At 71.4% G+C, this 57,671-nt stretch carries 47 protein-coding genes (1 of these 47 running past the window's edge); 30 read left to right on the top strand and 17 right to left on the bottom strand.

Translation table 11 applies throughout. From position 1 onward, the window contains the following. The 4 genes from ispG to ACIRR8_RS04380 form a co-directional block, all read left to right on the top strand. Positions 1–347 carry the 3' end of a flavodoxin-dependent (E)-4-hydroxy-3-methylbut-2-enyl-diphosphate synthase gene (gene ispG, locus ACIRR8_RS04395; protein WP_404058835.1) on the top strand. Its footprint begins 811 nt before the window's first position, so 347 of the gene's 1,158 nt are visible here — the last part of the coding sequence; the start codon falls outside the window, past its left edge; its stop codon occupies positions 345–347. A gap of 166 nt (positions 348–513) precedes the next feature. After that, positions 514–1,356 carry a GNAT family N-acetyltransferase gene (locus ACIRR8_RS04390; protein WP_404060632.1) on the top strand — a complete coding sequence of 281 codons (843 nt, stop codon included), beginning with the start codon at positions 514–516 and terminating at the stop codon, positions 1,354–1,356. A 113-nt stretch (positions 1,357–1,469) separates the two neighbouring features. Continuing rightward, complete coding sequence (locus ACIRR8_RS04385) at positions 1,470–2,042, top strand: GNAT family N-acetyltransferase (protein ID WP_404058832.1); 573 nt, start codon at positions 1,470–1,472, stop codon at positions 2,040–2,042. A gap of 69 nt (positions 2,043–2,111) precedes the next feature. Then, a complete protein-coding gene (locus ACIRR8_RS04380; RefSeq protein ID WP_404058830.1) occupies positions 2,112–3,815 on the top strand; it encodes a proline--tRNA ligase in 1,704 nt (567 codons plus the stop codon). Between the two features lie 62 nt (positions 3,816–3,877). Here ACIRR8_RS04380 and ACIRR8_RS04375 read toward each other — a convergent pair whose 3' ends face one another. From ACIRR8_RS04375 to ACIRR8_RS04365, 3 genes are read right to left on the bottom strand one after another with little or no spacing between them, the layout of a single operon-like run. Further along, a complete protein-coding gene (locus ACIRR8_RS04375; protein WP_404058827.1) occupies positions 3,878–4,795 on the bottom strand; it encodes an aminoglycoside phosphotransferase family protein in 918 nt (305 codons plus the stop codon). Positions 4,796–4,825: 30 nt separating this feature from the next. Beyond that, a complete protein-coding gene (locus ACIRR8_RS04370; protein WP_404058824.1) occupies positions 4,826–5,338 on the bottom strand; it encodes a ferritin-like domain-containing protein in 513 nt (170 codons plus the stop codon). Continuing rightward, the gene (locus tag ACIRR8_RS04365; RefSeq protein WP_404058822.1) at positions 5,335–5,853 is read right to left on the bottom strand and encodes a hypothetical protein; all 519 of its coding nucleotides are present in this window, start codon (positions 5,851–5,853) and stop codon (positions 5,335–5,337) included. Before ACIRR8_RS04365 ends, ACIRR8_RS04370 begins: the two co-directional genes overlap by 4 nt. Positions 5,854–6,029: 176 nt before the next feature. Here ACIRR8_RS04365 and rimP point away from each other — a divergent pair, with 176 nt between their 5' ends. The 10 genes from rimP to ACIRR8_RS04315 all read left to right on the top strand — a co-directional run bounded on the left by rimP (position 6,030) and on the right by ACIRR8_RS04315 (position 19,191). Next, positions 6,030–6,533: a ribosome maturation factor RimP gene (gene rimP, locus ACIRR8_RS04360; RefSeq protein WP_404058819.1), complete on the top strand. Its 504-nt coding sequence runs from the start codon at positions 6,030–6,032 to the stop codon at positions 6,531–6,533. Between the two features lie 2 nt (positions 6,534–6,535). Continuing rightward, positions 6,536–7,576, top strand: coding sequence for a transcription termination factor NusA (gene nusA, locus ACIRR8_RS04355; RefSeq protein WP_404058817.1), 1,041 nt, complete (start codon positions 6,536–6,538; stop codon positions 7,574–7,576). Between the two features lie 113 nt (positions 7,577–7,689). Continuing rightward, entirely contained in the window at positions 7,690–7,968 is a 279-nt protein-coding gene (locus ACIRR8_RS04350) for a YlxR family protein (RefSeq protein ID WP_199787082.1), read from the top strand. Positions 7,969–8,116: 148 nt separating this feature from the next. After that, positions 8,117–11,239: a translation initiation factor IF-2 gene (infB, locus tag ACIRR8_RS04345; protein WP_404058814.1), complete on the top strand. Its 3,123-nt coding sequence runs from the start codon at positions 8,117–8,119 to the stop codon at positions 11,237–11,239. 198 nt (positions 11,240–11,437) lie between these two features. Further along, positions 11,438–11,731 (top strand): DUF503 domain-containing protein, encoded by a 294-nt coding sequence (locus ACIRR8_RS04340; RefSeq protein ID WP_015611818.1) that lies wholly within the window; start codon positions 11,438–11,440, stop codon positions 11,729–11,731. A 37-nt stretch (positions 11,732–11,768) separates the two neighbouring features. After that, entirely contained in the window at positions 11,769–12,245 is a 477-nt protein-coding gene (rbfA, locus tag ACIRR8_RS04335; protein WP_109163314.1) for a 30S ribosome-binding factor RbfA, read from the top strand. Then, positions 12,242–13,141 carry a tRNA pseudouridine(55) synthase TruB gene (gene truB / locus ACIRR8_RS04330; RefSeq protein ID WP_404058811.1) on the top strand — a complete coding sequence of 300 codons (900 nt, stop codon included), beginning with the start codon at positions 12,242–12,244 and terminating at the stop codon, positions 13,139–13,141. The genes rbfA and truB overlap by 4 nt, the downstream gene beginning before the upstream one ends. A gap of 197 nt (positions 13,142–13,338) precedes the next feature. Next, a complete protein-coding gene (locus ACIRR8_RS04325) occupies positions 13,339–17,025 on the top strand; it encodes a serine protease (protein ID WP_404058808.1) in 3,687 nt (1,228 codons plus the stop codon). A gap of 47 nt (positions 17,026–17,072) precedes the next feature. Further along, positions 17,073–18,029 (top strand): bifunctional riboflavin kinase/FAD synthetase, encoded by a 957-nt coding sequence (locus ACIRR8_RS04320; protein WP_404058806.1) that lies wholly within the window; start codon positions 17,073–17,075, stop codon positions 18,027–18,029. 49 nt (positions 18,030–18,078) lie between these two features. Further along, entirely contained in the window at positions 18,079–19,191 is a 1,113-nt protein-coding gene (locus tag ACIRR8_RS04315; protein WP_404058803.1) for an XdhC family protein, read from the top strand. On the opposite strand, the gene ACIRR8_RS04310 is transcribed toward ACIRR8_RS04315, so the two are convergent. From ACIRR8_RS04310 to eccE, 11 genes are all read right to left on the bottom strand, one after another. Further along, complete coding sequence (locus tag ACIRR8_RS04310; protein ID WP_404058800.1) at positions 19,188–20,516, bottom strand: MFS transporter; 1,329 nt, start codon at positions 20,514–20,516, stop codon at positions 19,188–19,190. The two genes, ACIRR8_RS04315 and ACIRR8_RS04310, sit on opposite strands and share 4 nt — an antisense overlap. Further along, entirely contained in the window at positions 20,513–21,160 is a 648-nt protein-coding gene (locus ACIRR8_RS04305; protein WP_404058797.1) for an ArsR/SmtB family transcription factor, read from the bottom strand. Before ACIRR8_RS04305 ends, ACIRR8_RS04310 begins: the two co-directional genes overlap by 4 nt. Before the next feature lie 94 nt (positions 21,161–21,254). Further along, positions 21,255–22,244, bottom strand: coding sequence for an oligopeptide/dipeptide ABC transporter ATP-binding protein (locus ACIRR8_RS04300; protein ID WP_404058795.1), 990 nt, complete (start codon positions 22,242–22,244; stop codon positions 21,255–21,257). Continuing rightward, the gene (locus ACIRR8_RS04295) at positions 22,241–23,293 is read right to left on the bottom strand and encodes an ABC transporter ATP-binding protein (protein WP_404058793.1); all 1,053 of its coding nucleotides are present in this window, start codon (positions 23,291–23,293) and stop codon (positions 22,241–22,243) included. The genes ACIRR8_RS04300 and ACIRR8_RS04295 overlap by 4 nt, the downstream gene beginning before the upstream one ends. Next, complete coding sequence (locus ACIRR8_RS04290; protein WP_404058790.1) at positions 23,290–24,219, bottom strand: ABC transporter permease; 930 nt, start codon at positions 24,217–24,219, stop codon at positions 23,290–23,292. Before ACIRR8_RS04290 ends, ACIRR8_RS04295 begins: the two co-directional genes overlap by 4 nt. Further along, a complete protein-coding gene (locus ACIRR8_RS04285; RefSeq protein WP_404058787.1) occupies positions 24,216–25,307 on the bottom strand; it encodes an ABC transporter permease in 1,092 nt (363 codons plus the stop codon). Before ACIRR8_RS04285 ends, ACIRR8_RS04290 begins: the two co-directional genes overlap by 4 nt. A gap of 3 nt (positions 25,308–25,310) precedes the next feature. Then, positions 25,311–27,188, bottom strand: coding sequence for an ABC transporter substrate-binding protein (locus ACIRR8_RS04280; protein ID WP_404058784.1), 1,878 nt, complete (start codon positions 27,186–27,188; stop codon positions 25,311–25,313). Between the two features lie 196 nt (positions 27,189–27,384). After that, on the bottom strand, positions 27,385–30,471 hold the full coding sequence (locus ACIRR8_RS04275) for an SCO5717 family growth-regulating ATPase (RefSeq protein WP_404058782.1): 3,087 nt from the start codon (positions 30,469–30,471) through the stop codon (positions 27,385–27,387). Between the two features lie 241 nt (positions 30,472–30,712). After that, positions 30,713–30,946, bottom strand: a complete 234-nt coding sequence (locus ACIRR8_RS04270) for a DUF397 domain-containing protein (protein ID WP_404058780.1) — start codon at positions 30,944–30,946, stop codon at positions 30,713–30,715. Positions 30,947–31,040: 94 nt separating this feature from the next. Continuing rightward, complete coding sequence (locus tag ACIRR8_RS04265; RefSeq protein WP_404058777.1) at positions 31,041–31,781, bottom strand: hypothetical protein; 741 nt, start codon at positions 31,779–31,781, stop codon at positions 31,041–31,043. A 71-nt stretch (positions 31,782–31,852) separates the two neighbouring features. Then, a complete protein-coding gene (gene eccE, locus ACIRR8_RS04260; protein WP_404058774.1) occupies positions 31,853–33,193 on the bottom strand; it encodes a type VII secretion protein EccE in 1,341 nt (446 codons plus the stop codon). A 183-nt stretch (positions 33,194–33,376) separates the two neighbouring features. On the opposite strand from eccE, the gene eccB reads away from it, so the two are divergent. The 7 genes from eccB (at position 33,377) to ACIRR8_RS04225 (ending at position 40,541) form a co-directional block, all read left to right on the top strand. Further along, the gene (eccB, locus tag ACIRR8_RS04255; RefSeq protein WP_404058772.1) at positions 33,377–34,903 is read left to right on the top strand and encodes a type VII secretion protein EccB; all 1,527 of its coding nucleotides are present in this window, start codon (positions 33,377–33,379) and stop codon (positions 34,901–34,903) included. Between the two features lie 14 nt (positions 34,904–34,917). Beyond that, a complete protein-coding gene (gene mycP / locus ACIRR8_RS04250; protein ID WP_404058769.1) occupies positions 34,918–36,174 on the top strand; it encodes a type VII secretion-associated serine protease mycosin in 1,257 nt (418 codons plus the stop codon). 183 nt (positions 36,175–36,357) lie between these two features. Beyond that, a complete protein-coding gene (locus ACIRR8_RS04245) occupies positions 36,358–36,807 on the top strand; it encodes a hypothetical protein (RefSeq protein ID WP_356752859.1) in 450 nt (149 codons plus the stop codon). Then, entirely contained in the window at positions 36,804–38,486 is a 1,683-nt protein-coding gene (locus tag ACIRR8_RS04240; protein ID WP_404058767.1) for a hypothetical protein, read from the top strand. The genes ACIRR8_RS04245 and ACIRR8_RS04240 overlap by 4 nt, the downstream gene beginning before the upstream one ends. 25 nt (positions 38,487–38,511) lie before the next feature. After that, entirely contained in the window at positions 38,512–39,771 is a 1,260-nt protein-coding gene (locus ACIRR8_RS04235; protein WP_404058764.1) for a S8 family serine peptidase, read from the top strand. Between the two features lie 73 nt (positions 39,772–39,844). After that, positions 39,845–40,207, top strand: a complete 363-nt coding sequence (locus ACIRR8_RS04230; protein ID WP_404058761.1) for a WXG100 family type VII secretion target — start codon at positions 39,845–39,847, stop codon at positions 40,205–40,207. Positions 40,208–40,241: 34 nt separating this feature from the next. After that, positions 40,242–40,541 (top strand): WXG100 family type VII secretion target, encoded by a 300-nt coding sequence (locus ACIRR8_RS04225; protein ID WP_404058759.1) that lies wholly within the window; start codon positions 40,242–40,244, stop codon positions 40,539–40,541. Between the two features lie 249 nt (positions 40,542–40,790). On the opposite strand, the gene eccCa is transcribed toward ACIRR8_RS04225, so the two are convergent. After that, on the bottom strand, positions 40,791–44,768 hold the full coding sequence (gene eccCa, locus ACIRR8_RS04220) for a type VII secretion protein EccCa (protein ID WP_404058756.1): 3,978 nt from the start codon (positions 44,766–44,768) through the stop codon (positions 40,791–40,793). Positions 44,769–45,073: 305 nt separating this feature from the next. Here eccCa and eccD point away from each other — a divergent pair, with 305 nt between their 5' ends. The 6 genes from eccD (at position 45,074) to ACIRR8_RS04190 (ending at position 52,196) form a co-directional block, all read left to right on the top strand. Then, positions 45,074–46,576, top strand: coding sequence for a type VII secretion integral membrane protein EccD (eccD, locus tag ACIRR8_RS04215; RefSeq protein WP_404060629.1), 1,503 nt, complete (start codon positions 45,074–45,076; stop codon positions 46,574–46,576). 195 nt (positions 46,577–46,771) lie between these two features. Continuing rightward, a complete protein-coding gene (gene rpsO, locus ACIRR8_RS04210) occupies positions 46,772–47,062 on the top strand; it encodes a 30S ribosomal protein S15 (RefSeq protein ID WP_355880623.1) in 291 nt (96 codons plus the stop codon). A gap of 289 nt (positions 47,063–47,351) precedes the next feature. After that, complete coding sequence (locus ACIRR8_RS04205) at positions 47,352–49,565, top strand: polyribonucleotide nucleotidyltransferase (RefSeq protein WP_404060626.1); 2,214 nt, start codon at positions 47,352–47,354, stop codon at positions 49,563–49,565. Then, positions 49,562–50,941 carry a M16 family metallopeptidase gene (locus ACIRR8_RS04200; RefSeq protein ID WP_404058753.1) on the top strand — a complete coding sequence of 460 codons (1,380 nt, stop codon included), beginning with the start codon at positions 49,562–49,564 and terminating at the stop codon, positions 50,939–50,941. The genes ACIRR8_RS04205 and ACIRR8_RS04200 overlap by 4 nt, the downstream gene beginning before the upstream one ends. Positions 50,942–50,967: 26 nt before the next feature. Beyond that, the gene (dapB, locus tag ACIRR8_RS04195; protein WP_404058750.1) at positions 50,968–51,720 is read left to right on the top strand and encodes a 4-hydroxy-tetrahydrodipicolinate reductase; all 753 of its coding nucleotides are present in this window, start codon (positions 50,968–50,970) and stop codon (positions 51,718–51,720) included. Positions 51,721–51,731: 11 nt separating this feature from the next. Continuing rightward, entirely contained in the window at positions 51,732–52,196 is a 465-nt protein-coding gene (locus ACIRR8_RS04190) for a hypothetical protein (protein WP_404058748.1), read from the top strand. A gap of 110 nt (positions 52,197–52,306) precedes the next feature. Here the strand turns inward: ACIRR8_RS04190 and ACIRR8_RS04185 are convergent, their stop codons facing one another. Both ACIRR8_RS04185 and ACIRR8_RS04180 read right to left on the bottom strand, forming a co-directional pair. Further along, a complete protein-coding gene (locus ACIRR8_RS04185) occupies positions 52,307–52,858 on the bottom strand; it encodes a hypothetical protein (RefSeq protein WP_404058746.1) in 552 nt (183 codons plus the stop codon). A 124-nt stretch (positions 52,859–52,982) separates the two neighbouring features. Continuing rightward, positions 52,983–53,222, bottom strand: a complete 240-nt coding sequence (locus ACIRR8_RS04180) for a hypothetical protein (protein WP_404058744.1) — start codon at positions 53,220–53,222, stop codon at positions 52,983–52,985. A gap of 197 nt (positions 53,223–53,419) precedes the next feature. Between ACIRR8_RS04180 and thyX the strand changes: the two genes are divergently transcribed. The 3 genes from thyX (at position 53,420) to ACIRR8_RS04165 (ending at position 57,033) form a co-directional block, all read left to right on the top strand. Continuing rightward, a complete protein-coding gene (gene thyX / locus ACIRR8_RS04175; RefSeq protein ID WP_258469052.1) occupies positions 53,420–54,157 on the top strand; it encodes an FAD-dependent thymidylate synthase in 738 nt (245 codons plus the stop codon). A gap of 150 nt (positions 54,158–54,307) precedes the next feature. Continuing rightward, positions 54,308–55,207, top strand: a complete 900-nt coding sequence (gene dapA / locus ACIRR8_RS04170; protein ID WP_404058742.1) for a 4-hydroxy-tetrahydrodipicolinate synthase — start codon at positions 54,308–54,310, stop codon at positions 55,205–55,207. 140 nt (positions 55,208–55,347) lie between these two features. Then, positions 55,348–57,033: a ribonuclease J gene (locus ACIRR8_RS04165; protein ID WP_404058739.1), complete on the top strand. Its 1,686-nt coding sequence runs from the start codon at positions 55,348–55,350 to the stop codon at positions 57,031–57,033. Positions 57,034–57,671: the final 638 nt, after the last annotated feature.

The raw sequence follows: 57,671 nt of genomic DNA, 5'->3' as shown, positions 1-57,671 counted from the left end.
AGCAGCGCCGCCTGGAGATCGTCTCCTGCCCCTCCTGCGGCCGCGCCCAGGTCGACGTCTACAAGCTCGCCGACCAGGTCAGCGCCGGCCTGGAGGGCATGGAGGTCCCGCTGCGCGTCGCGGTCATGGGCTGCGTCGTCAACGGCCCCGGCGAGGCCCGCGAGGCCGACCTCGGGGTCGCCTCCGGCAACGGCAAGGGCCAGATCTTCGTCAAGGGCGAGGTCATCAAGACCGTGCCCGAGTCCAAGATCGTCGAGACCCTCATCGAGGAAGCCCTGAAGATCGCCGAGCAGATGGAGAAGGATGGCATCGCCTCCGGCGAGCCTCAGGTCTCCATCGGCGCCTGACCTGCGCCTTTTCCGGTCATCGCCGCCCCGCCGAGCTCCGTGCCCGGCGGGGCGGCGGCGTCTCCAGGGCCTGTCCGGAAGCCCGCTTCCGGACCCGGGCAGCGCTCTTGGGCCTTGTTGGGTACAGTGCGGAAATCAGCAGACCGCATGGTGAGGCCCCCTCGTGTTGACGCAGACCACCACCCGGGTCCTCGAACCCAGCGACCTCGGCGCAGCGCTCGCCATCCTGGAGAGCGAGCCCGTGGCCAACGCTTTCGTCACGTCCCGCGTCCAGGTCGCCGGGCTCGACCCCTGGCGCCTCGGCGGCGAGATGTGGGGCTGGTACGCCGACGGCAGGCTCCGCTCCCTCTGTTACGCCGGTGCCAACCTGGTCCCCATCTGCGCCGGGCCCGAAGCCGTACGCGCCTTCGCCGACCGGGCCCGCCGCGCCGGCCGCCGCTGCTCCTCGATCGTCGGCCCCGCCGAACCCACCGCGCTGCTCTGGCGGCTGCTCGAACCCGGCTGGGGCCCCGCCCGCGAGGTCCGCGCCAACCAGCCCCTCATGGTCACCGAGAGCCCGTCGGCCGACATCACTCCCGACCCGCTGGTCCGCCGCATCCGCAAGGACGAGACCGAGGTCCTGATGCCGGCCTGCGTGGCGATGTTCACCGAAGAGGTCGGCATCTCCCCGCTCGCCGGTGACGGCGGCCTCCTCTACCAGGCCCGCGTCGCCGAACTCATCGGCGCCGGCCGCTCCTTCGCCCGCATCGACGACGGCAAGGTCGTCTTCAAGGCGGAGATCGGCGCCGCCACCCCCCAGGCCTGCCAGATCCAAGGCGTCTGGGTCGCCCCCGAACACCGCGGCAAGGGCCTCTCCGAGACCGGCATGGCCGCCGTCCTGCGCTACGCCCTGGCCGATGTCGCCCCCGTCGTCAGCCTGTACGTGAACGACTACAACACCGCCGCACGCAAGGCCTACCGCCGCGTCGGCTTCCGTGAGACCGGCACCTTCATGAGCGTCCTGTTCTGAACAGCCCGCCGGGAAGGCTTCCCTGCCGCCCGTGCGGAAGGCCCTCCGTACGGAGGGCGCTTCCCCGCCGCCGCCCGTTCCGGCCCACCCGCCCCGGCCAGTAGGGTTCGCGCATGGCACCAGTCACCGCGCACGGCCCCGCGGACCCCGGCATCGCGGTCGGCCCGATCGACCTGGCCGCACGCGTCGACGAAGCCCTCCACGTCCAGGCCGCCGCCTTCGGGCTCAGCCAGGACGAGATCGACGTACGCCGCCACATCGTCCTCAGGCACCTGGACCACCCCGAGGCCCGCGCGCTCGGCGCCCTCACCCCCGGCGGACGGCTCGTCGGCTTCGTCTACGGGCTGCCCAACGACCGCGCCCACTGGTGGTCCACCGTCGTCGAGCCCCACCTCCGCGCCACCGGCTCCGACGGCTGGCTCGACGACTCCTTCGTCATCACCGAGCTGCACGTCCACCCCGACCACCAGCAGCACGGCATCGGCCGCACCCTGATCACCACCATCACCGACGCCGTCCCGCAGCCCCGCTCGATCCTCTCCGCGATCGACAAGGACAGCCCGGCCCGCGCTCTGTACCGAGCGCTCGGCTACCGCGACCTGGCCCGTCAGGTGGTCTTCCCCAGCGCCCCACTGCCGTACGCGGTGATGGGCGCCCCCCTGCCGCTCCGCAGGCACCAGGGCTGAATGGATTTCCGCCTGCCCGCACCCCCCGGCTAACCTCGGGCTCACCACCCTTGCGAGCAGGAGTTCATCATGGCCCAGGTCCAGCGCATGTCCCGATTGATGATCAAGACACTGCGCGACGACCCGGCGGACGCCGAGACGCTCAGCCACAAGCTGCTGGTCCGCGCCGGGTACGTGCGGCGCAACGCGGCCGGCATCTGGTCCTGGCTGCCGCTCGGCAAGAAGGTCCTGGACAACATCTCAGGCGTGGTGCGCGAGGAGATGGACGCCATCGGCGCCCAGGAGGTCCTGCTCCCCGCCCTGCTGCCCAAGGAGCCCTACGAGGCGTCCGGCCGCTGGGAGGAGTACGGCGACCTGCTCTTCCGCCTCCAGGACCGCAAGGGCGGTGACTACCTCCTCGGCCCGACCCACGAGGAGATCTTCACCCAGACCGTCAAGGACCAGTGCACGTCCTACAAGGACCTGCCGGTGATGCTCTACCAGATCCAGACGAAGTACCGCGACGAGGCCCGCCCCCGCTCCGGCGTGCTCCGTGGCCGCGAGTTCCAGATGAAGGACTCGTACAGCTTCGACACCACCGACGAGGGCCTCGCGCACTCCTACGCGCTGCACCGCGCCGCGTACATCAAGATCTTCGAGCGCCTCGGCCTGGACCACCGCGTCGTCTCCGCCGTCTCCGGCGCGATGGGCGGCTCGGCCTCCGAGGAGTTCCTGGCGCCCGCCGCCGCCGGTGAGGACACCTTCGCGGACTGCCCGAACTGCGACTACGCCGCCAACACCGAGGCCGTGACCTTCGCGCTCGCCCCGGTCGACGGCTCGGCGCACGGCGCGGTGGAGGAGCTGGACACCCCCGACACCCCGACCATCGAGACCCTCGCCGCGCACCTCGGCGTCCCCGCCTCCGCCACGCTGAAGAACCTGCTGGTCAAGGTGGACGGCGAGATCGTGGCCGTCGGCGTCCCGGGCCACCGCGAGGTCGACCTCGGCAAGCTCGGCGAGCACCTGGCGCCCGCCGTCGTCGAGCTGGTCACCGCCGAGGACTTCGTCGGCCGTGACGACCTCGTACGCGGCTACGTCGGCCCCCAGGGCCTGGAGAAGGTCCGCTACCTCGCCGACCCCCGCGTCGCCCCCGGCACCGCCTGGATCACCGGCGCCAACAAGGACGGCAAGCACGCCAAGAACGTCGTCGCGGGCCGTGACTTCGAGGTCGACCAGTACGTCGACGTCGTCGTGGTCGAGGAGGGCGACCCCTGCCCCAACTGCGGTACCGGCCTCACCCTGGACCGCGCCATCGAGATCGGCCACATCTTCCAGCTCGGCCGCAAGTACGCCGACACCTTCCAGCTCGACGTGCTCGGCCAGCAGGGCAAGCCGGTCCGCGTCACGATGGGCTCGTACGGCATCGGCGTCTCGCGTGCCGTGGCCGCCCTGGCCGAGCAGTCCGCCGACGACAAGGGCCTGTGCTGGCCCCGCGAGGTCGCCCCGGCCGACGTCCACGTCGTCGCCGCGGGCAAGGCCCTCCAGACCGAGCTGGCCCTCGACGTCTCGGAGAAGCTCAACGCGGCGGGCCTGCGCGTCCTGGTCGACGACCGCCCCGGCGTCTCGCCCGGCGTGAAGTTCACCGACTCCGAGCTCATCGGCGTGCCGAAGATCCTGGTCGCCGGCCGCCGCTCGGCCGACGGCGTCCTGGAGCTGAAGGACCGCCGCACCGGCGAGCGCGAGGAGCTGACCGTCGACGAGGCGATCGCCCGCCTGACGGCCGACCTGGCCTGATCAGCCGATGGGAAAGGCCCCCGCGCACGAGTGCGCGGGGGCCTTCGCCGTACGGCGGACCGTTACAGCCAGCCGGCGAACTCCAGGTTGACCTCGCCCATCTGCCGCCGCCCCTCGGCCAGCGCCCGGGTCCCCGACTCGACCGCCCGGAACAGCGTCCAGCCGTGCAGCCGCGCCTGGTCCACCTCCAGCGACTCCGCCAGCCTCTTGACCCGCCGCCGGGCCGTCACCGGTCCGCCCGGCGAGGCGATCAGATCCTCCACCCGGTCCCGCACCAGCCGCGCCAGGTCGTAGGCCCGCTCACCCACCAGCGGCTCCGGGCCCACCGTCAGCCACGGCGCGCGCTCGCCGGACAGCACCTTGCTCTGGCGGAAGTTGCCGTGCAGGAGCAGGAGTTCGGGAGCGGCCTCGACCAGTTCCCTGCGGGCCGCGAGCGCCGCGTCCACCAGCGGCGCGAGCGCCGGATCGGCCTCGGCGGCCGCCCGCATCCCCGCCGTCTGCCGCTCGGTCCGCTCGGCCACGGTCTCGAAGGGATGGCCGGCGGGCGGCTCCACCCAGAGCCGCCGGACCGTGCCCGCCGCCTCCAGGAGAGCCTTGGCCTCCGGCAGCGAACGCAGCGACACCTCGTGGTGCAGCCGCTCCAGCAGCAGCGCCCCGGACGCGCCGGGAGCGGGGTCCTCCAGCAGCTTCACCGCGCCCCAGCCGTTCCAGTGCGCCAGCGCCGCCCGTTCCCGCTCCGGCTCGGCACGCGGCGGAGCGATCTTCAGCGCGGCCGGGGTCCCGTCGGCCTGCCGGACCAGGAGCACCAGGGCGCTGCGCCCGCCTGGGGCGGCCACCCGCTCCACGGCGAGGTCCGGCCCGGCGGCGTCGAGCGCCTGTTCGGTGAGCGTGGGGAGGCGTTCCAGCCAGTCGGCCGCCGCACCGTCCCCGTACATCTCGCCGAGCGCGCGCACCAGGCGCTGCGGCGGTTCGAAACCCATACGTCCGTTGATCCCTTCCCGGTCCCTCGGTCAGCCTTCGGGCGTGTCCGCTCCCGCGGCCTCCACCGGGCCCGTCTTCTCGGCCGGACCGGCGCCCGGAGCCCGCTCGGCGAGCCCCGGAAAGGCTACGTTGCCGCCCCGCCAGCGGGCCGCCCGCACGGCCGCCTCCCGCAGCGCGCCCGCCGCGTCGGCCCGCGCGGGCCCTTCGGTGGCCCGTACGAGATCGGAGCAGGCGCCCGCCACCCGGTCCTCCAGGATGGCGGCGAGGCGCAGTGCCGACGCGGTGTCGGTAACCGCGAAGGGCAGAGCGTACGCGGCGTCGGCGGCGACCGGCGCACCGCCCAGGTCACGCACGCGCCACATGAGCGCGTCCCGGCGCGCGCGGTGCCCGTCGTACGCCGCACTCGCCTCGGTGCGCCGCTTCCCGGTGATGCGGCCGCCGAGCACCCCGTACCCGTAGACGGCCGCGTGCTCGGCGGCCAGTGCGGCCTGGGTGGCGGTGAGTGCGGGGGAGGGGGTCTCGTCCTCGGAGGGCAGGGTCATGACGAGGTCTCCTTGGCCAGCTCGGTCAGCAGGTACGCGTGGACCGCCGCGGCCGCGGCCACCGAGGCCAGCAGCCGGGCCAGCTCCGGTTCGGCGGTGAGCAGCGCCTCGGCGTGCGCGTCGGCCCGGCGGCGCTCGGCGGCGGCCAGCTCCCGCACGGCCGCCTTCGCGTCGGCGGAGACCGGACCGGGCGCGGGCGGCGCGGCGGCCTTCCGGCCCTTCACCGCCAGGGCCTTGGTGTGCTCCCGTACGGCCGTCCGCAGGGGCGCCAGGCCCTCCGCGAGCACCGGGTGGGCCTCGGTGGCCAGGTCGTAGTGGGCGAGCGTCAGGGCGGCGGTGTGCGCCGCGGCCGTCCGCAGCCTCCGCTCCACCCGGACCGCTTCGGCCTCGGTGCGGACGGGACCGTTCCGGCCCGTGCTCTTGTCGTCGTCCCCGCAGCCGGTCAGCACCGCACCCAGTGCGAAAGCCCCCGTCGCGGTGAGCGCCCCCCTGCGGGTCGTCCCCGTGCTCCGCACGTCTCTCCTTCGGGCCGGGACCGATCCTGACAGGATCTGTCCTGAACTGATCACCGAACGCGAGCGTACCCGCGGTGACAGGGCGGGCGGACGGCAACACCCCTGGCGACCGGATACCCTTTCACCTGACACGCGACGATCCCCACAACAGCACACGCGGCCGAGGAGTCACCCGGATGAGCACCACCCAGAGCGAGAGGCTGCGCGGGCTGCTGGAACCGCTCGTCAGCGCGCGGCAGCTGGACCTGGAAGAGATCGAGGTGTCCCGGGCGGGCCGGCGTGGAGTGCTGCGGGTCATCGTGGACTCCGACGAGGGCGTGGAGCTGGACGCGTGCGCGGAGCTGAGCCGCGCGATCTCCGAGAAGCTGGACGAGGCCGACGCGATGGGCGAGGGCGAGTACGTCCTCGAAGTCAGCTCCCCCGGCGCCGAGCGCCCGCTGACCGAGCCCCGCCACTACGTGCGCGCCACCGGCCGGCTGGCCCGCTTCCACCTCGCCGCCGACGGCTCCGGTGAGCTGGTCGCCCGCATCCTCGCCGTCGACGAGGACGGGCTGGACCTCGAAGTGCCCGGCGTCAAGGGCCGCAAGCCCACGTCCCGCCGCCTCGCCTTCGACGAGATCGCCAAGGCGCGCGTGGAGATCGAATTCAACCGCAAGGACAAGAAGGAAGAGGAGGCGTAGCCGTGGACATCGATGTGAAGCTTCTGAAGGGCTTGGCGCAGGACAAGGAGATCCCCTTCGACGTGCTCGTCGGGGCGATCGAGTCGGCCCTCCTCATCGCGTACCACCGCACCGACGGCAGCTACCGCCGGGCGCGGGTGAAGCTCGACGAGAACGGCCACGTCACCGTGTGGGCCAAGGAGGACCCGGCCGACCTCGAAGAGGGCCAGGAGCCCAAGGAGTTCGACGACACGCCCTCCGGGTTCGGCCGGATCGCCGCGACCACCGCCAAGCAGGTCATCCTGCAGCGGCTGCGCGACGCGGAGGACGACAAGACCTTCGGTGAGTACGCGGGCCACGAGGGCGATGTCGTCACCGGCGTCGTCCAGCAGGGCAAGGACCCGAAGAACGTCCTGGTCGACATCGGCAAGATGGAGGCCATGCTGCCGGTCCAGGAGCAGGTCCCGGGCGAGGAGTACACCCACGGCCTGCGCCTGCGTACGTACGTCGTACGGGTCGCCAAGGGCGTCCGCGGTCCCTCCGTGACGCTCTCGCGCACCCACCCGAACCTGGTGAAGAAGCTCTTCGCGCTGGAGGTCCCGGAGATCGCCGACGGCTCGGTGGTCATCGAGGCCATCGCCCGCGAGGCCGGCCACCGCACCAAGATCGCGGTCCGCTCCACCCGTTCCGGCCTCAACGCCAAGGGCGCCTGCATCGGCCCGATGGGCGGCCGGGTGCGCAACGTCATGGCCGAGCTGCACGGCGAGAAGATCGACATCGTGGACTGGTCGGACGACCCGGCCGAGATGGTCGCCAACGCGCTCTCGCCCGCCCGGGTGAGCAAGGTCGAGGTCGTCGACCTCGGTGCCCGCTCCGCCCGCGTCACCGTGCCGGACTACCAGCTGTCGCTGGCGATCGGCAAGGAGGGCCAGAACGCCCGCCTCGCCGCGCGCCTCACCGGCTGGCGCATCGACATCCGCCCGGACACCGAGACGGACGAGGAGCGCGAGACCGCCGACCGCGAGCGGGCCGAGCGGGCCCGGGAGCGCTCGGAAAGGCGTTGACCCGGAGCCGCTCCAGGGAATAGATCTTGGCTGGACGCCGCTGAGATCACGACAACATCCGTTCGATTTTTGCCCCAAAGGGGTGAGGTCGGTACGGGGAGGTAGACTAAAACGTGTCTGGCCGGACGCAAGCCCGCGCTTGCCCCGAGCGAACCTGTGTGGGATGCCGGGAGCGAGTGGCCAAGAGCGAGCTGCTGCGCATCGTGGTGGACGAGGGCGCCTGCGCCCCTGATCCACGCGGTACGCTGCCCGGCCGGGGTGCTTACGTGCACCCCACCTCTGTCTGTCTCGACCTGGCGGTTCGCCGCCGGGCGTTCCCCCGGGCCTTCAAGGCCAAGGGGCCGTTCGACACCGCGGCACTCACGCGGTTCGTCGAGCGGGTGACACCGTAAGAAAGTGAACGGCACGGGACCCCGTGCGGTCAGGTACCTCGCGAGTTGGAAGTAGGTCGAGATTGCGATGAGCACTCGATGAGTACGCGATGAGTACGCCCATGAAGTAGCGACGGTCCGGCGGTAACCCGGACCTAAAAGGAGCGAAGTGGCTAAGGTCCGGGTATACGAACTCGCCAAGGAGTTCGGCGTCGAGAGCAAGGTCGTCATGGCCAAGCTCCAAGAACTCGGTGAATTCGTCCGTTCGGCGTCCTCGACGATCGAGGCGCCGGTTGTACGCAAGTTGACCGACGCACTGCAGGGGCCCGGCGGCAACGCCGGCAAGTCCGCTGCCAAGCCTGGCGCGCCCCGCAAGGCGACGCCCGCAAAGCCCGCGGCGCCCTCCCCGGCCGCTGCGGCACGTCCCGCTGCCCCGAAGCCCGGCGCACCGGCCCCCAAGCCGGCCGCTGCCGAGGCCCCGGAGACCAGCACCCCCGCGGCGCCCTCCGCGCCGTCGGCGGGCCCCCGTCCGGGCCCGAAGCCCGCGCCGAAGGCAGCCCCGGTGACCCCGGTCCCGGCCGCCGAGTTCTCGGCCCCGGCTCCGGCCCAGCCGGCCGCCCCCCAGCAGCCCCAGGCCCCGCGTCCCGCGGCCTCCCCGGGACCGCGCCCTGCCGGCGGCCCGGCCCGTCCGGCTCCGGCCGGCGGCCAGCGCGACGGTGGTCAGCGTGACGGCGGCCGTGGTGGCGAGCGTGGCGGCGACCGCCCCGCACGTCCCGCCGGCCAGGGCGCACCGCGCCCCGGCGGCGCCCGTCCGGCCGGTCCCCGTCCGGGCAACAACCCCTTCACCTCCGGCGGTTCCACCGGCATGGCGCGCCCCTCGGCGCCCCGTCCCGGCGGTGCCCCGCGCCCCGGTGGCGGCTCGGAGCGCCCCGGCGCCCCGCGTCCCCAGGGCGGCCCCGGCGGCGCCCCGCGCCCCCAGGGCGGCCAGGGTCAGGGCGGAGCCCGTCCCACTCCGGGCGGCATGCCCCGTCCGCAGGCCCCGCGTCCCGGCGGCGGTCCCGCCGGTAACCGTCCCAACCCGGGCATGATGCCGCAGCGTCCCGCTGCCGGCCCGCGTCCCGGTGGTGGCCCCGGCGGTGGCCGTGGTCCCGGTGCCGGCGGTCGTCCCGGCGGCGGTGCAGGCCGTCCCGGTGGCGGCGGCGGCTTCGCCGGTCGTCCCGGTGGCGGCGGTGGCGGCGGCTTCGCCGGCCGTCCGGCCGGTCCCGGCGGTGGCGGCGGCGGTGCAGGCCGTCCCGGTGGCGGCGGCGGCTTCGGCGGTCGTCCCGGCTTCGGCGGTCGTCCGGGTGGTCCCGGCGGCCGTGGTGGCACGCAGGGTGCGTTCGGCCGTCCCGGCGGTCCGGCGCGTCGTGGCCGCAAGTCGAAGCGGCAGAGGCGCCAGGAGTACGAGGCCATGCAGGCCCCGTCGGTCGGCGGCGTCATGCTGCCTCGCGGCAACGGACAGGCCGTCCGGCTGTCGCGCGGTGCCTCGCTCACCGACTTCGCGGAGAAGATCAACGCCAACCCGGCGTCGCTCGTCGCCGTGATGATGAACCTCGGCGAGATGGTCACGGCGACGCAGTCCGTCTCCGACGAGACGCTCCGGCTGCTCGCGGACGAGATGAACTACGTCCTGGAGATCGTCAGCCCCGAGGAGGAGGACCGCGAGCTGCTCGAGTCCTTCGACATCGAGTTCGGCGAGGACGAGGGCGGCGAAGAGGCCCTGGTCTCCCGTCCGCCGGTCGTGACCGTCATGGGTCACGTCGACCACGGTAAGACCCGGCTCCTGGACGCGATCCGCAAGACCAACGTGGTCGCGGGCGAGGCCGGTGGCATCACCCAGCACATCGGTGCCTACCAGGTCACGACGGACGTCAACGACGAAGAGCGCAAGATCACCTTCATCGACACCCCGGGTCACGAGGCGTTCACCGCCATGCGTGCCCGTGGTGCGAAGTCGACCGACATCGCGATCCTCGTGGTGGCGGCCAACGACGGTGTGATGCCCCAGACGATCGAGGCGCTGAACCACGCCAAGGCGGCCGAGGTGCCGATCGTGGTCGCGGTCAACAAGATCGACGTCGAGGGTGCCGACCCGACCAAGGTGCGCGGTCAGCTCACCGAGTTCGGTCTGGTGGCGGAGGAGTACGGCGGCGACACCATGTTCGTCGACATCTCGGCCAAGCAGAGCCTCAACATCGAGGCGCTCCTGGAGGCCGTCGTCCTCACCGCCGACGCCTCGCTCGACCTGCGGGCCAACCCGAACCAGGACGCGCAGGGTATTGCGATCGAGTCCCACCTCGACCGCGGTCGCGGTGCCGTCTCGACCGTCCTGGTCCAGCGCGGAACGCTGCGCATCGGCGACACGATGGTCGTGGGCGACGCCTACGGCCGGGTGCGCGCCATGCTCGACGACAACGGTCAGAACGTGCAGGAAGCGGGTCCCTCGACCCCCGTCCTGGTGCTCGGTCTCACCAACGTCCCGGGCGCCGGCGACAACTTCCTGGTCGTCGACGAGGACCGTACGGCCCGTCAGATCGCCGAGAAGCGCGCCGCCCGCGAGCGCAACGCCAACTTCGCCCGCAAGGGTGTCCGGTTCTCCCTGGAGAACCTGGACGAGGCGCTCAAGGCCGGTCTGGTCCAGGAGCTCAACCTCATCATCAAGGGCGACGCGTCCGGTTCGGTGGAGGCTCTCGAGTCCTCGCTGCTCCAGCTCGACGTCGGTGAAGAGGTCGACATCCGGGTGCTGCACCGCGGTGTGGGTGCGGTCACCGAGTCGGACATCAACCTGGCGACGGGTTCCGACGCCATCGTGATCGGCTTCAACGTGCGCGCCGCAGGGCGTGCCGAGCAGATGGCCGAGCGCGAAGGCGTGGACGTCCGGTACTACTCGGTCATCTACCAGGCGATCGAAGAGATCGAAGCGGCCCTCAAGGGCATGCTCAAGCCGGAGTACGAAGAGGTCGAGCTCGGCACGGCGGAGATCCGCGAGATCTTCCGCTCGTCCAAGCTGGGCAACATCGCCGGTGTGCTGGTCCGCTCCGGCGAGGTCAAGCGCAACACCAAGGCGCGCCTGCTGCGCGATGGCAAGGTCATCGCGGAGAACCTCAACATCTCCGGTCTGCGCCGCTTCAAGGACGACGTCACCGAGATCCGCGAAGGCTTCGAGGGCGGTATCAACCTCGGAAACTTCAACGACATCAAGATCGACGACGTCATCGCGACGTACGAGATGCGCGAGAAGCCGCGAGGCTGATCCACCTCGGGTCCGCAAGGATCCGCTGGGATTGGGCGGGGTTTCGGGGGTTCGCCCCCGGAACCCGGCCACCACGGTCGGGGCCGGTCGACGGGTCGTATTTCCGTCGATCGGCTCCGGCCGTTCCGGTACGGTTCTGATGTCCCCGCCAAGCTCTGGCGGGGCACGAACCCGAACCGGCGGGACATCCGGACACACATGTATGTGGGGACCCTGTCCTTCGATCTGCTCCTCGGCGACGTACGGTCGTTGAAGGAGAAACGCTCCGTCGTCCGTCCGATCGTCGCCGAACTCCAGCGCAAGTACGCGGTGAGTGCGGCGGAGACCGGCGGGCAGGATCTCCACCGCAGGGCCGAGATCGGCCTCGCCGTGGTCTCCGGTGACACCGGACACCTGACGGACGTGCTGGACCGGTGCGAGCGGCTGGTGGCCGCCCGCCCCGAGGTGGAGCTGCTGTCGGTGAGACGGCGACTGCACAGTGACGAAGACTGACACGCAAGCGAAAACCAGAAGGAAGAGTGACGGACCGGTGACCGACAACGCGCGGGCCCGCAAGCTGGCCGATCGCATCCAGGTCGTGGTCGCGGAGACCCTGGACCGGCGAATCAAGGATCCGCGGCTGGGCTTCGTGACGATCACGGACGCCCGGGTCACCGGCGACCTGCGGGAGGCCACGGTCTTCTACACGGTCTACGGCGACGACGAGGAGCGCGCGGCCTCCGCCGCGGCGCTGGAGAGCGCCAAGGGCGTCCTCCGCTCCGAGGTCGGCCGGCAGACCGGGGTCCGGTTCACACCGAGCCTGGCCTTCGTCCCGGACGCCCTCCCGGACAACGCCCGCACCATCGAGGACCTCCTCGACAAGGCGCGGGCCAAGGACGCGGAGGTGCGCGAGGTCTCCACGGGCGCCAAGTACGCCGGCGACGCCGACCCGTACCGCAAGCCCGAGGACGAGGACGACGAGGCCGACGCCCCCGCCGACAAGAACGAGGGTCCCGCCTCCGCATGACCGAGCAGACCACCACGCCGGACGGCCTTGTCATCGTCGACAAGCCGTCCGGCTTCACTTCGCACGACGTCGTCGCCAAGATGCGCGGCATCGCCCGCACCCGCCGCGTCGGCCACGCCGGAACGCTCGACCCGATGGCGACCGGAGTCCTCGTACTCGGCGTCCAGCGGGCCACCAAGCTCCTCGGCCACCTCGCGCTCACCGAGAAGGAGTACCTGGGCACGATCCGGCTCGGCCAGGACACCGTCACCGACGACGCCGAGGGCGAGATCACCTCCTCCACCGACGCGTCCGGCGTGACCCGCGAGGGCATCGACGCCGGGGTGGCCGCGCTGACCGGCGCGATCATGCAGGTGCCGTCCAAGGTCAGCGCCATCAAGATCGACGGCAAGCGGTCCTACGCGCGGGTGCGCGGCGGCGAGGAGTTCGAGATCCCGGCCCGCCCGGTGACCGTCTCCTCCTTCCGCGTCTACGACGTCCGCGAGGCCGTCGCCGAGAACGGCACGCCCGTCCTGGACCTGGTCGTCTCCGTCGTCTGCTCCTCGGGGACGTACATCCGCGCGCTGGCCCGCGACCTCGGTGCCGGACTCGGCGTCGGCGGCCATCTGACCGCGCTGCGCCGCACCCGCGTCGGCCCCTACGGACTGGACGCGGCCCGCACCCTGGACCAGCACCAGGAGGAGCTGACGGTGATGCCGGTCGCCGACGCGGCCGCCTCCGCCTTCCCGCGCTGGGACGTCGACGAGAAGCGCGCCAAGCTGCTCCTCAACGGCGTACGGCTGGACATGCCCGCCCACCCGCCGGGGCCGGTCGCGGTCTTCGGCCCGGACGGGACCTTCCTCGTGCTCGTGGAGGAGGAGAAGGGCAAGGCCAAAAGCCTCGCCGTCTTCGCCTGATCCCCGGATCGTATGGAGCGGGCACCCACCCCCACCGGTGCCCGCTCCACCTTCCCCACCCCGGGACCATCTCTGCTCCGCCAGGACACGCCTATTCACCCTGATGGACGGGCGCTCGGAGCGAAAACCGGGGGCGCGGGGGGCGCGTTCCCGGTCCGAGCCCCTCCGGGCGATCACCGGAGGCCTACCGTCGGACCATGGGCAGTGGGGACCGGTCGACGCTGGTGAGAATCTGTGATCAGGCCGGCCGGCCGCGCGGGACGGGCTTCGTCGCGGACGACCGCGGCACGGTCGTCACCGCCCACCAGGCCACCGCCGCCCCCGGCCCGTACCTCCTGCACGGCACCGGCGGCCGCACCTGTTCCGTCGGCCCCGACGACATCACCGCCCTCCCCGCCCTCGGCCTCGCCCTCCTGCGTACGGGAGGCTCCGGGACGCTCGGCGTGGACCCGCTGCCCATCGCCGTACGGGAGCGGACCGAGCCCGGACGTTACGTCGGGATCGCCGCCCACGGCCGCCGCCAGGCCCGCGTCCTCGGTACGGCCCCCGCCACCTACACCGCCCCGGACGGCTCCGGCCACGCAGTCCCGGCCGCCTTGGAGCTGGCCCTCGGCACCGACGGCCGCGACGCCCTGCGCTCCGGCGGCGCGGCGATCGGCGGACCGGTCACCGACCCGGCCACCGGCGCGGTCCTCGGCCTCCTCTGCACCGCCCTCACCACCCCGTACGAGTCCGCCGGGCTCGCCCTGCCGATCCCGCGCGGCGCCGACGCCGCCCTCGACGCCCTCCTCGTACGCAACGCCACCGCCGCCCCCGCCTACGGCCCCGACCTCAACCTCGCCGGCGCCCTCCAGCTCACCGCCACCTCCGTCGGCTCGGCGGACGGGCCCGAGGCACGCACCGCACCGGTCGAGCGCGAGGACATCCACGCCGAGCTGGCCGCCTTCGAAGCCGGTACGGGCACGGTCCTGGGCCTCGTCGGCGGACCCGGCACCGGCCGCACCACCGAGCTGGCCGCCCTCGCCGCCCGCCGCGCCGACGCCACGGCCCCCGCCCCCACGCTCTGGCTGCGCGGCGCCGACCTGCACGCCGACGACACCTCCGTCGTGGACGCGGCCGACCGTACGCTGACCCGCTCGGCCCGGATCGTCGCCGCGGCCGGAGCCCTCGGTGACATGGCCACGGCCACCGCCGAACGCATCGCCCGCCTCGCCGCCCACGCGGGCCACCCGCTCCTCATCGTCCTGGACGGCCCGGAGGAGATGCCGCCGCTCCTGGCCCACCGGCTCGCCGAGTGGACGGCGGCCACCGTCGGCTGGCTGCGCGAGCACGGCGTCCGGCTCGTCGTCGCCTGCCGCCCCGAACACTGGGAGACCGCCGGCGCCCTCTACCCGCCCGGCGCCCTGCACCGCCCGCACCGCCCCGCCCGGGCGCTGCCGCCGTCGCTGCGCCTGGCCGACCTCACGCCCGGCCAGGCCGACCGGGCCAAGGAGCGCCTCGGCATCCCGCCGCACGCCCTCGCTCCCGGCCACGACCGGCACCCGCTCACGCTGCGGCTCCTCGCCGAGGTCCGCGAGGCCCTGCCGCCCGGCGTCCCGGGCCGCCCCGACACCGAGGACGTCTTCGGCGCCCACCTGGACCTCATGTGCGTGCGCATCGCGGTCCGGATCGCGGCCGCCGCCGGTGAGCAGCCTCGCGGCACCGCCGTACGCCGGCTGGCCGCCCGGGTCGCGGGCCAGGTCCACGAGGCGGCCCGGCGGTGTCTGGGGCCGGGACAGGGAGAGCTGGACCGGCAGGCGTTCGAGGAGGTCTTCCCGTGGCGCACCGGGTGGGCCTCGGCCGTGCTGACCGAGGGGCTCCTGGTACCGGCCGGGGCCGGTTACCGCTTCGCCCACGAGGAGCTGGGCGACTGGGTGCAGGGCGCGCATCTGGACCTGGACGCGGCGCTCCGCTCCCTGGTGCACCGCTGGCACCGGGGGAGCGGCGGGGCGGTGCGTCCGCCGAGCACCGAGGGGGAGCCGCGCTCCCTGCCCGTGCCCCGGCACCGGATCGGGCCGGTGATCCAGGCGATGGTGCTCCTCGGCCGCCGCCAGGGCACGGCCGCGCTCGCGCACCGGATGGCCGACCTGATCGAGGCGCTGGACCGGCTGTGGGCGGAGGAGGGCCCGCACGACGCCGACGCCGCTCGCCCGCCGCACGCCGACGCCGCTCGCCCGCCGCACGACGAGGACGCCGAGGGCCCCCGCCACCTCGGCCCGGCGCTCGACGCACCGGCGGGCGCGGGGCACCGCCTCCGCCGCCCGCGCGACGAGGACGCCGCCTGGTGGGCCGCCCACCTCCTTGGTGGCAGCCTGCTCCGGGTGCCCGACGCGCGTCCGTACCTCGGTGTTCTGCGGGTCCTCGCCGGGCGCATCACCCGGCGCTCGGCCGGCGCCACCGGCCGGCCGGTGGAACCAGGGGCGTACGGAGAGTTCGGGCCCTGGTTCTGGCGGCGGCTGAGGCTGCCCGAGGACGACCGGATCGACCTGCTCCGCCGCCTGGTGCCCGCCGACGGCGTGCCCCGCACCGACGGCGACGAGCGGTACCTCGACGCGGTGGCCCGCCGCCTCGCGCTGGCTCCGGTCGCCGTGCAGCCGCTGCTCTGCCGCTGGTTCACCGACGAGCGCCCGCTGCTGGCCGTCGGCCCCGACGCACCGGACGTGCCCCTGCGCCCCACCGTGGCCGCCGCCGCGCAGGCCCTGCTGTACGCCCGCCGCGACCTGGCCGTCGACGAGCTGACCGACGCGCTGATCGCCACCCCGCACCAGCGGGCCGGTGAGCTGCTCGCCGCCCTCGCAGAGGACGACCCCACCGCGCTCTGCCGGGCCGTCGAGCGCTGGGCCCGTGACGAGGACCGCCCGGCCCGCCGCTCCGCCGCCGCCCGGTACGCCGGACTCCTCCAGCCCCGCATCACCGCCGACGGCGACCGGGCCCTGCTCCGCTCGGCCGCGTCGGAGCTGCTCGCCCGCCCCGGGGACGACGGCCTCCACGCCGCCGCCCTCACCCTCCTCGTCCGGGACCCGAAGAGCCGGGGCCGCCACCTCCCGCAGGCGCTCCGCCTCTTCGCCCACGGCGACCCCCGCCTCCCCGTGGAACTGCTCGCCGAGGTCTTCCCGCTCCATCCCGAGCCGGTCCTCGCCGCCCTCCGCGCCCGCCTGGCCCGCCCCGGCGACGGCGCGGCGGCGGTCCTGCGGGCGCTGGCCGGACTCGACACGCCCGCACTCGCGCTGCACGTCGCCGGGCTCGTACGCGAGTACATCGACGCCCACCCCGATGACGGCACGCACGCGGCGGAGTACGTCGACCTCCGCCTCGAACACGGCCCCGCCGCCCGCGCCCTCCTCCTGCCCCTGGTCACCGGCCTCCTCCGGGACCGCCCCGCCCCGCCACCGGTCCGCGCCGCACTGGCCCGGGTCCTCGCCGGAGCCGGGTCCACCGCCTCCCGGCCGCTGCGGGCCGAGCTGCTGGAGGTCCTGCTGGAGTTCGAGCAGTCCACCGGCCGCGACCCGGACGTGCTGGACGCGCTCCTCCAGGCCGCCGCAGCAGGCGCGGGAGCCCGCCCGGAGGTCCGTACGCGCGCGCTCGTCCACCGCACCGGCATGCTCCTCGTCCGCACCCCGGAAGGCGCCGCCCGCTTCGACCGCCGCCTGGTCGAACTCGCCCGGGACGTGCCCGGATTCGGCGGTCTCGTCATCCGCTGGCTCGCCGACGCCCCGCAGGAGTGGGCCGCGGTGGTCGGTCCCAGCGCCCGGCGCACGGTGGAGGCGTTGGAGACATCACGTCAGGCGATGCCGATGCCGATGCAGGCGGCGGGGCGTGAGCATGGCAGTCTTAGACCTGCGTAATCGGCATACATACACACGTACACAGGTTCGGGCGAGGAGCGGTCACAGTGCAGCGGTGGCGTGGCTTGGAGGACATCCCCCAGGACTGGGGACGCAGCGTCGTCACCATCGGCTCCTACGACGGCGTGCACCGCGGACACCAGCTGATCATCGGCCGGGCCGTCGAGCGCGCCCGTGAGCTGGGCGTTCCGTCCGTCGCCGTCACCTTCGACCCGCACCCCAGCGAGGTCGTCCGCCCCGGCAGCCACCCGCCGCTGCTCGCCCCGCACCACCGCCGCGCCGAACTCATGGCGGAGCTGGGCGTGGACGCGGTGCTGATCCTGCCGTTCACCGCCGAGTTCTCGAAGCTGTCGCCCGCCGACTTCATCGTGAAGGTCCTCGTCGACAAGCTGCACGCCAAGGCCGTCATCGAAGGCCCGAACTTCCGCTTCGGCCACAAGGCCGCCGGGAACGTGGCGCTGCTGACCGAGCTGGGCGCCACCTACGACTACTCGGTCGAGGTCATCGACCTGTTCGTGACCGGCGCGGCCGGCGGCGGCCAGCCGTTCTCCTCCACGCTCACCCGCCGCCTGGTCGCCGAAGGCGATGTCGCCGGAGCCGCCGAGATCCTCGGCCGCCCGCACCGCGTCGAGGGCATCGTGGTGCGCGGCGCGCAGCGTGGCCGTGAGCTGGGCTTCCCGACGGCCAACGTGGAGACCCTCCCGCACACCGCGATCCCCGCCGACGGTGTCTACGCGGGCTGGCTGGAGGTGGACGGCGAGTCGATGCCCGCCGCCATCTCGGTCGGCACGAACCCGCAGTTCGACGGCACCGAGCGGACGGTGGAGGCGTACGCGATCGACCGCGTCGGCCTGGACCTGTACGGGCTGCACGTGGCCGTCGACTTCCTCGCGTACGTACGCGGCATGCTGAAGTTCGACACGATCGACGACCTCCTGGTGGCGATGGCCGCCGATGTGAAGCGGTGCAGCGAGCTGGTCGCCGCGTACGACCGCACCCACTGACGCACCCGCTCCCCGTGCGCCGCGCCTCCGAGCGGCGGATGCTGACAGGGTGCGCGACCTCCTGCCCGACCTCCGCTCCCGCTGCGCCGCCGGTACGCCCCTCGCCCTGGCGACCGTCGTCGCAGTCCACGGCAGCGCGCCCCGCGACCCGGGCGCGGTGATGGCCGTCGACGCGGAGGGTGCCGTCCTCGGCAGCGTCTCGGGCGGCTGCGTCGAGGGCGATGTGTACGAGGTGGCCCGCGAGGTGCTCGCCGGGTCGGGCCCGCGCGTGGTGGCGTACGGGATCAGCGACGACCAGGCGTTCGGTGTCGGGCTGACGTGCGGCGGCACGATCGAGGTGCTGGTGCGCGCGTACGCCTCCGAGGCCGAGCTCGCCGATCTCGCGGCCCTGCTCGACCTGATCGCCGCCGATGTGCCGGTCGCGGAGGCCACCGTCCTGTCGGGAGCGGCGGAGGCCGGCGCGCGGATGGTGGTCCGCGCCACCGGCGTACACGGCACGCTGGGTTCCGAGGGGCTGGACGCCGCCGTCACGGACGACGCGCGCGGGCTGCTGGAGCAGGGCCTGACCGGCATCCAGTGGTACGGGGCGCACGGCCAGCGCCGGATGGCGGAGGTGTCCGTCTTCGTCCGCACGTACGCGCCACCGCCCCGCATGCTCGTCTTCGGCGCCATCGACCACGCCGCGGCCACCGCGCGCATCGGCTCCTTCCTCGGCTACCGGGTCACCGTCTGCGACGCCCGCCCCGCCTTCGCCACCCGCGAGCGCTTCCCGACCGCCGACGAGGTCGTCCGCGCCTGGCCGCACGACTACCTGGAGGCGACCGAGGTCGACGCCCGGACGGTGATCTGCGTCCTCACCCACGACCCGAAGTTCGACGTGCCCCTGCTGATCGCCGCGCTGCGCACCCCGGCCGCGTACATCGGCGTCATGGGCAGCCGCCGCACCCACCACGACCGCCTCGCCCGCCTCCGTGCGGCCGGAGTGGACGAGGCCCGCCTCTCCCGCCTCGCCTCACCCGTGGGCCTGGACCTCGGAGCCCGCACGCCGGAGGAGACGGCGGTCTCCATCGCGGCCGAGATCATCCAGCACCGCTGGGGCGGGACCGGGCGGCCGCTCGGCGAGCTGACGGGGGCGATCCACCACGGGAGGCCTCGTCTCTAAGGACGCTCGCCGCTCGTCGCCGCCTCCTGCGGTACGCCGTCCCCGCGTGAACGGTCCATGGCCCGCCACTCCGGCCGCAGTCCGGCCAGGGTCGTGGTGAGGAAGTACGCGGCCCCGCAGACGAGCAGCACCGGTGTCAGACCGGCGGCCGTCACCGCAGCCCCGGCGAGCAGCCCGCCGAGCGGGATGCCGGACCAGGCCAGCGAGTCGCCGAGGGCGTTGACCCGGCCCAGCATCCGGCGCGGCACCCGTTCGATGAAGACGGCGCCCAGCACGGGGTTGATGAACCCGGCGCCGAAGCCGCTGACGGCGAAGACGGCCAGCACCACGCCCAGGGGGGCGTCCACCGCGAGGACCAGGAACCTCGGGGCCCCGGCCAGCAGGAACCCGACGAGGAACACCGCTCTGCGGGGCAGCCGGTGGGCGGCCATCGCGGCGATCAGGCTCCCGCCGGCCGCGGCGGCCCCCATCACCGTGCTGACCAGGCCGATCGCCGCGGGGCCGTTCCCCGACTCCCCGGCCCAGACGGGGATCATCAGGCTGCTCAGCGCCGCGTCCAGCAGGTTGGTGATCCCGACCACGACGATGACCGCGAGCAGCAACGGGTCGCCGCGCAGGAAGGTGAAGCCCTCGCCGAACCGCCGCCGGTAGCCCGCCTCCTCCGCGCCTTCCGCGTCATCCGTCGTGGAAGGGGGCACGGCCGGTCGTCCCGTCCCGCGCGGCAGCGCGACGGCGACGATCACCGAACCGAGGACGAAGCAGCCCGCGTTGACGACCAGACCGGTCATGGGGCCGAGCAGCGCCACCAGGGCGCCGCCCGTCGCCGGGCCGATGGTGGAGGCGAGCCGTTCGATCACGCCGGACAGGCCCATGGCCCGCTCCAGGGGGGTTCCGGCGCGCTCGGCGGCCTCCGGGACCATGACCTCTTTTGCCAGGTCGCCCGGGCCGCGAGCAGCCCCGATCACCGCGACCAGGCCCAGCAGGAGCGGGAAGGAGAGCTGGTCCAGGGTGTGCAGCAGGGGGATCGCCGCTGCGGCGGCCGCGCTCGCCAGGTCCATGGTCCAGGAGACGGTCCGTGGGCCCGTACGGTCCACCAGCGGGCCGGACAACGCCTTGAACAGGACGTACGGCGCCATCTCGCAGAAGGCGACCAGCCCGGTTCGGGTGGCGCTGCCCGTGGTGACGAGGACGAACCAGGGCAGCGCGATGAGGGAGATCCGGGTGCCGGTCACGGACGCGGCGATGGCCGCCAGCACCCCGGCCAGCGGCCGTAAGGACCGTTCGGCGGGTATGACGCCGGTGCCGCCCGGGTCCCCGGCGGTCACGGTGTCTCCGCTTCCGGGGCGGAGGACGGGGCGGGGGCGTCCAGTTCGGGCAGGAAGTGGGTGATGAGGCCGACCCGCTCCGCGCCCGCCGGGGCGGTCGCCGCGTTCTCCGGGGTGTCCCGCCGGTAGCGGCCGATGACACCCGACAACTCCTCGTAGAGCGCGGTCGTCTCCTCGGGTGTGAGCCGTAGAACCCAGTCGCTCAGGTCGAACCTCTCCCGCCAGACGCGGGGCATCGTCCGCAGCCCGTTCAGCGCCTGCTGGGTGCGCAGGGCGTAGATGGAGGCGACGGACTGCTGGTAGGCGAGGGCGGCCTCGGGTTCCCGCTCGGCCAGTTCCGGATCGTTGAACCAGGTCGTCCGGTGCACCGAACGCCACCAGCGTTCGCGGGCGTTGCCGCGTTCCGTGTCCTCCTCGACGAAGCCGGCCGCGCCGAGTTGCCGCAGGTGGTAGCTGGCCGTCCCGGAACTCACCCCCAGCCGCTCCGCGAGACGGGTGGCCGTGGACGGGCCGTACTTCCGCAGCAGGCCGACCAGTTGCACACGGACCGGATGCGCCAGGGCGCGCAGCCCCTTGGCGTCGAGGACGACCGATGCCTCGTCTTCCGACGTGGCGTCGGAAGGGTGCGGTGTGTTGTCTGTCATGCGGCAGACTCTAGATCGCAAAGAGTTCTTCGCAAAGGGTTCTTTGCGAAGAACTCTTTGCGGTCTGTGGTGGCGGCTCGTCGGCCGGCCCGCCTCAGGCCTCCCCGCCGCACGCCGCCGCCCAGTGGCAGGCCACCTGAGGGTCTCCGCCGCCGTTCAGCACCGGCAGGTTCACCGTGCGGCACGCCTCCGCCACACCGGCACGCTCCGCCTTGCCCGAGGCGAGGATCTGGCAGCGGACGTGGAAGCGGCAGCCGGACGGGACCTTCGAGGGGTCCGGCGGTTCGCCGGTCAGGACGACCGGTTCGGTCTCCGCCTCCGGGAGGACGGACAACAAGGCCTGCGTGTACGGGTGCCGAGGCGCCGTGAGCAGCTGCTCGACCGGGCCCGTCTCGACGATCCGGCCGAGGTACATCACCGCCACCCGGTCCGCGATGTTCCAGGCGAGGCCGAGGTCATGGGTGACGACCAGCGCCGAGAGGCCCAGTTCGTCGCGGAGGCGGAGGAGGAGGGCCAGGATCTCACCCCGTACCGAGGCGTCCAGCGAGGCCACCGGCTCGTCCGCCACGATCAGCTCCGGCTCCAGCACCAGCGCACCGGCGATCACCACGCGCTGGCGCTGTCCGCCCGACAGCTCGTGCGGGTAGCGCAGGAAGAAGCGTTCGGGGGGTCGCAGCCCGGCCCGGGAGAGGGCCTCCGAGACGGCCTCCCGCTCGTCACCCGCGTACCCGTGGATGCGCAGGCCCTCGGCCACCGCGTCGTACACCGTGTGGCGCGGGTTGAGCGAGCCGCTGGGGTCCTGGAGCACCAGCTGTACGCGTTTCCGGTACGCCTTGAGCGCCCGGCCCGCGTAGTCGAGCGGTGCACCCGCGAAGGTGACCCGGCCGGCGGTCGGCGGGACCAGGCCGAGCAGCGAGCGGGCGAGCGTCGTCTTGCCGCACCCGGACTCACCGACCAGCGCGACGATCTCGCCGGGCCGGATGTCCAGGTCGACGCCGTCCACGGCGCGGGCGGTGGCGGCGCCGCGCCGGCCGGGGAACGCGACCTTCAGGGCCTCGGCGCTGAGAAGGGGGGCCGTGCTCATGAGGTGCTCCTAGCCTTGCCGTCCGTGTCCACCAGCACACACGCCGCCCGCCGCTCGCCGCCCGCCGCCCGCAGCTCCTGGTCCTTTGTGGCGCAGGAGTCCAGCGCCACCGGGCAGCGCGGATGGAACGTACAGCCGTCCGGCAGCGCCGCCGGATCCGGCGGGTCGCCCGGCAGGCCGCGCGGGGCGCGCCGGGAGGAGAGGTCGCCGATCTTCGGGAAGGCGGCGGAGAGCGCCCGGCCGTACGGGTGGCGGGCCTCCGTGTACACCTGCCGGGCCGGGCCCTCCTCGACGACCCGGCCCGCGTACATCACCGAGAGCCGGTCGCAGGTGTCCGCCAGCACCGCCAGGTCATGGCTGATCATGATCAGGCCGACGTCCTGGTCGGCCACCAGCTGTTCGATCAGCCGCAGGATCTGGGCCTGGATCATCACGTCCAGCGCCGTCGTCGGCTCGTCCGCGACGATCAGGCGCGGATCGCAGGCGAGCGCCATCGCGATCATCACGCGCTGGCGCTGACCGCCGGACAGTTCATGCGGGTACGCCTGCGCGCGGGCGGCGGGCAGGCCGACCTGTTCCAGCAGCTCCCCGGCGCGCTTGCGGGCGGCGGCCGGGGTGGCCTTGCTGTGCAGCAGGATCGGCTCGGCGATCTGGTCCCCGACCCGGTGCACCGCGTTCAGCGAGTGCATCGCGCCCTGGAAGACGATCGACGCGCCCGCCCAGCGGACCGCCCGCAGCCGCCCCCATTTCATGGTGAGGATGTCCTCGCCGTCGAGCAGGATCTCGCCGGTGAGCTTCGCCGACGCGGGCAGGAGGCGGAGCAGCGCGAGGGCCAGTGTGGACTTGCCGCAGCCGGACTCCCCGGCGATCCCGAGCTTCTGCCCGGCCTCGACCCGCAGATCGACGCCCCGTACGGCCGGGACGGTGCCTCCGTATGTGACGGTCAGGTTCCGCACCTCCAGGAGCGGCGGGTCACCGACCGGTTTCGAGAGGTCCGGCGCGGCGGACGGGTCCGGGTTCGGCGGAGTGGTCGTGGTTGTCGCCGTCAACGGGACACCCCCAGCTTGGGGTTGAGCACGGACTCGATGGCGCGGCCGCAGAGCGTGAAGGCGAGTGCGACCACGGCGATGGCGAGTCCGGGCGGAGCGAGGTACCACCAGTTGCCGGAGCTGACCGCGCCCGCCTCACGGGCGTCCTGGAGCAGCCCGCCCCAGGAGACGATCGTCGGATCGCTGAGCCCGAGGAAGGCGAGCGTGGCTTCGGTGAGGATGGCGGTGGAGATCACCAGCGTGGTCTGGGCGAGCACCAGCGGCATGACGTTCGGCAGGACGTGGCGGGACATGATGTGCCGGTGGCCGCCGCCGAGCGCCCGCGAGCGTTCGATGTACGGGCGGGACTCCACGGAGAGCGTCTGCGCCCGGACCAGGCGGGCGGTGGTCGGCCAGGTCGTCACGCCGATCGCCAGGATCGTCGTCCAGATCGACCGGGAGAGGACCGTGGCCAGGGCGATGGCCAGAACCAGGGTCGGCATCACCAGGAACCAGTCGGTGATACGCATGATGACGGTGGCGTACCAGCCCTTGAAGTGGCCCGCCGTGATCCCGATCAGCGTGCCGATCGCCACGGAGAGGAAAGCGGCCAGCAGGCCGACGGTGAGCGAGACCCGGGTGCCCCAGAGCATCAGGGCCAGCAGGCTGCGGCCGAACTGGTCGGTGCCGAGCGGGAACTGACCGCTCGGCGCCTCCATCGGGCCGCCCGGCGCGTCGGTCACGCTCTTGGAGTCGGCGCCGACCAGCAGCGGAGCCGCCAGCGCCAGCAGCGCGATGACCACGAGCACGGCGAGGCCGACGAGACCGGCGCGGTGCGTGCGGTACTGCTGCCAGAAGCGGAGCGCGGCCTGCCGCCGCCGGGCGCGGGTGAGGGCGCGCGGGCTGTCCGTCGTCACGCCTTCGGATTTGTCGGTCGTGACAGTCATCGGCCCACCCGGGGATCGAGCAGCGGATAGATCACATCGGCCAGCGTGTTCATCAGGATCACCGCGGAGGCGAAGACGAAGAACAGTGCCTGCACCAACGGCAGGTCGGGCACGCTCAGTGCCTGGTAGAAGAGGCCGCCGAGGCCCGGCCAGGAGAAGACCGTCTCCACCAGGATCGCCCCGGCCACCGTCGTACCGAGGTTCACGAACAGCAGCGTCACCGTCGGCAGCATCGCGTTCGGCACGGCGTGCTTCCGGCGTACGAGGTCGTCCCGCAGCCCCTTGGCGCGAGCGGTCGTGAGGTAGTCGCTGCCCATCTCGTCCAGCAGCGAGGAGCGCATCACCAGCAGCGTGCGCGCGTACTCCACCGCCACGAGCGTGATGACGGGCAGCACCATGTGGTGCGCGATGTCGAGGACGCGGTCGAAGCCGGTGGTCGTGCCGGACTCCATGCCTCCGGTCGGGAAGAGCCCCGGGACCGGGCCGATGCCGACCGAGAGCGTGATGATGAGGAGCAGGCCGAGCCAGAACGACGGCACCGAGTACAGCGTCAGCGCGAACGCGGTGTTGGTCCGGTCGCCGGCGGAGCCGTTGCGCCAGGCGGAGCGCGCGCCGAGCCAGATGCCGAGCAGCGTGTAGATGACGAAGGCGGTGCCGGTGAGCAGGAGCGTCGCCGGCAGCGCCTCGGAGATCTTGTCGATGACGGGCGCGCGGAACTGGTACGACGTACCGAAGTCGCCGGTCAGGGCCTTGCCGCAGTACTGCGTGAACTGCTGCCAGAGCGGCAGGTCGAGTCCGAACTCGCGGCGCATCGCCGCGATCTGTTCGGTCGACACCTGACGGCCGCCGGTCATCTGCTTGACCGGGTCGCCCGGGATCAGCCGGAAGAGGAAGAAGCTGGTGACGAGGACGGCGAAGAGGGAGACCGCCGCACCGGCCAGCTTGCCCGCCGCGTAGCGGAGGTAGGCGGCCGTGGAGCGGGAGCGCGGGGAGCGGGCCGGCGGCCCGGCCGGAGCCGGGCCGCCGGACGCGGTGCTCTCCACGCCCGCCGCGCCTTTGACCAGCGCGGGAGTGGATTCTGAGCTCATGGACTATTCACGGTCTTCCGCGGTCGAGCGGCGACGCATGGCGAACAGCAGTCCGCCACCGGCGAGGACGACGACGGCGATCCCGACTCCGACGAGCACTCCGGTGGAGGAGCCACCGGAGTCGGAGGAACCGGACGAGGAGGCCCCGGCGGCCGGGACCGCCGACCACCAGCTCCAGTAGCCGTCCTGGCCGTAGATGTTGCCCGCGGCCGCCGGCATGGTGGTGATGGACTTGATGTGGTCGGTGCGGTAGGCCTCGACGGCATTGGGGTACGCCATGACGTTCATGTACCCGGTGTCGTACAGCCGCGACTCCAGTTGCCGCACAAGATCCGCCCGCTTGGCGGGGTCGTACTCCGCCAGTTGCTTCTTGTAGAGCTCGTCGTACTGCTTGTCGCAGATGAAGTTGTCGGTCGCGGCCGACTCCTTCGCCTTGGACGGCAGCGCGGCACAGGTGTGGATGGAGAGGACGAAGTCGGGGTCCGGGTTGACCGACCAGCCGTCGAACGCGAGGTCGTACTCACCGGCGTACCAGGGGTCGGAGACGTTGTCGAGGCAGTCGACCTTCAGCCCGATGCCCTGCTCGCCCCACCACTCCTGGAGGTACTTGCCGATCGCCTTGTCGTTCGGGTCGGTGGCGTGGCAGAGGATGCGGAAGTTCAGCGGCTTGCCGTCCTTGCCGACGCGCTTGCCCGCGCCGTTCTTCTCGTACCCGGCCTCGTCCAGCAGGGCCGAGGCCTTCGCCGGGTCGTAGGCGAGCTTCTGACCGGCCGACGGCTTCCAGAAGTAGTCGGAGAAACGCGGCGGGATGTAGCCCTCGCCCTCCACCGCGTGGCCCTGGAAGACCTTGTCGATGATCGTCTTGCGGTCCACCGCCATGAACAGCGCGTGCCGCACCTTCTGGTCCAGCAGCGCCGGGTGGCCGTCACCGAACTTCTGGCCGGCCTTGGTACGGGCCCCGGGGTTGACGGCGAGCGCGAAGAAGCGGCGGCCCGGCGCGTCGTTCACCTTGATGTCCGGGGCGTTCTCCAGCGAGGCGGACTGGGCGGGGGTCAGGCTCGGGCTGCCCGCGACGAAGGACACCTCACCCTTGCGCAGGGCGGCGACGGCCGCGTCCTGGTCCTTGTAGTAGCGGAAGACCAGCTCGTCGAACTTGGGCGAGCCGCGCCAGAAGTCCTTGTTGGCCTTGAGCTTCACGAAGCTGTCGACCTTGTAGTCCGTCAGGATGAACGGGCCGTTCCCGACGACGGGGAAGTCCTTGTCGTTGTTGAACTTGGAGAAGTCGCCGACCTTCTCCCAGACGTGCTTGGGCACGATCGGCACATCCAGCGCGGCCATCGTGGCCTGCGGCTCCTTGAGCTGGATGACCAGCTTGTCCTTGCTGGGGGCGGTCACCTTCTCGAAGTTGGAGACGAAGCTGCCGTTGGAGGTGGCCGCGCCCTCGTCGGTCATCATCTTGTTGAAGGTCCAGGCCGCGTCCTCGGCGGTGGCCTGCTGCCCGTCGGACCACTGGGAGTCCGGCCGGATCGTGTACGTCCACGTCAGCTTGTCCGCCGACGGCTCCCAGGCGGTGGCCAGGCCCGGGATCGCCTTGTTGTCCTTGGCGTCGTAGTTGGTCAGGTAGTCGTACATGAGCCGGTGGATGCTCGTGCTCAGCAGTCGCTGGGCGAGGAACGGGCTCAGCGAGTCGACGCTCTGCGCGACGGCGACCGTGAGCGTCGTCTTCCCGTCGTCGGCGCGAGCCTCGGAGGGCACGGGCGCGAGCGGGTTGCCCGGGACGACGGCCCCGGCGGTGAGCGCCAGGGCGGCCGCGCCCGAGGCGACCAGGGTGCGCAGGCGCCCGCCGGGCCGGGGGGTGCGGGAGGAGACTCTTGTGACCATGGACGGGGACCTCGCGTCATCACTCGCTTGAGAAGGCGGGTTGATCTCTGGTTCGCCAGCTGGTGAAGCGAAGGTTTATCAGCGGTCGCGAGGCTCGTCAACGGTCCGTCAAACCGCGTGTGGGCTGGGAAAACAGCGATGAGGGCCCGCACCGCGCGAGCGGTGCGAGCCCTCATTGGTGTAGACCTCTAACGCCTTACTGGTGAGGGGCCTGCGGCGGCTGCGGAGGCGTCTGCTGCCACCCGGCCGGATCCACCGGACCCTGCAGATCGGGCTGGCCTGCCGGGTTGTCCTGACCACCCGGCTGACCACCTGTCGGACCCTGCGGAGGAGCGACGGGGGCCGGTGCACCCGACTGGCCCTGCGGCGGAGGCGACTGCGGCCACCCGTTCTGCGGTCCGGCCGGGCCGGGCTGCGGGGGATAGGGCTGCTGCGGGGGCTGGGGGGCGCCCTGCTGATATCCCCCGTACGGCGGCTGGGACTGCTGGGCGGGGTAGGGGTGCTGACCCGGGAACGGCTGGCCGGGGATGGGCTGGCCCGGGATGGACTGACCGGGCATCGGCTGGCCTGGGTGAGCTTGCTGGGCGGGGTGGCCCGGCTGGCCGTGGTGCCCCTGCTGGCCCTGTTGCCCCTGCTGGCCGGGGTACGGCTGCTGCTGCGGCTGGTAGGGCTGGCCTGGGGCGGGCTGCTGGGGGGCGTACGGCTGCTGCTGGGGCGGGTAGGGCTGCTGGTGCGGGCCGTGGGGCTGGTGCGGCGCGTGGGGCTGCTGGCCGGGGTGGCTCGGGTGTCCCTGCTGACTTTGCCGGCCGGAGATCGGCTGGCCCTGCGCCGGGTAGCTCTGCCGGCCCGGCATCGGCGGGGCGTACTGCGGCGGCGGGTTCTGGCCGTCCGCCGTCCACAGGCCCTGCTGCTGCTGAGCGCGCGCGAAGTCCTCGGCGACCAGGGCCGAGAGGTTGAAGTACGCCTCACGCGTCTTCGGCCGCATCATGTCCAGGTCGACCTCGGCGCCCGCCGCCAGGTGCTCGTCGAACGGGACGACCACGACACCCCGGCAGCGCGTCTCGAAGTGCTGCACGATGTCGTCGACCTTGATCATCTTGCCGGTCTCGCGGACGCCCGAGATGACGGTCAGCGAACGCTGCACCAGGTCCGCGTACCCGTGCGCCGAGAGCCAGTCCAGCGTGGTGGAGGCGCTGGAAGCACCGTCGACCGAGGGCGTGGAGATGATGATCAGCTGGTCGGCGAGGTCCAGCACGCCGCGCATGGCGCTGTAGAGGAGGCCGGTGCCCGAGTCGGTGAGGATGATCGGGTACTGCTTGCCGAGCACGTCGATCGCGCGCCGGTAGTCCTCGTCGTTGAACGCGGTGGAGACCGCCGGGTCCACGTCGTTGGCGATGATCTCCAGGCCGGACGGCGCCTGCGAGGTGAACCGGCGGATGTCCATGTACGAGTTGAGGTACGGGATCGCCTGGACCAGGTCGCGGATCGTCGCCCCGGTCTCGCGCCGCACCCGGCGCCCGAGCGTGCCCGCGTCCGGGTTGGCGTCGATGGCGAGGATCTTGTCCTGCCGCTCGGTGGCCAGCGTCGAGCCCAGCGCGGTCGTCGTCGTGGTCTTGCCGACGCCGCCCTTGAGGCTGATGACGGCGATCCGGTAGCAGGAGAGCACCGGCGTACGGATCAGCTCCAGCTTCCGCAGCCGCTCGGCCTCCTCCTTCTTGCCGCCCAGCTTGAACCGGGAGACGGCGGAGGGGTTACGGCTGCTCTTCGCCTTCTGCTTGCCGCGCACGAGCCGGTCGGAGGAGAGCTCGACGGCGGCCGTGTACCCGAGCGGCGCGCCCGGCACGGAACGCTCGCGCTGATCGTGGGTGACCGGGGTCGGCCAGGCGCCGCCGGCGCGCGGGTCGACGGGCTGACCCGGGGCGCCTTGGTGGCCCGGCTGCTGCGGGCCCTGCTGCTGGGCGTGGGGTGGCTGGGGCTGTCCGGGCTGCTGCCGACCCTGCTGGGGCTGGCCCTGCTGTTGCTGGCCCTGCTGGTGGTACGGCTCCGGCTGCTGCGGGACAGGGAGGTTGGGGGAGGCCTGCGGGGGGAGCGGGGCCGACGGCTGGGCCTGCGGGAATCCGTAGCCGCCCGGTGCACCCTGCGGAGGCTGCTGGTGCTGTTGCTGCGGGAAGCCGTAGCCGCCCGCGCCCTGGGGGGCCTGCGGCGGCTGAGTGGCCTGCGGGAAGCCGTAGCCGCCGGGGGCCTCGTGGGGCGGGACCGGGGCGGGCCACTGTGCCGCGGGCTGCGGGGCGGTGGGCTGCGGAGCGGCCGGCTGGAAGGCGGGCGGCAGCGGCGGCAGCCCGCTTCCCTCGGCGGGCGCGGACCACGGCACCGGTGCCGCGGACGGCTGCGGTACGGGAAGGGCGGCGGGCGGGGCGTCCTGGGGAGCGGTGGCCTGCGGTACGGCGTCGGCCGGGGAGCCTGCTTCGGCGTCGGGAGCGCCGGCTCCGGGCGTACCGCTGCCGCTGTCGGTGTCCGTGCCGTCGCTGCTCATGGCGCTGCGGCTGTCCGCGTCGTCGTCCGCCTCGGCCGGGGCGTCCACGACCGCCGGTTCCGGCGCGGCAGCGGAGTCCGGGTGCTCCGGAGCCTCGTGGGAGGCCGAACCCGACCCCGTACCGTCGATGTCCGAAGAGGCCGATTCCGTACGGGAGGAAGCCGGGCCCGACTCCGTACGGGAGGAAGCCTGGCCCGGCTCCGTGCCGGACGAGCCGGAACCCGACTCCGTACCGGACGAGCCGGAACCCGACCCCGTACCGGACAGGTCCGCACCCGGCTCCGCACCGGAAGCCTTCGCCGCCTCGCGCTCCGCGATCTCCCGCTTGAGGGCGGCCGGGGAGAAGCGCATCGTGGCGCCGCTCTCCACATCGCCACCGCCGAACGGGCCCGGGTCACCGGAAGCCTCGGCGGATGCGGCCGGAACAGCCGCCTCCGCGGGCGCGGGCTCGGCGGGCGTGGGCGGCGGCGTGGCCGTGGGCGGCGCCGGGGGAGCGGGGGCCCAGTCGGGGTCGAACCCGGGCCGGGACGGCTGCTCCGGAACCGAGACCGGGGTCCCGTGCGGCGGCGGAGGCGGTGCCAGGTGCGAGCCCGCGCCGCCCGAAGAGTCCCCCGCCGCGTTCTGCGTGTACCAGGCGGGAGGGGTGTAGTCGATGGTGAACTCGCCCGTCATCTCGGCGGGATCCGCGTCGGACGACTCGTCGACGGGCGTGTTCCATCCGCCGCGGATCTCGTCCCGATCGCTGTTCACTGTGCCTCCTGGTGTGGTCGAGCACCCTTGTGCCGTGGTGGGTGGGGGCGACCGGTCTCATCGGGCCCGGTACGCCCGGCTCTCCCCCTTGCGACGCGCAACCCGCTCGCGGGTCTTCCTGTGCCGCGCCCCACCCACCCTAATCGCCATGGGGCGCACTCCGGCAGGCCGTACCGCCCGGCAAAGAACGGCGAAGGGTGGCGGCCGGGCCCGGCCGCCACCCACGTACCGACTGTGGCGCCTACTTGAGGTCGAACTCACCGTCGCGGGCGCCCAGGACGAAGGCATGCCACTCCGCCTCGGTGTACCGCAGGACGGTGTCCGGGTCCAGCGAGGAGCGCATGGCGACCCCGCCGCCGGGCAGATGCGCGATCTCGACCCGTTCCTCGACGTCCTCGGTGCCGGGTGCGCTCAGCCACTCCACGCCCGAGATGTCGAGAGCGTAGAGCTCGTCCTTTTCCTGCTGGGTGCCCATTCCGGCGTCCCTTCCGATCGAACTGTCGAACCGTGTCGTTGCGTGGTCCATGCTCCCTGGTCGGATCGGCGCATGGGAGCGAACGGGAGAGGAATCAGTCCATCCGGCGAGCTGTGCCCAGCAGACCGGTCTCCGCGTCCGTCGCGCTCGTCATCACCCAGTGGTGCTCCCGGCCCGCCACCCAGAGCGTCACTCCGTCCGCCAGCGTCGGCAGCGCCTCGCTCTCGGCCGGCGCCAGACCCAGGATCCGGCCGATCTGCCGCGCCTCGTCGGGCGAGACCCGCTGGATGCCGACGAGCGCGGAGGAGCGCATCAACCGGGGTGCAACGGGGCTGAGATAGGGGAGCAGCGTCAGCACCGACTGCCAGGGGGAGGAGACCACCCGGCCGCGCGGCGGCCGCATCCCGCAGTCGCGGACGACCACCACGGGGCTGCCGACGGTGGCACCCGTCGGCGGGACCCGTCCCACGTCGTACAGCGAGACGCACTCAAGGCCGGCGCCCGCCGCCTGCGCCAGCGTGGTCCAGGCCTGGACCCGGCCGGTCTCGACCGCCACCCGGGCGCCAGTTCCGGCGGCGCGCAGCGCCAGCACCTGTGCCGTCCACAGGCCGCCGATCAGCGTCACGTCGTACGGAACAGGCCGGTGGAACCCGATCAGCTGCGGGCGGCCCTCCGCGTCCTCGCCGATGATCACGCCGTCGTCGCCGACCGGCAGCGACAGCGCGCCGAGGTGGTCGGTGGTCACGGTGTGGCCCGCGTGGCGGGGGCCGAGCAGTCCACGCCTGACTCCGGTCCGCTCCGTCGCTCCGCGCGCCAAGGCTGCTCCGCCTCTCATCGATCCGCTCCTCGACCCGTTCCCCGACCCGTTCCCCGGTCCGTTCCCCGACCCGTTCCCCGGTCCGTTCCTCACCGGGCTCCTCCCAGCGGAAGCGTCGCGAGCACACCGGGCAGCTGTTCGCGGTCCAGCCGCGCCAGGCCCACCTTCGCGTGCCGGGCGGCCTGCTCCAACGTCCTTCGTACGCCGACCAGTTCGGTGTCCGACCCGCCGGTCACCCGGACATGGCCGCTGACGCTCGTCTCGCCCTGCCGCTCCCCGCGCCGCACGGTCAGGCTGAAGGTCGTGGCGTACGCGGGCACCGAGGTCAGCAGCGCGACCAGCTGCGGGAGCGGCGTCGCGCCCCGGCCCAGCTCGGGCCAGCGGTCCACGGCGTACGTCGTGTGCCACCGGTCGTCGCACCGCCAGACCCGCGAGGTCTCCATCGTGCGCCGCTGCGGTGCGGCGTCCGGGCGCCCGGTGCGGCCCGAGAGCAGCGGGTTGGCGCAGGCGGAGGTGGCGACGGCCGAGTTCAGCTCGTCCTGGTCCAGCACCACCGCCCGGAACCCGGCCCCGGTGATCCGGCTCGCCACATGGTCCGCGACCCGCACCAGAGCGCGCTGCGCCCCTTCCATACCGCCGCCGCGCGCCTCGATGGCCTCCCGGCACAGCTCCGGGTCCAGCTTCACCGCCACCCAGGTCATCCGCAGCGCGGGCGCCCCGGTCTTGTCCTGGAGCGGCCCGTACGACAGACGGGCCACCGACTGCTGCGGCAGATGCGGCGCCGGAGCGGCCCGTACCTGCTGCACCAACTGCGCCGACTCCAGCACGATGTCGTCGACCCGCAGGGCGTCGCCGAGCAGCGACAGCGGGAGCGAACGGGCGCCGAACGCGGGCCGCAGCGCCTCACCGCTCGCCTCGACCCGTACCGCGGCGGTGAGGAAGGTGCCGTCGCCGAGCATGCCGACCGTGCGGTGGTTCCGGTCGACGTGGATGTGCGGGCCGAAGCCGGGGACGTTCTCCGCGACCGGGGCGAGCATCGGTTCGGAGTCGGCGCCCGCCGCCGAGGCCGTCCGCCGCCGCGCCCTCAAGGCCAGGGCGCCGGCCAGCCACTCCTGGAGCGCGCGGCCCCGGCGGCGTACCACCGCGAGCAGCACCAACAGCACGACGAGCACGCCGGCGGGCACCAGCCACGCACCGCCGAGCGCCGCACCCACGACGGCCACCGCGAGGGCCGCCTCGATGGTCACCAGCTGCCGCCGCAGCGGCCGCACCCGGCCGGTCCGCGCGGTGGCGCGCAGGGTGGTGGCGGCGGGAGCGTCCGACGCGGTGGCGGAGGTCGGGGCGGCCGGCTCGTTGCTGCGTTGCCGACGGGAAGGACCGGAGGCCCGGCGGTCGGACCGCCCGGTACGCTCGCGCGTAGCTGCACCCATTGCCGCGTTGCCCCCTCGTGTCCCGTATTCGCCGTTTTCCGTACGGGTGTTGACCGGTTGGTCACCCTACCTGAGCAGTGGGGGCCAGGCCCCTGGGGGCATAGTAGGGGCCCGGTGCGACACCAGGGGCCGACGAGGCGTGTGGCACCCTGGTCGACCATCGGGGAGAAGGGGCAGCGGAACATGGCATCACGGCGGGATGAGCTCAACGCCTACACCTTTGCGAAGCGGAGGTTGATCGCACAGTTCCTGCAGCCCCATCCGACCGGCTCCGAGGAAGGCGCACCTCGCCCGCTGCGCGCGGTCGTGCCGGGAGCGATCATCGGCGTCGTCGTCCTCGCCGTCTTCGGCGCCTGGGGCATGTTCAAGCCGGTGGCCCCCAAGGACTGGGACAACCCCAACGAGAACGTCATCATCGCCAGCAAGTCCACCACCCGTTATGTGGTGTTGACGACCGACGGCAAGAAGCAGCTCCACCCGGTCCTGAACATGTCCTCGGCCAAGCTGCTGCTCGCCCAGGACCAGGGCAAGGTCGTCAACGTCGACGAATCCGTCCTCGACAACGGCACGATCCCGCACGGCGCGACCCTCGGCATCCCGTACGCCCCCGACCGGCTGCCCGACCCCAAGGACGCCGGATCCGCCAAGCGTTGGGCGGTCTGCGAGCAGCCCGGTGAGGGCGGCCGGGCCATCCAGAAGGCCGCGTTCGTCTTCGCCGAGCGCGAGGAGAACAAGACCGAGGGCACATCGAAGCTGCGCGGCGGCGAGACGATGTACGTCGAGGGGCCCGACCGCACCCGCTACCTGGTGGACGCCGAAGGCAAGGCGTACCCGCTCACCGACGACGAGCTGCTGCTGCGCACCCTGGTCGACCAGAACACCAAGCCCCAGCGGGTCTCGGCCCAGTGGCTGGCGACGCTGCACCGCGGCGACCGGATCACCTTCCCGCCCCTGGACGGCGACCCGGGGCAGCCCGCCGGCGTCCCGGGCACCCTGGACAGCGACGCGAACCGGGTCGGCATGGTCCTGGCCGCCACCGCCGGAACCAGGACCCAGCAGTACGTCGTCCTCCCCGGCCGGGTCGCCCCGGTCTCGGACTTCATCGCCAAGCTCCTGCTCAGCAGCCGCGACCTGGACAAGCTCGACCAGGCGGGCCAGGAGAAGCCGGTGGGCGCCTCGGCGTTCTCACCGGGCCCGGCCTTCGGCGCGGAGCGGGACTGGCCCGTCCACGAGCCGAAGCCCGTCAACTCCCCGGACGCCACGAAGGGAAGCCGGAACACCGTGTGCAACGTCCTGCGCGACGTCGACGCCGACAACGGCGCCACCACCCTCTCCACCTGGGTGGGTGCGAACTTCCCGGCGACGCTCCCCACCGGCTCCTCCAGCGCGTACGTCACGCCCGGATCCGGCGAGTTCTTCCGCCAGTTCCAGGGCTCGAAGACCGACGTCGGCTTCCTCTTCCTGGTCACCGACACCGGACTGCGGTACGCGATGCAGTCCAACAGCGACAGCGGACAGGACGGATCCGGCATCGGCGAGTCCGGCTCGGAGGAGGAGCGGCAGCAGCGCCGCCAGGAGGCCCAGCAGGCGCAGAACCTGCTCGGTTACAAGGACGTCGACCCCACGCCGGTCCCGGCCGCCTGGTCCACGTTCCTGCCGACGGGCCCCCGGCTCTCGACGGGCGCGGCGAGCCAGCCGCAGGGTTCGTGAGGAGCGGTACGCAGATGACGCGCCCCACGCCGCCTGCTCCGGCCAGGCGCCTGCTGACCGCGACGGCGGCCACCGGATTCCTCCTGGTCGCCCTCCCGGCCCCCACGGCCGCCGCGGACGGCACGACCCAGTGCACCTTCGGCGGAAAGATGTACCCCGGCCGCCCCTGGTCGTTGCAGCGGGTCCTCATGGACGAGCTGTGGAAGCAGTCCACCGGCAAGGGGGTCCGGGTCGCGGTCATCGACACCGGCGTCGACGTGAAGAACCCTCAGCTGACCCGTGCCGTGGACGTCAAGGCGGGCAAGAACTTCCTGCCGAAGAAGCTCAAGACCGAGGACGGCCGGGAGATCGAACGCGGCAAGGAGAACGGGACCACGGACACCGTGGGCCACGGCACCAAGGTCGCCGGCATCATCGCCGCGCGCGAGGCGAACGGCACGGGCTTCACCGGCCTCGCCCCCGACGCGACGATCATCCCGATCCAGCAGAACGACGCCGACGGCAACGGAACGGCACGGACCCTGGCCGACGCGATCCGCTACGCCGTCGACACGGCGAAGGCCGACATCATCAACATCTCCCAGGACACCGCCGACGCCGTCGAGCCGGCACCACGCCTCAAGGAGGCGGTGGACCACGCCCTCGGCAAGGAGATCGTGGTCATCGCCTCGGCGGGCAACGACGGGGTGGACGGCAAAGCGAAGCTGACCTACCCCGCCTCCTACGAAGGCGTCCTCGCCGTAGCCTCATCGGACCGGAACAACGAACGCGCGTACTTCTCCCAGGGCGGCCCGTTCGTCGGCATCGCCGCCCCCGGCGTCGACATGATCTCCACCGTGCCCGGCGGCGGCCACTGCGCCGACAACGGCACCAGCTTCTCCGCCCCGTACGTCGCCGGGGTCGCCGCGCTGATCAAGGCGAAGCACCCCGGCTGGACGCAGCGGCAGATCGTGGCCCAGCTCCAGCAGACGGCGGAACGCTCGGTGGCGGGCCACGACCGCCACGTGGGCTGGGGCGTCGTCGACCCGGTACGCGCGCTGACCGAGGACGACGAGCCGATCGAACGCCCGGTCGCGAGCGAAGGCATGAGCAAAGGCGAAGCCCCGGCCACGGCCCAGTTCCAGCTCGGCGAAACGGCCGACGAACGCAACGCCCGCCTGGCGACGTATGTCGTCGTGGGCGGCGGTGTCCTGGTGGCCGCGATCGCCGGCACTGCAGTGGCCGTACGGGACACACGACGCCGCACGAGGCGGGCGGCGGGCGGCGGCTGACGGGAGGGGAGCGTCGGCCTGACGCAGGCCTGGCGCTGGAGAGCTACGACTTGACGCATGAGACAAGTCACGTGGCCACCAACCCAATTGGCCCGGCGCCACGCAGTGACTAGAGTTACCGGCTGAGATGGGCTCGGATCGCACCGATGCGATAGCAACGCGGAACGATCCGAGCAAACGGGGATGCATAACGGGGAGGACGGCATGGGGACCGGTCCAGGTGACCTCAGGCGTGGTGTAGGCGCGCTGGAGACGTTCAAGAAGCGGGTGGACGCCCTGCTCGCGGACCTGGAAGGCTCGGCGGCCGGCAAGTCGAAGGTGGCGGCCCAGACGGTGTCGCGCGCCTCCTTGAGCGGCCCGAACGCCCGCTTCGCGGAGGCGGACGGCCTCTACACCCAGTACAACCGCGTACACGAGTCCTTGGTCTCGCTCTCCCGGTCGCTGGGCGACCAGATCGAGTACCTGAGCCTGGGCGTGCACGCGGCGGCGGTCGGCTTCGACAACGTCGACGACGAGACGCGGCGGCGCTTCCACGAGATCCAGACGCGGATGGATCGGGAGCGGGACGAAGCCGCCCAGCAGAAGAAGCGCAGTGACGACGACGGGTTCGATTCCGGGTGGGGAGCGAAGTGAGCGACGATAAGCAGCCGGAACTGACCCCTGCCGAACAGCAGAAGCAGGACGAGGGCCGCGTCAATAGCCAGTTGGTCGTCACCGATATGACCGAGCTGGGCCGGGAGGTCCTGAGCCTCTTTCCTTTCGGAGGCGGCGGCAGCAGAGCAGGCCGTACCTCGTTCGAGGGACACGACCTCAACGCCATCATCGACCTGGTGGAGAACGCCAACCCGGCGGACATGGAAAACGCGGGCAAGGCGCTCTGGGAGGCCAGGGACGCGATCCAGCGTGCGTCAAAGGAGCTGAGCGACTACATCAAGGGGGTCGACTGGCAGGGCGAGTCCGGTGAGGCGTTCCGCAAGTGGGGCCTGGGCCTGGCCACCCACGCCGAGAAGCTCGGCGACTTCGCGGACGCGGCGGGCACCCAGATCACGGTGGCCGGCACCGGCCTGGCATCGGTACGCAACTCCATGCCGCCGCGCGACCGCCGGATGATCCAGACGGACGTGGACGAGATCCTGTTCCCGGCCCGGACCGAGACCAACCCGCAGTACGCGGCGGCCCTCACGGTGGAGAAGAACCGCCAGGAGGCCATCAACCAGATCAACCGGCTGGCGTCGTACTACGCGGTGTCGGAGGAGGTGCTGGCGGGGCAGGAACCGCCGCGGTTCGACAGTCGGCTCGGGGTCGATGTGCCCAAGCCGGATGGGCAATCGGAATATCGGCCCGAAAGCCCTTCATCACCACGTGGTAATGATCTTTCGGGTAGCAGCGCGGCACCGATCGCTCCGGTGCGCGCAGTACTCGGAGAATCCGGCGCAGTGGGCCCTGCCAGCGACCGTACGCCGGGAGAAAACCTCGGATCGACGCCCGTCCTGGACAAGAGCACATCCACAGAGATCAACAGTGTTGCGACTCCGTCCGCCCCGACGGTGACCACGGGCACCGCTCCCACCCCGTCGGCCACCGGCGGCTCGGTACCGGTCAACACACCGGCCCCGCCGATGGCGCCCAGTTTCGGCACCCGGGGGTCGGCGGGTTCCTCGCGTGCCACGGGTTCACCGGCTGCGCCCCGGTCAGCCACCCAGACCGGAGCAGGTCTGGGCAAGGCAGCCTCCACGGGCGCGAGTGCGACAGCCAGAGGTGCCACCGGTACGCCCGTCGGCCGGCCAAGCCCGATGACAGGTGGACCGTCAGCCACGGGGCGTTCCGTCGGAGGCACACAGCTGCCGACGGCCGGTCAGTCCGGCGTGATGGGCGGCCGCCCCATGCCCGCACACGGCGGCACCGCCGCACCTACTGGCGCTCGTACGGGACAGGGCAACGGCATCGTGGGCGGAACTCCGCAGCGCGCCACCTCTGGTGCGGCCGGGACCGGCGGGGCTCGTGCAGTCCCGCGAGGAACGGTGATCGGCGGACCCGGCGGGAGTGGCAGTGCCCCGCGCTCCGGCCAGCGAGGCGCGCCTGTCCCGGGTGCCAACGGAGTGGTCGGCGCCCCCCGAGGCACGTTGAGCTCTGCGTCCAAGGGCTTCACTGCCGGTGGCGCAGGCCTAGTCCGTGGATTTTCCGGTCGGCGGAATGAAGACCGGAAGGACGAGGAGAACACCGGATCGACCCGTCCGGACTACCTGACGGAAGACGAAGAAACATGGGCGGCCCGACGGCGCGGAGCCGTGCCGCCGGTGGTCGAGCAGTAGTCCCAGGGAAGGTTCTGACGTCAGGATGACAGCGGGAATGAGTCGGCCACACAAGCGTGTACTCGGTGCACTGGCTGTGACAGCTTCGTGGAGCTTGGTTTTTGTTGGCGTGGCACAGTCAGCCGCAGCAGCGGACGTGCAGTCCAAGCAGTGGTACCTGAAGGCCATGCAGGCTGAGGAAATGTGGAAAGTCACGACCGGCGAAGGCATCAAACTTGCTGTCATCGACACGGGTGTCAATGCGTCCACTCCATCCCTGCAAGGGCAGACGCTCAAGGGCTTCGATGCCACAGGTGCCGAGGGGGATGAGAACGACGACTACAGCGGCCATGGCACGACGATGGCCGAATTGATTGCCGGAACGGGGAAGGGTGGCGGAATCAAAGGCCTCGCCCCCGGCGCGAAGATCATCCCGATGCGTATCGGAGACAGCGACTTTCAGAAAAAGCACTCCTCCAACGTGCACGACTGGGCGGATGCCATTCGCGCCGCTGCCGACAGCGACGCAAAGATCATCAGTATGTCGTTCAGCAGCCCGTACTCCACGGAACAAGAGCGCGAAGCGGCCAAGTACGTCGAGAGCAAAGGAAAGCTGTTTTTCGCTGCGGTCGGGAATGACGGCCAAGGGCGCAACAGAGACGCGTATCCGGCGGCATACCGCCAGGTAGTAGGTATCGCTGCAGCGGATGAGCGGGGGAAAGTCGCGGAATCTTCACAGAACGGGAATACAGTGGACATCGCTGCTCCCGGAAAGACGCTTCCGCGGTGGTGTGACAATTCCTTCCAGAGCTACTGCGACGGAGACGGCGGAACCAGCTCCGCCACCGCCATCGCCTCCGCCTCCGCCGCCCTAGTCTGGTCCGCCAACCCCGACTGGACCGCCAACCAGGTCCTCAACGTCCTCTTCGACACGGCCGGAAGGGACTGGGAGAAGGGCACTCTCAGCAAGTACCTCGGCCACGGCCTCATCCGCCCCGCCATGAACATCCTCAAGGGCAAGGGCGACCCCGGAGACCCCGACATCAGCCCCCTCACCGAGGAGCGGACCGGCGGCTCCCCGGCCTCGCCCGCCGCCTCCGCCGCGCCCTCCTCCTCCGCCCCCGCCGGCGAACAGCCCGCCCAGAACGAGGGCGCCGACAAGGTCGACGAGACCGTCGCAGCGGGCGACAGCGCGGCGGGGTCCGACGGCGGCGTCCCGCTGAGCCTGATCCTCGGTGGCATCGCAGGCGTCGCCGTCCTCGGCGGGGTGGTCTTCGCCGTCGTCCGCAGACGCGGCGCGGCCTGACCTCAGATTCCTCACATGTACCGGCCGGCGATCCATGCCGGCTTGCAGGATCCACCGGAACGAAAGGAAAGCCATGTCGGCAGACCAGAAGGTCTCAGCTGAAGCCCTACTCCGGCTCGAAGGCCAGCTCTCCGAGCGGTTCGACTCGGTAAAGGGCCAGCTCAAGCAGTTGCAAGCGACCATCGACAGCCTGGAAGGCGCCTGGAAGGGCATCGGGGCCGGTCACTTCAACCAGAAGCAGTCCGAGATCAACAAGAGCATGGTCGGCATCGGCAACGAGCTGCTGCGCTTCCAGGAGGCCATCAAGGCCGCTCGTACCATCTCCGGCGACAACGAGGACCAGATCAAGGCGGCTCTCATGGGCGTCGACGTCGTCGACGGCTACTCGGGCGACGCCGCGGCCACGGCCCGTACCTCGAACCTGAACAACTTCTGACCGGTATTCCGTAACTCGACTGAAGGAGGACCACATGGCCACCAACGACGGTACGACGGTCGTCACTTATGCCAGCCTCGACCTCGCGGCCGCGTCGATCGATCGTCAGGCCAAGCAGCTCGACCAGGACCTCCGGGCGATCAAGAGCATGATCGCCTCGGTCTCGGAGCTGTGGGAGGGCGAAGCCAAGACGGCCTACCGCGCCGCGCAGGACCGGTGGGACCTGCAGGCGACGGGCATCAAGGAGAACCTGGCCCAGATCTCCCGCGCCGTGCGTGACGCGGAGACGGCCTACCGCAGCGGTGACAAGCGCGCGGCGGCCAACTTCCAGTAGTCAGGTAGCCGGGTAGCCGGGTAGCCAGTAGCAGTTCCGGACCGGAAGAAGCAGCCTGCAAGGCAGCAGCACACACCATCAGGGTGGACACGCGCGGGAGGTGTCCACCCTGATGCATGCCCGCTGTACGTCAGCGCAGGCAAAGCGGACGTACAAGCAGACGTCCACGCGGACGCACATGCAGACGCACAAGCGGAAGTACAAAGGGGGGCGCCGAACACCCGGCGCCCCCACTTCCACCCGCAGCCCCTACCGCCCCCCGTCCACCAACCCCGTCTGCACCAGCGGGTTCCCCCGCCGCCGCGTGACGAAGACGCCCCGCCCCGCCGGCATCGGCCGCGGCCGTACGCCACCGAGGACATCGCCCTCCATCGGGTCGCCCGACAGCAGCACGCCCTGCGCGCCCAGCTCCGTCATGCGCTGGAGGAACGGGTCGTACAGCGCCCGGCTCGCGCCCGCCGTGTTGCGGGCGATGATGAAGCGGACGCCCACGTCACGGGCGAACGGCAGCAACTCCGTCAAGGATGACAGCGGGTTGCCGCTCGACGTGGCGACCAGGTCGAAGTCGTCGATGACCACGTAGACCGTCGGGCCGCGCCACCAGCTGCGGTCCCGCAGTTCCTGGGCCGTGACGTCGGCCGACGGCGTGCGGCGCTTCATCAGGTCGTGGAGCGCGACCATGTGGTGGTCCATGTTGTTGGACATGGGGATGTACTCCGCCAGGTGCGACGCAGGAGTCACATCCAGCAGCGAGCGCCGGTTGTCGATGACGAAGAGCTTGCAGGTGTCGCCGTCGTACCGCTCGGTGAGCTGCTCGATGACCAGCCGCAGCAGGTTCGACTTGCCGGACTCGCTCTCGCCGAAGATCAGGAAGAACGGGTCGTGGTCGAAGTCGACGAAGACCGGCGCCAGGTTGTTCTCGTCGATACCGATGGCGATCCCGCGCTCCGGAACGGCGTGGCCCGGCGGGAGTTCGGCCGCCGGAAGGGAGCGCGGCAGCAGCCGTACCTGCGGCGCGGGCGGAGCCGTCCAGTGCCGGGAGACCTCGGCGTTCATCGCGGCCGTCGCCTCGGACAGGTCGCTGTCGGAGTTGATGCCGTCGATGCGCGGCACCGCCGCCATGAAGTGCAGCTTCTCCGGCGTCAGCCCGCGCCCTGGCACGCCCGCCGGCACGTTGACCGCGATCTTGCGGTCCAGCTCGGAGTCCATGACGTCGCCGAGCCGCAGCTCCAGGCGGTTCATCAGGTGGTCCTTCAGGCTGGCCCTGACCTCCATGGAACGGGACGCGGTGACGACCAGGTGGATGCCGTAACCGAGGCCCCGCGCCGCGATGTCCACGACGGCGTTCTCCAAGGCGTCGTAATCCGTACGGAAGTTGCCCCAGCCGTCGATGATCAGGAAGACGTCACCCCACGGCTGGTCCGTCACCGAGATCTCGCCGCGCGCCCGCATCCGGCGGAAGGTGGCGATCGAGTCGATGCCCGCGCTGCGGAAGTACTCCTCGCGCCGCGACAGGATGCCGTACACCTCGGCGACCGTACGCCGCACCCGCTCCGGGTCCAGGCGCGAGGCGACCCCGCCGACGTGCGGCAGACCCGCGATGGACGACATGGAGCCGCCGCCGAAGTCCAGCCCGTAGAACTGGACTTCCTGCGGGGTGTGCGTGAGCGCGAAGCCCGCGATGAGCGTACGGAGCAGCGTCGACTTGCCGGACTGCGGGCCACCGGTGATCTGCATGTGGCCGGCCGCGCCGGAGAAGTCCCGGTACAACGTGTCGCGCCGCTGCTCGAACGGCTTGTCGATCACACCCAGCGGTACGACGAGGCGTCCCGCACCCTCGAACCCGGGCTGGGTCAGCCCGCGTCCCGGCACCGCCGAGAGCCCCGGCAGAATCTCGTCCAGCGACGGCGGGTTGTCCAGCGGCGGCAGCCACACCTGGTGGGCCGAGGCGCCGCGCCCCTCCAGCCGCCGCACGATCACGTCCAGCACCGTGTCCGCCAGCGCGTCGTCGTCCCCGGCCCGCTGCTCCGGCACCCCGGCCGTGGCTTCCGGGCTCGGCTGCACGTACCGCACCGGCACCGGCGCCGCGGTGAAAGCGACCGGCCTCCGGTCCACCGGCAGCGGCCCCCCGGACACGGCCGCCTGCCGGCCTTCCGCCCGGTACACCCCGGAGACGTACGCGGCCTTGAACCGCACCATCTCCTCCGTACCGAACTTGAGCAGCCCGGAACCCGGCACGTTCGGCAGGTGGTACGCGTCCGGCACCCCGATCGCCGCCCGCGACTCGCCCGCCGAGAAGGTCCGCAGGCCGATGCGGTACGAGAGGTACGTCTCCAGGCCCCGCAGCCGCCCCTCCTCCAGGCGCTGCGACGCCAGCAGCAGATGCACGCCCAGCGACCGGCCGATGCGCCCGATCTGCACGAACATGTCGATGAAGTCCGGCTTCGCCGTCAGCAGCTCGCTGAACTCGTCGATCACCAGGACCAGTGACGGGATCGGCTGCAGCGGCGCACCCGCCGCGCGCGCCTTCTCGTAGTCGTGGATGTTGGCGTAGTTGCCCGCGTCGCGCAGCATCTCCTGGCGGCGGTTGAGCTCACCGCTGATGGAGTCGCCCATGCGGTCCACCAGCGTCAGGTCGTCCGCCAGGTTGGTGATCACCGCGGCCACGTGCGGCATCTGCGCCATACCGGCGAAGGTCGCACCGCCCTTGAAGTCCGCGAGGACGAAGTTGAGGGTCTCCGAGGTGTGTGTGACGGCGAGGCCCAGCACCAGCGTGCGCAGCAGCTCCGACTTTCCGGAACCCGTCGCTCCCACGCAGAGCCCGTGCGGGCCCATGCCCTCCTGCGCCGCCTCCTTGAGGTCCAGCATCACCGGCGCGCCGCCCTCACCGACACCGATCGGTACCCGCAGCCGCTCGGCCTGCGCGCGCGGCCGCCAGGTCCGGCTCACCTCGATGGAGGCCGCGTCCCCCAGGTTCAGCAGATCGGTGAACTCCAGGTTGGCCAGCAGCGGTTCGTCGTCGTCCCCGCCCGTCGCCATGTGCAGCGGCGCCAGCTGACGGGCGAGCGCCTCCGCCGCCTCGTAACTCAGCAGGTCCGGCACCCCTTCGTAGACGAGGCCCTGTCCCGACTCCAGTTGCAGCGACTGCGGCTGCACCACGACCGAGAGCCCGCCGCGCGCCCCGGTCACCTCGCCCGGCACCACCTCGATGACGGTCACGCCCTGCAGCCCTTCGGCCGAGGCGAGCACCGACATCGGCGGCACCGAATCGCCGTCCAGGACGATGACGACGTGCGGCTGCTCCAGAAGCGGCTGGCCGCCGGGCTGGAAACGCGGCCGGCCGTCGAGCCGGGCCGCGAGCTGCTGCTCCAGCTCCAGCACACTGCCGGTGATCAGACGCCGGCTGCCGGCCCCGTCGGTCGTGCTCCTGTCCTGTACGTGGGGGAGCCACTTCGCCCACTCCCACCGCGGGGCCGCCTCGGCGCCCGCCGCGATCCCGATCACCAGGTCCTCGGGCGAGTGCAGCGAGGCCAGAGCGCCGACCATCGCCCGCGCCGAGGAGCGCGCGGACTCCGCGTGGCCGCTGACCGTCAGGTGGTAGAAGGCCCGCAGCGACACCGCCATCGGCAGGCCGTCCAGCGTGGAGTGCGTCGTCAGGAACTGCTGCATCGCGCCGGCCGTCAGCGGCTCCAGCTCCTCCACCGGCGCCGTCTCGGGCGCGATGAGCGGCGTGGCCAGCTCCTGGCTGCCGAGCCCGATCCGTACCTGCGCGAAGTCCGGGTCACCGACCCGCCGCTCCCACACCCGGCTGCCCTCGGCGACCAGCGCCCAGAGCTGCTCGGGCGAGGGGTGCAGATAGAACTGCGCGTCACGCTGCTTGCGCGCGGTCTTCACCACCGTGCGCCGGGTCTGCGTCAGGTACTTCAGATAGTCCCGCCGCATGTCCGCCAGCTGACCCTGCGTGCCCCGCCGGAAACGCACCATCATCGCGATCGCCATCGCCACCGTGGAGGCGATCATGATCACGCCCATGATCCGCATGATCGGGTTCGGCGTCATGAAGAAGAAGACGACCGAACCACCCATGCCCAGCATCGGCAGGAGCTGCATGAGCATGCCCTCCTGCTGGCCCCGGGGGAGCTCCGGCGGAGGTTGCAACTGCACCTGCTCGACCGGCACTTCGGAGGGCAGGGCCCGCGGTGGGCGCTTGACGACGACCTGGCTCACAGCTCACCAATTCCCTTGCCGGACGGAAGTGTTCCTATCGGCGCCCCCGTGGCGACGGGCTCCATCCGCGGGAGGGATCCTACTGGCGGAGCGGGGGTCCCATGGCGGTAGGGTGTCGCGATGCGTATACGCATCCGCTAACTACCGCAAGAAGACGGTCATTCGGGACGCGGGGCGGGATCCACCGCCCTGAGGGGTGTTTCCGGCAGAAGCTCCAGAACGGCACAGAGCGGTTTCTGGCGAAGCCGCGCTCACCTGGGAGCGCCACCGGACGTCCGGAGCAACAGGGGGAGCAGCAGGTGACAATGACGGCCCAAGCGGCAGCCACCACGACCGGCCGGCCGAGTCACGGGGTTACGTCCGGCAACGGCACGGGCTTCTGCCGGGTCACGGTCGTCGCACCCGACGGCCGGGTCGACGTGGCGTTGCCCGAGGACGTGCCCGTCGCGGACCTCTACCCCGAGATCCTCCGGCTCTCCGGACAGAGCCCCGCACCCGGCGCACCGGTCGGCTACCACCTCGTACGCCGCGACGGCACCGTCCTGGACAGCGCCCGTACGCTGGCCGGCCACCGCGTCCTCGACGGCGAGCTGCTCTCGCTGCGGCCCTTCGCCGAATCGCTGCCGCCCGCCGTCTTCGACGACGTCTCCGACGCCGTCGCCACCGCTGTGGCCAAGGACCGCACGCTCTGGGGCGACTCCCTCATGCGCGGTGCCGGCCTGTTCGGCGGCTCCACCCTGCTCAGCCTGCTCGGCTTCGTCCTCTGGACCGCCGACCCGCGCCACGACATGCACGGCCTGCCCGGCATCCTGGCCGCCACCACCGCCGTACTCCTGCTCGCCCTCGCCTGCGTCTGCGCACGGGTCTACGACGACCGGGGCTCGGCCATCGCGCTCGGCACCGGCGCGATGGTGAACGCCGCGGTCGCCGGCTCCGGGCTGCTCTCGCTCAGCGCGGGCCAGGGCGTGGGACGGCTGCAGTTCCTGCTGGCCTGCGCCGCCGTCCTGGTGGTCGCGGTCATCCTCATGATCACCGCACCGGGCGGCGACGGCCCGTTCGTCGCCTTCGTCTTCGCGAGCGCCACCGGCGTCGTCGTCACCTTCATCGCGATCAGCGCCGAGCTGACGCCCACCGAGGCCGCCGCCGTCTGCGCACCCTTCGCCGTCGGCGCGCTGGCCTTCCTGCCCGGCCTCTCCACCCGCTTCGCCCGCCTCCCCATCGGCTTCGAACCGCCGCGCTCCGCCGTCGGCGACTACGGCACCTCCGAGCCGGCGCCGCAGGGCCCGGTCGACGCCGTACGGATCGCCGCCCAGGCCCGCCGCGGCCATGAGCTGCTCCTCGGCCTGGTCGGCGGCTGCGCGCTGGTCGCCGTGGCCGCCGCCGCGGTGCTCGGCTTCTCTGACAACCTCTGGGGCCAGCTCCTCGCGCTCGCCACCGGCATCGCCATGCTGATGCGGGCCCACCTCTTCCGCTACACCGCCCAGGTCGGCTGCACGCTCGCCGCCGGCCTCGGCTCCCTGGTCTTCCTGGGCCTCGGCCTCTCCCTCAACCCGCCGCTCACCCTGGTCCGCGACGCGCTGCGGGGCGACAGCGCCGCACTGGACATCCGTACGGTGTGGCTCGCCGCCGCCGTCGCGGGTGTCGCCGCCCTGATCACCGCCATCGGTCTGATCGTGCCGCGCAAGGGGGTGACCCCGTTCTGGGGCCGCTTCCTGGAGATCGCCGAGACGGCCGTGCTGCTCACCCTGCTGCCCCTCTGCCTCGCGGTCTTCGACGTCTACCGCTCGATCCGGGCCCTCACCAGCTGACCACCGGCCCCCGGGCGGCCACCGTCCGGGCGTGACCCGAATGGCTGGTACTCTGACCAGTGGCCGTTTGTGTACGCCTCTCCGGATCATCCTGGGGACTGCGCTCATCGGACCTTCGCCTCCGAGTCACGGAAGCTCCCCTGAGAACAAGACCAGGGGCACTCGTGGGCGCTTCGAACATCAAGAGGAGTACGCGTGCCGCTCGACGCCGCTACGAAGAAGCAGATCATGGCCGACTTCGCGCAGAAGGAAGGTGACACCGGATCCCCCGAGGTCCAGGTCGCCATGCTCTCGCGCCGGATCTCGGACCTGACGGAGCACCTCAAGACGCACAAGCACGACCACCACTCCCGTCGTGGTCTGCTCATCCTGGTCGGCCAGCGTCGCCGCCTCCTGCAGTACCTGGCCAAGAAGGACATCCAGCGCTTCCGTGCGCTGGTCGACCGCCTCGGCATCCGCCGCGGTGCGGCCGGCGGCGCCAAGTAAGTACGCCGTGGAAAGGGAGCGGTTCCCGCGTCTGAGGGGACCGCTCCCTTTGCCGTACGTGCACAACCGGTGTCAAGCTCAGTAATCTGGACACCGGAACACCACGCAACACCAGCGCAACACCGGGGAGAGGCGCAGTGACGCCGCCGCCGGTCCTCGGTAGTGGCCCCCGGGAACATGCCCGGGAGCTTCGATCGAAGACCGGCCCGCACCACGGTGCGCCTCTCCCGCACCGTCCTCCGCCACACGGGCGGCAGGACGAAAGACGACGAGTATGGAGAAATCACTAGTGGAGAACGAGACCCACTACGCCGAGGCCGTCATCGACAACGGAACCTTCGGCACCCGCACCATCCGCTTCGAGACGGGCCGCCTGGCCAAGCAGGCCGCCGGCTCCGCCGTCGCGTACCTGGACGACGACACCATGGTGCTGTCGGCCACCACCGCTTCCAAGCGGCCCAAGGACAACCTCGACTTCTTCCCCCTCACGGTGGACGTCGAGGAGCGGCAGTACGCGGCCGGCAAGATCCCCGGCTCCTTCTTCCGTCGTGAGGGCCGGCCCTCCGAGGACGCGATCCTCACCTGCCGCCTGATCGACCGCCCGCTGCGCCCCTCCTTCAAGAAGGGCCTGCGCAACGAGATCCAGATCGTCGAGACGATCATGGCGCTCAACCCCGACCACCTGTACGACGTGGTCGCGATCAACGCCGCCTCCTGCTCCACCATCCTGGCGGGCCTGCCCTTCTCCGGCCCGATCGGCGCCACCCGCGTCGCCCTGATCAAGGGCCAGTGGGTCGCGTTCCCGACGCACACCGAGCTCGAGGACGCCGTCTTCGACATGGTGGTCGCCGGTCGCGTCCTGGAGGACGGCGACGTCGCGATCATGATGGTCGAGGCCGAGGCCACCGAGAAGACCATCCAGCTCGTCAAGGACGGCGCCGAGGCTCCCACCGAGGAGATCGTCGCCGCCGGTCTGGACGCCGCGAAGCCCTTCATCAAGGCGCTCTGCAAGGCCCAGTCCGACCTCGCCTCCAAGGCCGCCAAGCCGATCGGCGAGTTCCCGGTCTTCCTGGACTACCAGGACGACGTCTTCGAGGCGCTCGCCAAGGCCGTCACCTCCGAGCTGACGCAGGCGCTCACCATCGCCGGCAAGCAGGACCGCGAGGCCGAGCTGGACCGCGTCAAGGAGATCGCCGCAGAGAAGCTTCTGCCGGCGTTCGAGGGCCGCGAGAAGGAGATCTCCGCCGCGTACCGTTCGCTGACCAAGAAGCTGGTCCGCGAGCGTGTCATCAAGGACAAGGTCCGCATCGACGGCCGTGGCGTCACGGACATCCGTACGCTCGCCGCCGAGGTCGAGGCCATCCCGCGCGTGCACGGCTCGGCGCTGTTCGAGCGTGGCGAGACCCAGATCCTGGGCGTCACCACCCTCAACATGCTCCGTATGGAGCAGCAGCTGGACACCCTCTCCCCGGTGACCCGCAAGCGCTACATGCACAACTACAACTTCCCGCCGTACTCCGTCGGTGAGACCGGCCGCGTGGGCTCGCCCAAGCGCCGCGAGATCGGCCACGGTGCGCTCGCCGAGCGCGCCATCGTGCCGGTGCTGCCGTCGCGCGAGGAGTTCCCGTACGCGATCCGCCAGGTCTCCGAGGCGCTGGGCTCCAACGGCTCGACGTCCATGGGCTCGGTCTGCGCCTCCACCATGTCGCTGCTGAACGCCGGTGTGCCGCTCAAGGCCGCCGTCGCCGGTATCGCCATGGGCCTGATCTCGCAGGAGATCGACGGCAAGACCCACTACGTCGCCCTCACCGACATCCTCGGTGCGGAGGACGCCTTCGGCGACATGGACTTCAAGGTCGCCGGTACGAAGCAGTTCGTGACCGCGCTCCAGCTCGACACCAAGCTCGACGGCATCCCCGCCTCGGTCCTGGCCGCCGCGCTGAAGCAGGCCCGTGACGCGCGTCTGCACATCCTGGACGTCATGAACGAGGCCATCGACGTCCCGGACGAGATGTCCCCGAACGCCCCGCGGATCATCACCGTCAAGATCCCGGTGGACAAGATCGGTGAGGTCATCGGCCCCAAGGGCAAGATGATCAACCAGATCCAGGAGGACACCGGCGCCGACATCACGATCGAGGACGACGGCACCATCTACATCGGTGCCCAGCAGGGTTCGCAGGCCGAGGCCGCCCGCGCCACGATCAACGCCATCGCCAACCCGACCATGCCGGAGGTCGGCGAGCGCTACCTGGGTACGGTCGTCAAGACGACCACCTTCGGCGCGTTCGTCTCGCTCATGCCGGGCAAGGACGGCCTGCTGCACATCTCGCAGATCCGCAAGCTCGCCGGTGGCAAGCGCGTGGAGAACGTCGAGGACGTGCTCGGCGTCGGCGCCAAGGTCCAGGTCGAGATCGCCGAGATCGACTCCCGCGGCAAGCTCTCCCTCATCCCCGTCATCGAGGGTGAAGAGGACGAGACGAAGGACGACACCGACAAGTGACGTCCCGTAGTTCCGCGACGACGGCCCGCACCTCCTCGGAGGCGCGGGCCGTCGCCCGTACCCAAACGCTTCTCAAGGGCACAGGCGGCATCGGCACCGTCCGCCGCACCGTCCTCCCCGGCGGTCTGCGGATCGTCACCGAGACCCTGCCCTCCGTCCGGTCCGCCACCTTCGGCATCTGGGCCAACGTCGGCTCCCGCGACGAGACGCCCACCCTGAACGGCGCGACCCACTACCTGGAACACCTCCTCTTCAAGGGCACCGCCAGGCGCAGCGCCCTCGACATCTCCTCGGCGATCGACGCGGTCGGCGGAGAGATGAACGCCTTCACGGCGAAGGAGTACACCTGCTACTACGCGCGGGTCCTCGACACCGACCTGCCGCTCGCCATCGACGTGGTCTGCGACATGCTGACCGGCTCGCTGATCGCCCCCGAGGACGTCGACGCCGAGCGCGGCGTCATCCTCGAAGAGATCGCGATGACCGAGGACGACCCGGGCGACTGCGTGCACGACCTGTTCGCGCACACGATGCTCGGCGACACCCCGCTCGGCCGCCCGGTCCTCGGCACCGTCGACACGATCAACGCCCTGAACCGGGGCCAGATCGCCCGCTTCTACAAGAAGCACTACGACCCCACGCACCTGGTCGTCGCCGCCGCGGGCAACGTCGACCACGCCACGGTCGTACGCCAGGTCCGCCGCGCCTTCGAGAAGGCAGGCGCCCTCTCCCGTCACGACGCGGTCCCCATGGCGCCCCGTCAGGGCTCCCGCACCCTGCGCACCGCCGGCAGGGTCGAGTTGCTGAACCGCAAGACCGAGCAGGCCCACGTGGTCCTCGGCATGCCCGGCCTCGCGCGTACCGACGACCGCCGCTGGGCGCTCGGCGTGCTCAACACCGCCCTCGGAGGCGGAATGAGCTCGCGCCTCTTCCAGGAGGTCCGGGAGAAGCGCGGCCTGGCCTACAGCGTGTACTCGTACACCTCGGGCTTCGCCGACTGCGGCCTCTTCGGCGTCTACGCGGGCTGCCGGCCCAGCCAGGTCCACGACGTCCTGAAGATCTGCCGGGACGAGCTGGACCGGGTCGCCACCCACGGCCTGGGCGACGACGAGATCACCCGCGCCATCGGCCAGCTCTCCGGCTCCACCGTCCTCGGCCTGGAGGACACCGGCGCGCTGATGAACCGGATCGGCAAGAGCGAGCTGTGCTGGGGCGAGCACATGTCGGTGGACGACATGCTCGCCCGGATCGCGGAGGTCACCCCCGACGACGTACGGGAGGTGGCGGGCGAGCTCCTCACCCACCGCCCTTCGCTGTCGGTCATCGGCCCGCTCAAGGACAAGCAGGCTGACCGCCTCCACGAAGCGGTCTCCTAATCCCTTAATCCCTTAAGGAAGACAAGATGAGCAAGCTGCGCGTAGCCGTTCTCGGCGCTCAGGGCCGGATCGGCTCCGAGGCCGTACGGGCGATCGAGGCCGCCGACGACCTGGAGCTGGTGGCGGCCCTGGGCCGGGGCGACAAGCTGGAGGCCCTCGCCGAGGCGGGCGCCCAGGTCGCCGTCGAGCTGACCACCCCCGCGTCGGTCATGGGCAACCTCGACTTCTGCGTCCGGCACGGCATCCACGCCGTCGTCGGCACCACGGGCTGGACCGACGAACGGCTCGCGCAGCTCACCGCCTGGTTGGAGAACTCTCCGGAGACCGGTGTCCTCATCGCCCCGAACTTCTCCATCGGCGCCGTCCTGACCATGAAGTTCGCGGAGCAGGCCGCCCGCTACTTCGAGTCGGTCGAGGTCGTCGAGCTCCACCACCCCAACAAGGTCGACGCGCCTTCCGGCACCGCCACCCGCACGGCTCAGCTCATCGCGGCGGCCCGCGCGAAGGCGGGCAACGCGCCGCAGCCGGACGCGACGACGACCGCCCTGGACGGCGCGCGCGGCGCGGAAGTCGACGGCGTCCCGGTCCACGCGATCCGCCTCCGCGGACTGCTGGCCCACCAGGAAGTGCTGCTCGGCGGCGAGGGCGAGACCCTCACCATCCGCCACGACTCCCTCCACCACAGCAGCTTCATGCCGGGCATCCTGCTCGGCACCCGGCGCGTGGTGACCACTCCCGGCCTCACGTTCGGCCTGGAACACTTCCTCGACCTGAACTGACTGAGCCCACCATGCGCGCAAAGATCACCTACTTCGTCACGGCCGCCGTCCTGGTCTTCTACTTCTTCCTGGTCGGCAGCCGCGGCCTGATGCTCATCAGGCACGGCACGCTGGTCACGGTCACGTTCGGCGTAGCCGTGCTGATCCTGCCGGTGATCGGCGTCTGGTTCCTCTGGAAGAACACCCAGTTCGTCCGCCGCGCCAACGCGCTCGCCGCCGAACTCGACGCGGAGGGCGGCCTCCCGGTCGACGACCTGGCCCGCACGCCGTCCGGCCGCATCGACCGGGACGCCGCCGACGCGGTCTTCACGAAGCGCCGCGAAGAAACGGAAGACGCCCCGGACGACTGGCGCGCCTGGTTCCGCCTGGCGGTGGCCTACCAGGACGCAAGGGACACACCGAGGGCCCGCAAGGCGATGCAAAGGGCGATCGCGCTGCGTGCGGGCAAGCCCCAATCAAGCCCGTCCGGCGTCTGAGGACACCACATCAAGCCCGCCCGGCGATTGGGGACACCTTTCCCGCCTTTACGCAGGTGAGCCCGGGACCGACTTACGGTCCCGGGCTCACCTGCGTAAACGGCGCACGGCTACCCGTGCCGATACTCATCCGCCCAAGCCTCCACCGCATCCGTGGCCCGCTCGAACGCCTCCTCGCGCCCGAGGAAGTCCGCGTTGTGGTCGGAGGCCAGCGGCGGCAGGGTCTCACCGTTCTGCCGGACCACGATCAGCGCCTGGCCCTGCACCGTACGAGGCAGCCCCAGCCACTTCACGGGCTGCTGGACCGTACGGACGGAGGCGGTGGCCCCCCACGGCACCGTGGTGGTCCGGAAGAACCCCACACGCCGCACGCCATGCCGGCTGACCCACGCACCGACCCGCAGGAGCCGCAGTGCTCCACCGATCAGCGCACCGGCCAGCAGCAGACAGACCAGAGCCCCCGAAGGCGCCCCGGCGAAGGCGATGATCATCGCCGCGAGCAGAACGAACGAGGCCAGCAACAACAGGCCGGCCGCCGCCGCGACCCGCCACGGGCCGGGGCGGTAGGGCCGCCGCCAGCTGTCGTGGTCGTCGAACGGCAGCGCAACGTCGTCCGCGCTCGCGTCGAATGCGCGGTCGGCCGTCAGAAAGGGCAGGGGCACGACTCATCCTCACTCACAAGCACGCTCGATTGCTGTGCCCGGTGAGGCTACCGAGGCGCCTCCCGGCCCGACCACCCCAGGGGGTCCGTACGAGTAAAAGTCCGGCGCCCCCCGGGGACGTGACTCAGCGGCCCTGGGACGCCTCGGACTGATTGCCGTGCGAGGCGGACGAACCGGAGTCGAGCGCCGGAATACCCAGCAGCAGCGACCCCACGAGCCCGGCGACCACGGTCAGCCCGACGAGGGAGCGGCCCAGCAGCTCGGGAACGCTGGCGCGCGGAGAGGGAGGAGGAGTGACATTACTGCGGAACCGGTCGGACTCGGCGACGAACGAGAACGGGACGGATTCACGCCGGCGGAACATGAGGAAGCTCTCCTTGATCTCAGTGGCGGGTGCTGCTAATGAGTCAGACGTACGAACGGCCGGATCGGTGCCCGAATCGCCGTACTTCTTGGACGGACTCCACGAATGGCTGCCCGACACCGCCGTGTGCATGCGTCGCCCACCCGGCCCGTAAAGTGGTCGCCGCCCGAGCGCCGCCCCTGGAAGGACCCCCGCCGGTGACCGACACCCCCGAACCCGCAAAGCCCCACTTCCGCAGCGATGTCACCGTCGAGCTGGTGAAAAGCGCCGCGGGCGACGCGGACGTGCTGTTCGCCGCCCGGGTCTCCACCGCCGGCGAGCAGTCGTTGGAAGAGGTCACCAAGGACCCGGAGCGGTCCAAGGGGCTGATCAACTACCTCATGCGGGACCGGCACGGCAGCCCGTTCGAGCACAACTCGATGACCTTCTTCATCAGCGCCCCGATCTTCGTGTTCCGCGAGTTCATGCGGCACCGCGTGGGCTGGTCGTACAACGAGGAATCGGGCCGCTACCGGGAGCTGGAGCCGGTCTTCTACGTCCCCGGAACCTCCCGCAAGCTGGTCCAGCAGGGCCGCCCCGGCAAGTACGAGTTCGTCGAGGGCACCGAGGCCCAGTACGACCTCACCACCCGCGCCATGGAGGAGTCCTACAGGGCCTCCTACGCCGCGTACCAGGAGATGCTGGCGGAGGGCGTGGCCCGCGAGGTGGCCCGCGCGGTCCTGCCGGTCGGCCTGTTCTCCTCCATGTACGCCACCTGCAACGCACGCTCCCTGATGCACTTCCTCGGCCTGCGTACGCAGCACGAGCTGGCGACGGTCCCGTCCTTCCCGCAGCGCGAGATCGAGATGGTCGGCGAGCAGATGGAAGCCCACTGGCAGCAGCTCATGCCGCTCACGCATGCGGCCTTCAACAAAAATGGACGAGTAGCCCCGTAGGCGGTGTCCGTATTGCGGCGTTTCGAGAAGTTCATCTAGGCTGATCAAACGGACCCGGCACTGCTTGAACCCCCGAGCAGGCAGTGCCGGGCTCCTCTTCCCCGTCCCCCTAGGGGGACCACGCGCTGAGCAGCGAGTAGCGTGTTACCCATGGCTCCGATCTCCACTCCGCAGACCCCCTTCGGGCGGGTCCTCACCGCTATGGTCACGCCCCTCACGGCGGACGGCGCTCTCGACCTCGACGGCGCCCAGCGGCTCGCCGTCCACCTGGTGGACGCAGGCAACGACGGGCTGATCGTCAACGGCACCACCGGTGAGTCCCCGACCACCAGTGACGCGGAGAAGGACCAGCTCGTACGGGCGGTGCTCGAAGCGGTCGGCGACCGGGCGCACGTCGTCGCCGGCATCGGGACCAACGACACCCGGCACAGCGTCGACCTCGCCCGCACCGCCGAGCGCACCGGCGCCCACGGCCTCCTCGCGGTCACGCCGTACTACAACAAGCCGCCGCAGGAAGGCCTCCTGCGCCACTTCACGGCCATCGCCGACTCCACCGGCCTGCCCGTGATGCTGTACGACATCCCCGGCCGCAGCGGCGTCCCGATCGACACCGAGACCCTCGTCCGGCTCGCCGACCACCCGCGGATCGTCGCCAACAAGGACGCCAAGGGAGACCTCGGCCGCGCCAGCTGGGCCATCGCCCAGTCCGGCCTCGCCTGGTACTCCGGCGACGACATGCTCAACCTGCCGCTCCTCTCGGTCGGCGCGGTCGGCTTCGTCTCCGTCGTCGGCCACGTCGTCACCCCGGACCTGCGGGCACTGGTCGAGGCCCACCTCGGCGGCGACGTGCAGAAGGCCACCGAGATCCACCAGAAGCTGCTCCCGGTCTTCACCGGCATGTTCCGCACCCAGGGCGTCATCACCACCAAGGCCGCGCTGACGCTCCAGGGCCTCCCGGCCGGACCGCTGCGCCTGCCCCTGGTGGAACTCACCGCACAGGAGACGGCCCAGCTCAAGATCGACCTGGCCGCCGGCGGGGTACAGCTCTAACCACAGACTTCACAACTGAATGAAGAGAACGAGCGAGGCACCTCGCGAAGAGCAGCACCCCAAGACAACTGCAAGTGCACGAATGACATGCGCGCCACGTGCCTCAGCGGTACGTGGCGCGTGTGGTTAAGGAGAGTCTTTTGAGCCATCCGCACCCTGAACTCGGTACCCCCCCGAAGCTCCCGAAGGGCGCCCTGCGGGTCACCCCGCTCGGCGGCCTGGGCGAGATCGGCCGCAACATGACGGTCTTCGAGTACGGCGGCCGCCTGCTCATCGTCGACTGCGGCGTCCTCTTCCCGGAGGAGGAGCAGCCGGGCATCGACCTGATCCTCCCGGACTTCACCACGATCCGGGACCGCCTGGACGACATCGAGGGCATCGTCCTCACGCACGGCCACGAGGACCACATCGGTGGTGTCCCGTACCTGCTGCGTCTGAAGCCGGACATCCCCCTCATCGGTTCCAAGCTGACCCTCGCGCTCATCGAGGCGAAGCTCCAGGAGCACCGCATCCGCCCCTACACCCTTGAGGTGCGGGAGGGGCAGCGCGAGCGCATCGGCGTCTTCGACTGCGAGTTCATCGCGGTCAACCACTCCATCCCGGACGCTCTCGCGGTCGCCATCCGCACCCCCGCGGGCATGGCCGTCGCCACCGGTGACTTCAAGATGGACCAGCTTCCGCTGGACGGCCGCCTCACGGACCTGCACGCGTTCGCGCGCCTCAGCGAGGAGGGCATCGACCTCCTCCTCTCGGACTCCACGAACGCCGAGGTCCCGGGCTTCGTTCCGCCGGAGCGGGACATCTCCAACGTCCTGCGCACGGTCTTCGCCAACGCCCAGAAGCGCATCATCGTGGCCAGCTTCGCCAGCCACGTGCACCGCATCCAGCAGATCCTGGACGCCGCCCACGAGTACGGCCGCAGGGTCGCCTTCGTCGGCCGCTCGATGGTCCGCAACATGGGCATCGCCCGTGACCTCGGCTACCTGAAGGTCCCCGCGGGCCTGGTCGTCGACGTCAAGACCCTCGACGACCTCCCGGACGACGAGGTCGTGCTGGTCTGCACGGGCTCACAGGGCGAGCCGATGGCGGCCCTCTCCCGGATGGCCAACCGCGACCACCAGATCCGGATCGTTCCCGGCGACACGGTGATCCTGGCGTCGTCCCTCATCCCCGGCAACGAGAACGCGGTCTACCGCGTGATCAACGGCCTGACCCGCTGGGGCGCCAACGTCGTCCACAAGGGCAACGCCAAGGTCCACGTCTCGGGCCATGCCTCGGCCGGCGAGCTGCTGTACTTCTACAACATCTGCAAGCCGAAGAACCTGATGCCGGTCCACGGCGAATGGCGCCACCTCAGGGCCAACGCCGAGCTGGGAGCCCTCACCGGCGTGCCCAAGGACCACATCGTCATCGCCGAGGACGGCGTGGTCGTCGACCTCATCGACGGCAAGGCCAAGATCGTCGGCAAGGTCCAGGCCGGTTACGTGTACGTCGACGGCCTCTCCGTCGGCGACGTCACCGAGACCTCCCTCAAGGACCGCCGCATCCTCGGCGACGAGGGCATCATCTCGGTCTTCATCGTCGTCGACAGCTCCTCCGGCAAGATCGTGGGCGGCCCCCACATCCAGGCCCGGGGCTCCGGCATCGACGACAGCGCCTTCGTCGGCGTCACCCCGAAGATCCAGGAAGCCCTGGACAAGTCGGCCCAGGACGGCGTGATGGAGCCCCACCAGCTCCAGCAGATGGTCCGCCGGACGGTCGGCAAGTGGGTCTCCGACACCTACCGCCGACGCCCGATGATCCTCCCGGTCGTCGTCGAGGTCTGACCCTCCTGACCAGCCCGTACGGGAGCGGGGCCCCTCGATTTGCATCGGGGCGCCCCGCTCCAGTACGTTTACGGCTCCGCCTGACCGGGAAGTACTGCGCGCACCTCGTGCACCGGGCCACTCCGACGGGGCGGGAATTCCGACTCAGAATCTCTGATAAAGTCGGATGCGCCGAAAGGCAAGGCCACTCCACAGGCCACCGGAAATCGAATTCGGACCGGAAACGGAACGAAAAAGAGTCTGGTAAAGTTGGAACCGCCGGAAAGGGAAAACGCGAAAGCGAAGAACCTGGAAAGCGAAACCGCACGGCCCGCTTCGACCGGGAGTCAGACACCGGAAAGTGTCTGATAGAGTCGGAAACGCAAGACAGCGAGACAAAAGAAGTAAATGAAGGGAAGCGCCCGGAGGGCCCCGGTGATACGGGACCGAAGGAAGCGTCCGTTCCTTGAGAACTCAACAGCGTGCCAAAAGTCAACGCCAGATATGTTGATACCCCGGCCTGCACCTGGTGCAGGTTGGTGGTTCCTTTGAAAAGTCCTACTCGTTCACTTCGGTGGCGGTAGGCAGTAACACAGCGAGGACGCTGTGAACGACGGGTCTTATTCCGACCGGTTGTTCCGCTCTCGTGATGTGTGCAC

The sequence above is a fragment of the Streptomyces sp. NPDC101178 genome (assembly GCF_044767965.1).
Classification (GTDB): domain Bacteria; phylum Actinomycetota; class Actinomycetes; order Streptomycetales; family Streptomycetaceae; genus Streptomyces.
Note: the sequence above shows the minus strand (reverse complement) of the source record. Positions and strands in the feature narration are given on the sequence as shown.

Coding starts and splice junctions, on each gene's coding strand:
- ACIRR8_RS04245 (WP_356752859.1), top strand. CDS start 36,358: ATGCATAACGGGGAGGACGGCATGGGGACCGGTCCAGGTGACCTCAGG.
- eccD (WP_404060629.1), top strand. CDS start 45,074: ATGACGGCCCAAGCGGCAGCCACCACGACCGGCCGGCCGAGTCACGGG.
- rimP (WP_404058819.1), top strand. CDS start 6,030: ATGAGCACCACCCAGAGCGAGAGGCTGCGCGGGCTGCTGGAACCGCTC.
- ACIRR8_RS04340 (WP_015611818.1), top strand. CDS start 11,438: ATGTATGTGGGGACCCTGTCCTTCGATCTGCTCCTCGGCGACGTACGG.
- mycP (WP_404058769.1), top strand. CDS start 34,918: ATGACGCGCCCCACGCCGCCTGCTCCGGCCAGGCGCCTGCTGACCGCG.
- eccB (WP_404058772.1), top strand. CDS start 33,377: ATGGCATCACGGCGGGATGAGCTCAACGCCTACACCTTTGCGAAGCGG.
- ACIRR8_RS04375 (WP_404058827.1), bottom strand. CDS start 4,795: ATGGGTTTCGAACCGCCGCAGCGCCTGGTGCGCGCGCTCGGCGAGATG.
- ACIRR8_RS04285 (WP_404058787.1), bottom strand. CDS start 25,307: ATGAGCTCAGAATCCACTCCCGCGCTGGTCAAAGGCGCGGCGGGCGTG.
- ACIRR8_RS04225 (WP_404058759.1), top strand. CDS start 40,242: ATGGCCACCAACGACGGTACGACGGTCGTCACTTATGCCAGCCTCGAC.
- ACIRR8_RS04290 (WP_404058790.1), bottom strand. CDS start 24,219: ATGACTGTCACGACCGACAAATCCGAAGGCGTGACGACGGACAGCCCG.
- ACIRR8_RS04325 (WP_404058808.1), top strand. CDS start 13,339: ATGGGCAGTGGGGACCGGTCGACGCTGGTGAGAATCTGTGATCAGGCC.
- truB (WP_404058811.1), top strand. CDS start 12,242: ATGACCGAGCAGACCACCACGCCGGACGGCCTTGTCATCGTCGACAAG.
- ACIRR8_RS04180 (WP_404058744.1), bottom strand. CDS start 53,222: ATGTTCCGCCGGCGTGAATCCGTCCCGTTCTCGTTCGTCGCCGAGTCC.
- ACIRR8_RS04305 (WP_404058797.1), bottom strand. CDS start 21,160: ATGACAGACAACACACCGCACCCTTCCGACGCCACGTCGGAAGACGAG.
- dapB (WP_404058750.1), top strand. CDS start 50,968: ATGAGCAAGCTGCGCGTAGCCGTTCTCGGCGCTCAGGGCCGGATCGGC.
- ACIRR8_RS04270 (WP_404058780.1), bottom strand. CDS start 30,946: ATGGGCACCCAGCAGGAAAAGGACGAGCTCTACGCTCTCGACATCTCG.
- ACIRR8_RS04385 (WP_404058832.1), top strand. CDS start 1,470: ATGGCACCAGTCACCGCGCACGGCCCCGCGGACCCCGGCATCGCGGTC.
- dapA (WP_404058742.1), top strand. CDS start 54,308: ATGGCTCCGATCTCCACTCCGCAGACCCCCTTCGGGCGGGTCCTCACC.
- ACIRR8_RS04230 (WP_404058761.1), top strand. CDS start 39,845: ATGTCGGCAGACCAGAAGGTCTCAGCTGAAGCCCTACTCCGGCTCGAA.
- ACIRR8_RS04265 (WP_404058777.1), bottom strand. CDS start 31,781: ATGAGAGGCGGAGCAGCCTTGGCGCGCGGAGCGACGGAGCGGACCGGA.
- eccE (WP_404058774.1), bottom strand. CDS start 33,193: ATGGGTGCAGCTACGCGCGAGCGTACCGGGCGGTCCGACCGCCGGGCC.
- ACIRR8_RS04280 (WP_404058784.1), bottom strand. CDS start 27,188: ATGGTCACAAGAGTCTCCTCCCGCACCCCCCGGCCCGGCGGGCGCCTG.
- ACIRR8_RS04370 (WP_404058824.1), bottom strand. CDS start 5,338: ATGACCCTGCCCTCCGAGGACGAGACCCCCTCCCCCGCACTCACCGCC.
- ACIRR8_RS04235 (WP_404058764.1), top strand. CDS start 38,512: ATGACAGCGGGAATGAGTCGGCCACACAAGCGTGTACTCGGTGCACTG.
- ACIRR8_RS04190 (WP_404058748.1), top strand. CDS start 51,732: ATGCGCGCAAAGATCACCTACTTCGTCACGGCCGCCGTCCTGGTCTTC.
- ACIRR8_RS04380 (WP_404058830.1), top strand. CDS start 2,112: ATGGCCCAGGTCCAGCGCATGTCCCGATTGATGATCAAGACACTGCGC.
- ACIRR8_RS04300 (WP_404058795.1), bottom strand. CDS start 22,244: ATGAGCACGGCCCCCCTTCTCAGCGCCGAGGCCCTGAAGGTCGCGTTC.